Annotated in this window: 38 protein-coding genes; 20 read left to right on the top strand and 18 right to left on the bottom strand. The window is 56.1% G+C overall.

Features of this window, described 5'->3' with window-relative positions; genetic code table 11:
* Positions 1-66: 66 nt before the first annotated feature.
* Positions 67-927: a LysR substrate-binding domain-containing protein gene (locus K7H09_RS21750; RefSeq protein WP_138800635.1), complete on the bottom strand. Its 861-nt coding sequence runs from the start codon at positions 925-927 to the stop codon at positions 67-69.
* Between the two features lie 121 nt (positions 928-1,048).
* Between K7H09_RS21750 and K7H09_RS21745 the strand changes: the two genes are divergently transcribed.
* The 5 genes from K7H09_RS21745 to K7H09_RS21725 all read left to right on the top strand — a co-directional run bounded on the left by K7H09_RS21745 (position 1,049) and on the right by K7H09_RS21725 (position 6,915).
* Positions 1,049-1,276, top strand: coding sequence for a DUF1127 domain-containing protein (locus K7H09_RS21745; protein ID WP_027958820.1), 228 nt, complete (start codon positions 1,049-1,051; stop codon positions 1,274-1,276).
* An 80-nt stretch (positions 1,277-1,356) separates the two neighbouring features.
* Positions 1,357-3,726 carry a Tex family protein gene (locus K7H09_RS21740; protein ID WP_174788072.1) on the top strand — a complete coding sequence of 790 codons (2,370 nt, stop codon included), beginning with the start codon at positions 1,357-1,359 and terminating at the stop codon, positions 3,724-3,726.
* Positions 3,727-3,874: 148 nt separating this feature from the next.
* Entirely contained in the window at positions 3,875-5,515 is a 1,641-nt protein-coding gene (gshA, locus tag K7H09_RS21735; protein ID WP_174788073.1) for a glutamate--cysteine ligase, read from the top strand.
* Positions 5,512-6,012, top strand: coding sequence for a disulfide bond formation protein B (locus K7H09_RS21730; RefSeq protein WP_022519705.1), 501 nt, complete (start codon positions 5,512-5,514; stop codon positions 6,010-6,012). Before gshA ends, K7H09_RS21730 begins: the two co-directional genes overlap by 4 nt.
* A 27-nt stretch (positions 6,013-6,039) precedes the next feature.
* Positions 6,040-6,915 (top strand): alpha/beta hydrolase, encoded by an 876-nt coding sequence (locus K7H09_RS21725; protein ID WP_174788074.1) that lies wholly within the window; start codon positions 6,040-6,042, stop codon positions 6,913-6,915.
* A 222-nt stretch (positions 6,916-7,137) separates the two neighbouring features.
* On the opposite strand, the gene K7H09_RS21720 is transcribed toward K7H09_RS21725, so the two are convergent.
* The 13 genes from K7H09_RS21720 to K7H09_RS21660 form a co-directional block, all read right to left on the bottom strand.
* Entirely contained in the window at positions 7,138-7,551 is a 414-nt protein-coding gene (locus tag K7H09_RS21720) for a RidA family protein (RefSeq protein WP_174788075.1), read from the bottom strand.
* An 11-nt stretch (positions 7,552-7,562) separates the two neighbouring features.
* The gene (locus tag K7H09_RS21715) at positions 7,563-7,970 is read right to left on the bottom strand and encodes an acyl-CoA thioesterase (RefSeq protein WP_174788076.1); all 408 of its coding nucleotides are present in this window, start codon (positions 7,968-7,970) and stop codon (positions 7,563-7,565) included.
* Between the two features lie 13 nt (positions 7,971-7,983).
* Positions 7,984-8,664, bottom strand: a complete 681-nt coding sequence (locus K7H09_RS21710) for an ABC transporter ATP-binding protein (protein WP_174788077.1) — start codon at positions 8,662-8,664, stop codon at positions 7,984-7,986.
* Positions 8,657-9,409, bottom strand: coding sequence for an ABC transporter ATP-binding protein (locus tag K7H09_RS21705; RefSeq protein ID WP_041157925.1), 753 nt, complete (start codon positions 9,407-9,409; stop codon positions 8,657-8,659). Before K7H09_RS21705 ends, K7H09_RS21710 begins: the two co-directional genes overlap by 8 nt.
* The gene (locus tag K7H09_RS21700) at positions 9,402-10,457 is read right to left on the bottom strand and encodes a branched-chain amino acid ABC transporter permease (protein WP_022519699.1); all 1,056 of its coding nucleotides are present in this window, start codon (positions 10,455-10,457) and stop codon (positions 9,402-9,404) included. The genes K7H09_RS21705 and K7H09_RS21700 overlap by 8 nt, the downstream gene beginning before the upstream one ends.
* Positions 10,450-11,370 carry a branched-chain amino acid ABC transporter permease gene (locus K7H09_RS21695; RefSeq protein ID WP_009288482.1) on the bottom strand — a complete coding sequence of 307 codons (921 nt, stop codon included), beginning with the start codon at positions 11,368-11,370 and terminating at the stop codon, positions 10,450-10,452. The genes K7H09_RS21700 and K7H09_RS21695 overlap by 8 nt, the downstream gene beginning before the upstream one ends.
* Positions 11,371-11,433: 63 nt before the next feature.
* Positions 11,434-12,579: an ABC transporter substrate-binding protein gene (locus K7H09_RS21690; protein ID WP_009288483.1), complete on the bottom strand. Its 1,146-nt coding sequence runs from the start codon at positions 12,577-12,579 to the stop codon at positions 11,434-11,436.
* Positions 12,580-12,619: 40 nt separating this feature from the next.
* Positions 12,620-14,308, bottom strand: a complete 1,689-nt coding sequence (locus K7H09_RS21685; RefSeq protein WP_174788078.1) for a benzoate-CoA ligase family protein — start codon at positions 14,306-14,308, stop codon at positions 12,620-12,622.
* Between the two features lie 125 nt (positions 14,309-14,433).
* Positions 14,434-15,567 (bottom strand): acyl-CoA dehydrogenase family protein, encoded by a 1,134-nt coding sequence (locus tag K7H09_RS21680; RefSeq protein ID WP_174788079.1) that lies wholly within the window; start codon positions 15,565-15,567, stop codon positions 14,434-14,436.
* A complete protein-coding gene (locus K7H09_RS21675) occupies positions 15,567-16,379 on the bottom strand; it encodes an enoyl-CoA hydratase family protein (protein WP_174788080.1) in 813 nt (270 codons plus the stop codon). The genes K7H09_RS21680 and K7H09_RS21675 overlap by 1 nt, the downstream gene beginning before the upstream one ends.
* Before the next feature lie 24 nt (positions 16,380-16,403).
* The gene (locus tag K7H09_RS21670; protein ID WP_027958830.1) at positions 16,404-16,856 is read right to left on the bottom strand and encodes a MarR family winged helix-turn-helix transcriptional regulator; all 453 of its coding nucleotides are present in this window, start codon (positions 16,854-16,856) and stop codon (positions 16,404-16,406) included.
* Complete coding sequence (locus K7H09_RS21665; protein WP_174788081.1) at positions 16,853-17,623, bottom strand: SDR family NAD(P)-dependent oxidoreductase; 771 nt, start codon at positions 17,621-17,623, stop codon at positions 16,853-16,855. The genes K7H09_RS21670 and K7H09_RS21665 overlap by 4 nt, the downstream gene beginning before the upstream one ends.
* Entirely contained in the window at positions 17,620-19,905 is a 2,286-nt protein-coding gene (locus K7H09_RS21660) for a bifunctional salicylyl-CoA 5-hydroxylase/oxidoreductase (RefSeq protein WP_174788082.1), read from the bottom strand. Before K7H09_RS21660 ends, K7H09_RS21665 begins: the two co-directional genes overlap by 4 nt.
* A gap of 386 nt (positions 19,906-20,291) precedes the next feature.
* Between K7H09_RS21660 and K7H09_RS21655 the strand changes: the two genes are divergently transcribed.
* On the top strand, positions 20,292-20,780 hold the full coding sequence (locus tag K7H09_RS21655) for an Rsd/AlgQ family anti-sigma factor (protein ID WP_041157933.1): 489 nt from the start codon (positions 20,292-20,294) through the stop codon (positions 20,778-20,780).
* Between the two features lie 333 nt (positions 20,781-21,113).
* Here the strand turns inward: K7H09_RS21655 and K7H09_RS21650 are convergent, their stop codons facing one another.
* Both K7H09_RS21650 and K7H09_RS21645 read right to left on the bottom strand, forming a co-directional pair.
* Positions 21,114-24,185 (bottom strand): efflux RND transporter permease subunit, encoded by a 3,072-nt coding sequence (locus tag K7H09_RS21650; protein WP_230805953.1) that lies wholly within the window; start codon positions 24,183-24,185, stop codon positions 21,114-21,116.
* The gene (locus tag K7H09_RS21645) at positions 24,169-25,287 is read right to left on the bottom strand and encodes an efflux RND transporter periplasmic adaptor subunit (protein ID WP_230805950.1); all 1,119 of its coding nucleotides are present in this window, start codon (positions 25,285-25,287) and stop codon (positions 24,169-24,171) included. The genes K7H09_RS21650 and K7H09_RS21645 overlap by 17 nt, the downstream gene beginning before the upstream one ends.
* A 242-nt stretch (positions 25,288-25,529) precedes the next feature.
* Here K7H09_RS21645 and K7H09_RS21640 point away from each other — a divergent pair, with 242 nt between their 5' ends.
* The 3 genes from K7H09_RS21640 (at position 25,530) to K7H09_RS21630 (ending at position 27,428) form a co-directional block, all read left to right on the top strand.
* Positions 25,530-26,504 (top strand): malate dehydrogenase, encoded by a 975-nt coding sequence (locus K7H09_RS21640; RefSeq protein WP_022519687.1) that lies wholly within the window; start codon positions 25,530-25,532, stop codon positions 26,502-26,504.
* Positions 26,505-26,836: 332 nt separating this feature from the next.
* The gene (locus K7H09_RS21635; protein ID WP_138800624.1) at positions 26,837-27,070 is read left to right on the top strand and encodes a hypothetical protein; all 234 of its coding nucleotides are present in this window, start codon (positions 26,837-26,839) and stop codon (positions 27,068-27,070) included.
* Positions 27,060-27,428: a PIN domain-containing protein gene (locus K7H09_RS21630; protein ID WP_138800623.1), complete on the top strand. Its 369-nt coding sequence runs from the start codon at positions 27,060-27,062 to the stop codon at positions 27,426-27,428. Before K7H09_RS21635 ends, K7H09_RS21630 begins: the two co-directional genes overlap by 11 nt.
* Before the next feature lie 463 nt (positions 27,429-27,891).
* Here the strand turns inward: K7H09_RS21630 and K7H09_RS21625 are convergent, their stop codons facing one another.
* On the bottom strand, positions 27,892-28,548 hold the full coding sequence (locus K7H09_RS21625; protein ID WP_009288657.1) for an HAD family hydrolase: 657 nt from the start codon (positions 28,546-28,548) through the stop codon (positions 27,892-27,894).
* A gap of 234 nt (positions 28,549-28,782) precedes the next feature.
* On the opposite strand from K7H09_RS21625, the gene rppH reads away from it, so the two are divergent.
* Together rppH and ptsP are read left to right on the top strand one after the other, a co-directional pair.
* Entirely contained in the window at positions 28,783-29,274 is a 492-nt protein-coding gene (gene rppH / locus K7H09_RS21620) for an RNA pyrophosphohydrolase (protein ID WP_230805948.1), read from the top strand.
* Positions 29,275-29,362: 88 nt separating this feature from the next.
* Positions 29,363-31,624, top strand: a complete 2,262-nt coding sequence (gene ptsP / locus K7H09_RS21615) for a phosphoenolpyruvate--protein phosphotransferase (RefSeq protein ID WP_039860909.1) — start codon at positions 29,363-29,365, stop codon at positions 31,622-31,624.
* 16 nt (positions 31,625-31,640) lie between these two features.
* Here the strand turns inward: ptsP and K7H09_RS21610 are convergent, their stop codons facing one another.
* Entirely contained in the window at positions 31,641-32,441 is an 801-nt protein-coding gene (locus K7H09_RS21610) for an NRDE family protein (protein ID WP_022519682.1), read from the bottom strand.
* Between the two features lie 185 nt (positions 32,442-32,626).
* Here K7H09_RS21610 and K7H09_RS21605 point away from each other — a divergent pair, with 185 nt between their 5' ends.
* The 9 genes from K7H09_RS21605 to K7H09_RS21565 all read left to right on the top strand — a co-directional run bounded on the left by K7H09_RS21605 (position 32,627) and on the right by K7H09_RS21565 (position 40,311).
* Complete coding sequence (locus K7H09_RS21605; protein ID WP_230805945.1) at positions 32,627-33,853, top strand: response regulator; 1,227 nt, start codon at positions 32,627-32,629, stop codon at positions 33,851-33,853.
* Positions 33,850-34,647, top strand: a complete 798-nt coding sequence (locus tag K7H09_RS21600) for a sulfite exporter TauE/SafE family protein (protein ID WP_230805943.1) — start codon at positions 33,850-33,852, stop codon at positions 34,645-34,647. Before K7H09_RS21605 ends, K7H09_RS21600 begins: the two co-directional genes overlap by 4 nt.
* Before the next feature lie 67 nt (positions 34,648-34,714).
* Positions 34,715-35,503 carry a prolipoprotein diacylglyceryl transferase gene (gene lgt / locus K7H09_RS21595; RefSeq protein WP_022519679.1) on the top strand — a complete coding sequence of 263 codons (789 nt, stop codon included), beginning with the start codon at positions 34,715-34,717 and terminating at the stop codon, positions 35,501-35,503.
* Between the two features lie 123 nt (positions 35,504-35,626).
* A complete protein-coding gene (locus K7H09_RS21590) occupies positions 35,627-35,926 on the top strand; it encodes a nucleotidyltransferase domain-containing protein (protein ID WP_022519678.1) in 300 nt (99 codons plus the stop codon).
* Positions 35,923-36,441 (top strand): hypothetical protein, encoded by a 519-nt coding sequence (locus K7H09_RS21585; RefSeq protein WP_230805941.1) that lies wholly within the window; start codon positions 35,923-35,925, stop codon positions 36,439-36,441. Before K7H09_RS21590 ends, K7H09_RS21585 begins: the two co-directional genes overlap by 4 nt.
* A gap of 386 nt (positions 36,442-36,827) precedes the next feature.
* Positions 36,828-37,601 carry a thymidylate synthase gene (locus K7H09_RS21580; RefSeq protein WP_053857259.1) on the top strand — a complete coding sequence of 258 codons (774 nt, stop codon included), beginning with the start codon at positions 36,828-36,830 and terminating at the stop codon, positions 37,599-37,601.
* Positions 37,598-38,155 (top strand): dihydrofolate reductase, encoded by a 558-nt coding sequence (locus K7H09_RS21575; protein WP_190373552.1) that lies wholly within the window; start codon positions 37,598-37,600, stop codon positions 38,153-38,155. Before K7H09_RS21580 ends, K7H09_RS21575 begins: the two co-directional genes overlap by 4 nt.
* A gap of 20 nt (positions 38,156-38,175) precedes the next feature.
* Positions 38,176-38,976 (top strand): ProQ/FINO family protein, encoded by an 801-nt coding sequence (locus K7H09_RS21570; RefSeq protein ID WP_230805940.1) that lies wholly within the window; start codon positions 38,176-38,178, stop codon positions 38,974-38,976.
* A gap of 264 nt (positions 38,977-39,240) precedes the next feature.
* A complete protein-coding gene (locus K7H09_RS21565; protein ID WP_230805938.1) occupies positions 39,241-40,311 on the top strand; it encodes a porin in 1,071 nt (356 codons plus the stop codon).
* Positions 40,312-40,619: the final 308 nt, after the last annotated feature.

Raw genomic sequence — 40,619 nt, 5'->3', positions numbered from 1 at the left:
TGACCTTTTGTGCTTGCAGACGAGGAGGAGTCCATATACGCGCTACGGGTACGTGCATCTAACTGATTAAAGCCTAAACCCTTCAACAATATGCTCGGCCAGGCTGTCGATAATCGGTGACTGGGTGGCGGAGGTGTGCTGCAAAACGATGGACGCTTCCGGCAGTTCGGGAAACCCATCTTTTTTACCCAATATCTGCATGTCGGCGGTGACTAAACTGCGCATCCAGGCAGACACTGCCAAGCCCGCCCCCACAACCGCCTGTAACGTCGCCAAGCTCGGGCTGCTGTAAGCGACTCGATAGGCCCGGCCTGCGCGATCCAGTGCATTGCAGGCATGACGCCGACAAAAGCAGGGAGCCTCAAACATGGCAAGGGGTACTGGCGTCTGTAAATGTGTGCAATGGCTCTCAGCCGAGACCCACACGGTAGCCTCACGCCTTAAAATGGTGCCAACTTCGTCGCCTATCTCCCGCGTCATAATAATCAGGTCTAGGCTCCCTTGCGGCTGCTGGGAGAGTACCGACGAGGGGGCGCAGTGCACATCCACATCCACTAGCGGCCAGGCTTGGGAGAAGGTTTTCAGAATGCCGGGCAGAAAACGCATCACATAGTCATCCGGCACCCCCAGTCGCACACGGCCCACCATATCCGGCTGGCGCAGCAGCGTCAGCGCTTCTCCCTGCAATGAAAGAATTTTGCGTGCATAACCCAGCAGCGTATGCCCTTCGCTGGTTAACAGCAGCTGGCGATTCTGACGCACAAACAGTGGGCGCTGAATAACATCCTCTTCCAGCCGCTTGATTTGCATGCTGACGGCTGATTGAGTGCGGTTTACCGTCTGAGCGGCGCGGGTGAAGCCGCCCTGGTCGACAATGGCCACAAAGGTGCGCAGCAGCTCATGATCGATGGTGGGTAGTGTGGCCATGGCTATCAATCTTTTTGATGTTGAACATAAGGAGTATTCGTTGGATTGATTTTAGGCGCTGTTCAATACTTCCTTCAACACTTATTTACCACGCCGTTGCTGGCGGCGGAGGGAGGTTGAAATGGAGCGCTCGCTACACTGCTTGCAGAACCAACAGTGCCAATCTGCTGAGAAGCAACCCAGCATCACCTGGCGGGAAAGAATTTATCGCTGGTACCAATTGCGTCGCGAGCGGGATTCCTTGCGCCATTTGAGCGATGACATGCTGAAAGATATTGGCATCAGCCGCGATGACGTACAGCGCGAGTCACGCCGCCCGTTCTGGGATGACCACGGGTGGCGACGCTGAAGCCGCAAGTCATGCCAGCCGTGGCGCGTTTGTGATACCTTGTTGGCACTAAAAAATGCTGCATGAGTTAGTTGCAATTTATGGATGTCAATCAGCGTATTATTTCCCGCCTGGCCACTGAGCTTGGTGTGCGTCCCGAGCAAGTGTCCGCCACGGTGGAGCTGCTGGATGGCGGCGCCACAGTGCCCTTCATTGCCCGTTACCGTAAAGAAGTCACCGGCGCGCTGGACGATATCCAGCTGCGCCAGTTGGATGAACGGCTTCGCTATCTGCGTGAGTTGGAAGAGCGCCGCGCCGCGGTACTTGTCGCCATTGATGAGCAGGGCAAGCTCGATGCTACGCTGAAAGCCAGCATCGACGCTGCCGAGACCAAGCAACGCTTGGAAGATTTATACCTGCCGTTTAAGAAAAAACGCCGCACCAAAGCGCAAATCGCTCGCGAAGCAGGGCTTGAGCCGCTGGCGGATGCGCTGCTTGCCGATCCAACGCTTAATCCGGAAAGCGAAGCGGAAAACTATCTGCGCCCAGCAGAAGGCGATATTCCTGCCATCGAAGATGCCAAGGCCGCTCTGGATGGCGCCAAGCAGATCTTGATGGAGCGCTTCGCCGAGGATCCCGAGCTCATCGGCCAACTGCGTGAACGGCTGTGGCAAGAGGGCGAGCTTAGCGCCCGGGTGCTGGAGGGTAAGCAGCAGGAGGGCGCCAAGTTCTCCGACTATTTCGAACACGATGAGAAACTCGCCAAAGCGCCATCACACCGCGCTTTGGCAATGTTCCGGGCGCGTAACGAAGGCGTGTTGAGCCTGTCGATTCGACTGCCCGGCGAAGACGAGGCCCCCATTCACCCCGCCCAGTTGGCGATTGCCAAGCAGTTTGGCATCAGCGACCAGGGCCGCCCGGCGGATAAGTGGTTAGCCGAAGTCGTCCGCTGGACCTGGCGGGTGAAGCTTTACACTGCCCTGGAGACCGAGCTGCTGGGTCGCCTACGTGAGCAGGCTGAGCTTACCGCCATTGAAGTGTTTGCGGCTAATCTAAAAGACCTGCTGCTGGCCGCGCCGGCGGGGCAGAAAGTCACCCTTGCCATCGACCCCGGCCAGCGCACCGGCTGTAAGGTCGCGGTGATCGATGCCACTGGGCAATTTGTCGATCACACCACTATCTACCCCCATGCGCCGCAAAACCAGTGGAATGAAGCCTTGAGCGTGCTGGCTAAGCTGGTGAAACAGTACGGCGTCGAGCTGATTGCGGTGGGCAATGGTACCGCCAGTCGTGAAACTGACAAGCTCGCGGGCGAACTACTAAAAGCCCTGGCGCCAGCGCACCGGTTAAGCAAAGTGATGGTCTCTGAAGCAGGCGCCTCGGTCTACTCCGCCTCGGAGTATGCTTCACGGGAAATGCCGGATCTCGATGTCACTGTGCGCGGTGCCGTCTCTATTGGTCGCCGCCTGCAGGATCCACTGGCTGAGCTGGTTAAAATCGAGCCCAAGTCGATTGGCGTAGGCCAATACCAGCACGATGTCTCCCAGGTGCAGCTGTCGCGCAGCCTGGAAGTCGTCATTGAGGACTGTGTTAACGCCGTGGGCGTCGACCTCAATACCGCTTCCAGCGCACTGCTTTCACGGGTAGCCGGTCTGAGCACTGCGCTGGCCGAAAATATCGTTGCGCAGCGTAATGTCAAAGGCGCCTTCAAAAACCGTAAAGAGCTGTTAGAGGTGAGCCGCCTCGGTGCCAAAACCTTCGAGCAGTGCGCGGGTTTCCTGCGTATCCACAATGCCGATAACCCCTTGGATGCCAGCGCCGTTCACCCGGAAGCCTACTCACTGGTGGAACGTATCGCCAAGCAGAGCGGGCGTGAAGTACGCGGCTTGATTGGCGACAGCGCCGCGTTGAAAGCCTTAAAGCCCGCCGATTTTGCCGATGAGCGTTTCGGCGTGCCCACCGTCAGCGATATTCTCAAAGAACTGGATAAACCTGGTCGCGACCCTCGTCCTGAGTTTAAAGCGGCCGAATTCCGCGAAGGTGTCGAAACCCTTAATGACCTCAAGCTTTCCATGGTGCTCGAAGGCACAGTCACCAATGTGACCCACTTCGGCGCTTTTGTGGATATCGGTGTCCATCAGGACGGCCTGGTACATATCTCGGCGCTATCTGATCGCTTTATCGATGACCCCCGCAGCGTGGTGAAAGCAGGTGATATTGTCACCGTTAAAGTGATGAGCATTGATATCCCCCGCAAACGGGTAGGTCTATCGATGCGTTTGGATGACCAGCCTGAGGCTGAAAACGGTGCTAACAGCGGTGCCAATAAGAACAGTGGCTCGCCTAAAGAGCAATACAGTGGTGCCCGTAAACCGGCTCGAAACCAGCGTAACAACGCCAATAAAGCGGAAGCGCCGGAGCCTATGGGTGCACTGGGTGCTGCGCTGCTGAAAGCGCGTGGCGGCAAATAGTCGCGTGCCCTGGAAGCGAAGGTGTCTTGAAAAAACGATCGTTGCCGCCATATCCTGTTTTCTGTTTTTGAATCAGCGATGATGGCGATGCCACCTGACTACACCAAGGCCCGCTCACGGCGGGCTTTACTGACAAGGAGTGTTCACCTTGCCTGAACCACTCACTGTGCCATCCGCGCTGACCGCGCAAGTCGAGCGCCTGATACCCAGTGCGCGCCTTGGTCGGTTGGGCCGCCTGCGTCGTGGGCTTGAAAAAGAGGGGCTGCGGGTCGACGCTACTGGCCACATTGCGCAAACGCCGCACCCGTACGCGCTGGGTTCGAAATTAACCCACCCGCATATCACCACCGACTACTCAGAGTCGCTGTTAGAGTACATCACGCCGGTTTACTCTCAGCCAGGTGAAGCGCTGTGCTTTCTATCTGATCTGCATACCTTTACCTACCATCATCTGCAAAACGAGTGGATCTGGCCCGGCAGCATGCCCTCTAGGCTATCCGGCAACGACAGCGTGCCGATTGCCGATTATGGCAGCTCCAACGTGGGCACCATGAAGCATGTTTACCGCAAAGGGTTGGACATGCGTTACGGCCGCATCATGCAGGCGATTGCAGGCGTTCATTACAACGTATCGCTGCCCGATGACATGTGGCACGCACTGCGCGAGTTGGAAAAAGCCAACAATATCCCCTTTAACGACTACCGCTCCACCCGCTATTTCGGCATGATCCGCCACTTCCGCCGCCATAGCTGGTTGTTGCTCTACCTGTTTGGCGCTTCACCGGCCATCGATAAAAGTTTTTTGCCTGAAGGTAAGGTACCCGAAAAACTGCAGTCGCTTAGCGACGACACCTACTTTGCCCCATACGCGACGACTCTGCGGATGTCCGATCTGGGGTATCAAAACAAAGTACAGTCGCAGCTTAAAATCTGTTTTAACTCGCTCTCTAACTACGTTAATACCCTGCGGCACGCCATCTCTTCACCGTGGCCCGACTATGAAAAAATGGGTGTTAACGTGGATGGTGAGTGGCGTCAGTTGAACGCCAATATTCTCCAGATCGAAAACGAGTACTACAGCGACATTCGGCCCAAGCGGGTTGCCAAACACAACGAAACGCCCAGCCAAGCCCTCGAAGCCCGCGGCGTGGAGTACATCGAAGTACGCTGTTTGGATTTAAACCCCTTCGACCCCCTGGGCGTTACTGAAGACCAGATGCGCTTTGTGGACACCTTTTTGATGTGGTGCCTACTCAGCGACAGCCCGTGGATCTCCGACGAAGAGTGTGACCGCTTGGACGACAACCGCCGCTGGGTGGTGGAGCGCGGCCGTGACCCTGAACTCATGCTAATCAACCATGGTGAAACCACCTCGGTGCGTGAGTGGGGCGAACAAATTTTCGCCGAGATGGGCGAAGTTGCCCGCCTGCTGGATGCGGTCGAGGAGGGGAGCCCGCATGCTGATGCGCTGGCAAGCCTTGCACCACGTCTTGCAGACCCTTCGCTAACGCCGTCTGCCCAGGTGCTGGAACGGTTAAAAGCGAACGGCGGATCGCTAAGCGATCTGATGCTTAGCCTGGCCAAAGAGCAGGCGGAGCAGTTAAAAGCCGCGCCGATGCAGCGCAGTCGTGAAGCGCTGCTTGCTCAGCTGATTGAGACCTCGCACCAGCAGCAGCACGATATTGAAGCCGCTGATAAAGAGACCTTCGAAGAGTTCTTGCAGGCCTATTTCACTAAAGCTCGTGAGTCCCGCGCCATGTCGGCGCTGCCATCTGAGGTTAGACAATGATTCTGCACTCCTTTCGCTCGGCCGCCCTGGCTGGTTTAGCCTTCTGCGTTTTAATGATGGCGGTAGCCCTGGGGCTTGAGCACATCGGCGGATATGAACCCTGCCCGCTGTGTATCTTTCAGCGCGTAGCGGTGATCGTCGCGGGCATCGTGTTCGCGATAGCCGCTATTCACAGCCCCGCCGGGCGTGTGGGCAAAGTGATTTACGGGCTGCTGTCGCTGGCTGCTGTTGGAACAGGTGCCTTTATCGCCGGGCGTCACGTTTGGCTGCAGGGCTTGCCCGCCGATGAAGTCCCTTCCTGCGGCCCTGGGCTCGATTACATGATGGATATTCTGCCCATGCAGGACGTGGTGGCCATGGTGTTAACCGGCTCAGGCGAGTGCGCCAATATCGATTTCTCGTTGCTCGGCCTATCACTGCCCGCCTGGACGCTAATCGGATTTGCCATTCTGGCAATCGCACCGCTGCGTATGCTGTTGATGAAAAGTCGGGGTTAGTAGGGCGTCAGTGATAAGGAGACGTACATGCTTTATCAACATTTTGCGACTCAAGAAGAGATCGGTCGCGCCTACGACCCGATGATGGGTCGTGACCCGGCGGTGTTGGTAAAGGATTGGCGTGAGCGCAGTGAAGCATCAAGAGTTAACCACCGCACAACGCTCGATCTGCCTTATGGCCCAACGCTTGCGGAACGCATGGATATCTTTCATGCCGATGCACCTGATACCGATAGCCCAAAAGCGCCGGTGCATGTGTTTTTCCACGGCGGCTACTGGCGCTCGCTGAGTCATCGTGAATTTAGCTTTATCGTTGACGACTTGGTGAAAGCCGGTATCACCGTCGCGGTGGTCAACTACGCTCTCTGCCCGCAGGTACGCTTTAGCGAGCTGGTGCGGCAGAGCCAAGCAGCGGTGGCCTACGTTTATCGCCATGCCGCTGAATTAGGCGTTGATCCTGAGCAGCTGAGTATTTCGGGACACTCGGCGGGCGGGCATTTATGCGCGATGCTAATGTCGACGGACTGGGAGGGCGCTTTTGGCTTACCCAACCAGCTGATTCGTGGTGCGCTGTGTATCAGCGGTTTATACGACCTGCGGCCTTTTCCCTGGTCGTGGCTGCAGCCCAAGCTTCAGCTTAGCGGGCGCGATGTGCAGGAGTTCAGCCCCATATGGCTGCCATGCCGAGTACCTGCGCCTATAAAGCTGGTAGCAGGGGGCCTGGAGTCAGAAGAGTTCGAGCGCCAGATGAGCAGCTATGCTGAGCATTTGAGCCAGCAAGGCCAAACAGTGACTCAGCAGCTACTTTCCGACGTAGACCACTTCTCGATTCTTGAGCACTATCTTAACGATGGTTGTTTTGTTGAGTGGATTAAAGAATTTCACGCTAGCGTTAAGATATGATTAAAAACTAACGAAGCTTCTCAATACAGGATCGAAATCAGCCTGAAGCGGGGGTCTTTCGCCAGGGCCGGAAAATGTTCCCGACAATTCCGGCATTTCCGCCATCCATGGCGGTCAGATGGCGAAAGTAGCGCCCAGGGATGGGTTCACAGTGCCCCCGCGGAAGGTTGTTTCGATCCGGTGCACCTCTTTGTACTCTGCTAGAGGCACTTTTGATTATCCTTAATGAGCCGGAATCACCGCCGTCGCTTCGATTTCCACCTTGGCCTGATCCTCAACCAGCCCCGCCACCTGAACCATCGTCATTGCCGGAAAATGCTTGCCCAGCACCTCGCGATAGGCGGCGCCCACCTCCTTAAGCCGCGCCAGATACTCCTGCTTGTCCGTCACATACCAGGTCAACCGCACGATATGCTCCGGGCCTGCGTTCGCCTCTTTTAAAATCGCCACGATATTTAGCAGTGCCTGGTTAACTTGAAAGACAAAATCGTCGCTTTCAAATACCTGATCGGCATTCCAACCAATCTGCCCACCTACAAACACACTCTGGCCTGAAGCCAGCACGCCGTTAGCGTAGCCCACCGCTGCTTTCCAATGCGAAGGGTGAAGAAGCTGATGAAAGTTGGCGTCACTCATTATGGCTATCCTTATAGGTTTTCGACGGTAAAGTGCTGGCGCATAGCCTCTGTCCAGGGCATTGGCTGACCGCTATTTAGATCCACATATACAAGGGTTGAACGACTGGTTAGACGTTTCTGATCACCGCAGTAAGCGATAATCTGAAGGGTAAGGCTGCTACGCCCAACGGCTTGAACCGCTAACTCAAAGGTGAGTCGTTCGCCTAACCGGCTCGGCGCATGAAACTGGGTATCGATAGCGGCGGTGGGAACCCCGGTGCCGCTCTCAACGTGCAGTTGGTTAAAGTCGCGCTGCACGACCTCCTCAAACCAATCCTCCACCACTGAATTGATCAGTTCGAAATAGCGGGGGTAAAAAACGATACCCGCCGGATCACAGTGCTGGAAACGGACTTTTCGATGGGTAGTAAACGCCACTGTTTTCTCCTCCCTACACGCCCAGATAACGGTCACGCACAGTGCTGTCCAGCGCGGCGGGTTGGCCATCCCACACGGTGCAGCCTTTTTCCAGGATGGTGCAGCGGTCAGCGATGGGTAGAATTTCGCTTAATGACTTATCCACCAGCAGCGTGGCTTGACCTTGCTCTTTAAGCAGCCGAATTGCCCGCCAGATCTCCTGGCGAATCACCGGCGCCAATCCTTCAGTGGCTTCATCCAGCACCAGCAAACGCGGGTTGGTCATCAGCGCCCGGCCAATAGCCAGCATCTGCTGCTCACCGCCGGAGAGGGTCTTGGCCATTTGCGCGCGGCGCTCCTCCAAGCGCGGAAACAGCGTTTCTACTTTCTCCAGTGTCCACTCGCCCGGGCGGGCGGTCACCAATAGGTTTTCGCGCACCGACAAATTAGGGAAACAGCGGCGCCCCTCCGGCACCAAGCCAAGCCCCGCTTTAGCGATACGAAAAGCGGGTAAGCGGCGTATGTTCTGGGATTCAAACTCAATCGTGCCACGGCTGGCCGGAGTCAGACCGAATATCGAGCGAATGGTGGTGGTTTTACCCATACCGTTGCGCCCCATTAGGGCGACCATCTCACCGGCGTTAACGTCAAGGCTAACGCCAAATAACGCCTGAGAGGGCCCATAAAACGTTTCAATATCAGCAACCTTAAGCATCAGAATCCCCCAGGTAGGCTTCACGGACGCGGGGATCCTGCCTAATAGTGTGGCTATCCCCATGGGCGATAACGCTCCCGGATACCAACACAGAGATACGATCAGCCAGACGAAATACCGCCTCCATATCGTGCTCGATCAGCAGGATAGGCACTTCCAGCTTAAGAGCCTCCAGCAGCTCGGTTAGCTTCGCCGATCCTTCTGGGCCCAAGCCCGCCATGGGTTCGTCCAGCAGCAGTGCGCGGGGCTTGAGCGCCAGAGCGCAAGCCACCTCAACCTGGCGGCGTTCCCCGTGGGAAAGTTCAAATACCGGCGTCCAGGCGCGGTGACTAAGCTGCATACGCGCCAGTGCTTCATAGGCTGGTTCAAGCAGTTGCCGATCGCGAGCAACGGGCTTCCAGAACCGAAAACTGTGACTCTGCAGCGCTTGAACTCCCATCATCACATTGCGCATCACCGATAGCGGCTCCGCCAGCGAGGAGACCTGAAAGCTGCGCCCCAGGCCCAGGCGCGCCCGTTGAGCGATACTCATGCTCGTGATCTCACTGCCTGCTAAGTAAACACTCCCTTCATCAGGACGTATATTTCCCGCGATTTGGCCAATCAGGGTCGATTTCCCCGCGCCGTTGGGGCCAATCAAAGCGTGAATCTCCCCGGGTCTAAGATCCAGCGATACATCGCTGGTCGCCTGGAGCGCGCCAAAGCGCTTATGCAGGTTTTGTAGTGAAAGAACCACATCACTCATTGCGTTCCCTCCCGGCCAGCCAACCCATCACACCATGTTTGGCAAATAGCACCACCCCAAGCAGCACTAACCCGAGGAAAAGCTGCCAATATTGGGTGACTCCCCCCAGAAAGGTTTCCATCATCACGAACAGCACCGCACCGGCTAACGGGCCGTAAAGGCGCCCCACGCCGCCCAAAATGACGATGACCATCAGTTCGCCGGAGAAGTGCCAACTCAACATTGTCGGGCTAACAAAGCCATTCAGATCCGCATAAAGCGCACCAGCAAGCCCGGTAATCGCGGCAGAAATCACAAACGCCACCAAGCGAATGGGGTAGGGGCTGATCCCGGCAGTGGCAAGGCGTACATCGTTAAGCCGTGCCATGGTCAAGGCCGCACCAAAGCGCGATTTCATCATTCGTGAGGTAATTGCCATCGCTAACACAAGCCCGGTGAAGCAGATCAGGAAATAGGTGAGTGCATCGCTGCTATCGAGCATGTTGTTATTGAACAGGGGCAGGGTGTTGCGAATATAAATAGGCAGACCATCTTCGCCGCCATAGGTCGGCCAGGAGTTGGCAAAGTAGTAAATCATCTGCGCAAAGGCGAGGGTGATCATAATGAAATAGACCCCCGTGGTACGCAGTGAGATAGCGCCGATGACCAGCGCTAGCAGCCCGCACAGCAACATAGCGGCGAGCCATATCACCAGTAAATTGTCGCTGCCCGGCACGCTGAAAGGCCACGTCATAAATGGGGTCATATCAAAAGCGTGATAAGCACTGATGCCTGCCACATAGCCACCTAAGCCGAAATAGGCCGCGTGGCCAAAGCTCACCATGCCCCCATAGCCAATGGCCAGGTTAAGGCCAACGGCCGCCATGGCAATAATGGTGATACGCGAGGCCAGATTGACATAATAAATATGGCCCAAGAAATAGGCTGCTACAGGCAGTAACAGCAGTAGCCCGAGCAGGGCCATCTGAACCAGCCCTTTGCGGTCAAAAGGTCTATCCGCTTCGGGCGCTAGCGCAGCGTTCTTGGACAAGGAAGTGGTATTAGTCATGGGCAGAGAACAGTCCCTTAGGCTTGAACGCGAGAATGACGGCCATGAGGATATAGATCAGCATCGCGGCCAACGCCGAACCGACGCCGGTCGCCTCAGACGGCGGCATAAACGCTTGAAAGAAGATGGGCAGATAGACCCGACCCAAGGTGTCGACAATACCCACCAGCAGGGCACCGAGTAGCGCGCCTTTAATTGAGCCGATACCGCCAATGACGATTACGACAAACGCTAAAATCAGCACTGGCTCGCCCATACCCACCTGTACAGATTGCAATGCGCCTACTAAAGCGCCGGCTAAACCCGCTAACGCCGCCCCTAAGGCAAACACCAAGGTATAGAGTTTTGAAATATTGACCCCCAGCGCACCAATCATTTCGCGATCGCTTTCACCTGCCCGAATGCGCATACCGAGTCGAGTTCGCGAGATAAGCAAGTAAAGGGCAATCGAAATAGCGATACCCACCCCAATCAGCATCAGCCGATAGATGGGGTAGCGGGTATCACCTGGCAGGGTGACAAACCCCGTCAGCCAAGAAGGAGGACTCAACCATAACGGTGAAGAGCCGAAGATCCAGCGCGTGCCCTCCGAAAAAATCAGTATTAGTGCAAAGGTTGCCAATACCTGATCAAGATGAGGACGGTGGTAAAGTCGGCGTATCACCAACAGTTCTACCAGTGCACCTACCAGGGCGGCCGCGGTCATCCCAGCAGCCAGTCCAATCAGAAAAGAGCCCGTTGAGGCAGTCACCGCTGCCGTGGCGTAGGCGCCCACCATATAAAAAGAACCGTGGGCAAGATTGATCAGCCCCATCACCCCAAACACCAAGGTGAGGCCGCTGGCCATCAAAAACAGCATCGTGCCGAGCTGCACGCCGTTCAGTAATTGCTCTATCAGCAGAGTAACGGACACGTTGGGTATCCTTAGCGCAGGTAAAGAGAAAAGGCTGGGCGGCTACACCCAGCCGAGGCGAGCTTACATCTGGCACTGCTCGTAATAGACGTCTTGGATATCTTCGATTGCGACACCGATCAGGCGATTGGTGGGCTCGCCATCGTCACCCTCCACGACTTCACGCACGTAAATATCCTGGATAGGGTGCTGGTTCGGGCCGAAGCGGAACTCACCGCGTACGCTGTCAAAGTCAGCGGCCCGCAGTGCTTCGCGGAAGGCGTCTTTGTCATCGGGGTGGGCAGTTTCAAGCGCGCTAAGAATCAGGTTGGCGGTGTCGTAACCTTGTGCCGCGTACAACGTTGGCGTGCGGTCATAGGCTTCCCGGAAGCCCTCAACAAAGCGATCGTTGGCCTCGTTTTCCAGGTCATATGCCCATAGCGAGGTGTTGCGTGCGCCAATCGCCGCACTGCCTACCGCTTTGATTAAGATTTCATCAAACGAGAAGGCGGCGCCAAAGATCGGCATATCGACACCGGAGCTTTCCCACTGCTTCATAAACGAGATGCCCATACCGCCGGGTAAGAAGAAGAACAAGCTGTCGGCATCGCTATCGCGAATCTGGGCAATTTCAGCCGCGTAGTCGGTCTGGCCCATTTGGGTGTAAAGCTCGCCGACGACCTCGCCTTCATAAAGATGTTTAAAGCCCGCTAGCGCATCGGTGCCAGCAGGGTAGTTGGGCGCCATGATGATCGGGCGCTCATACCCCTCTTCGCGCATATACGCACCCATGGCGCCGTGCAAGTTGTCGTTCTGATACGCCACGTTGAAGTAGTTCTCGTGGCACATGCGCCCTGCTAAATCGGAGGGCCCGGCATTAGGTGACAGGTAGAAGGTGCCCTGGCGTACCACCGAAGGAACGACCGCCATTGCCAAGTTTGACCAGATAATGCCGGTAAGAATATCGACCTCATCACGCTGCATAAACTCATTGGCCAGCGTACGCGCCAGGTCGGGGCGTCTTGCATCATCCTGAATCAGCACTTCCACGTCGTCGCGGCCCGACTGCTCAAGGGCCAGCATGAAGCCATCGCGAACGTCCACGCCCAGGTGCGAACCGCCGCCTGAGAGGGTGGTAATCATGCCAATTTTAACGTCATCAGCGTGAGCAGTGGTTACCAGGCTGGAGGAGAGCAGTAAGCCAAGGCCAAAGCGGGATATCATTTTCATGGATCATTCCTCATTTTTTAATCGTTTATTACTTAGAGGGTCATGCGTTGGTGTTGGTGCTATTGATGTTAGTGCTATTCACATTGATGCCAGGAGAGCCAGCACTCGGGTAATGTTCCTGGCTCAGCCGAAAGCGCTGAACCTTACCCGTGGATGTTTTAGGTAGTGCCTCGATAAATCGTATGGAGCGAGGGTACTTATACGGCGCGATGGTCTGCTTCACGAAGTCCTGCAACATTTGCTGACATTCTTCATCTTGCTGAAAACCATCGTTTAGAACAACAAAAGCCTCGACAATTTGGCCACGCTCCTGGCTAGGAGCGCCAATCACCGCGCACTCTTTCACGGCGGGGTGGGCCAGCAGGGCTGCTTCCACCTCGGGGCCTGCGATGTTATAGCCCGCCGAGACGATCATATCGTCGTTGCGAGCGGCGAAGTGGAAGTAGCCCTCTTCATCCTGGTAAAACGCATCACCGGTGATATTCCAGCCCGCCTTTACATACTTTTGCTGGCGCTTGTCGGCCAGGTAGCGGCAGCCGGTAGGGCCGCGCACGGCCAGTTTGCCGACCGTGCCGCGAGGGACATCATTCATCTCGTCATCAACGATTCGTGCCTCGTAACCGGTCACCGGTTTGCCGGTGCAGCTGGGGCGATGGTCATTCAGGTGATTAGAGATAAAGATATGCAGCATTTCAGTTGCGCCGATGCCGTCGAGAATCGGTGTGCCGGTTTGCTTGATCCAGTCATGATAAATCGGTGCTGGCAGGGTTTCGCCAGCGGAAACCGCCACGCGCAGGCTGCTCAAATCCTCATGGCGAGTAGGTGCTGAGAGCATCGCCCGGTAGGCTGTTGGTGCGGTGAAGACCACCGTGGCCTGATACTCGCGGATAATGTCCATCATATTGGGCGGGGAGGCGTGTTCGAGTAGCACGGCGGTGGCGCCGAAGCGCAGCGGGAAAATGGCCAGCCCGCCCAGGCCAAAGGTAAATGCCAGCGGCGGTGAACCGACGAACACGTCCTCCGGCGTTACCTGTAGGACTTCCTTGGCGTAGCCGTCGGCAATGACCAGCAGATCGCGGTGAAAGTGCATGGTTGCTTTGGGTGAGCCGGTAGTGCCAGAGGTAAACCCCAGCAGCGCCACATCGTCGGCGGCGGTATTCACCGCTTCAAAGGTGGCGGGTTTGCCCAGCGCTAAACGGTCAAGCTCGGCGTCGTGGTTAGCCGTGCCATCAAAGCCAGCCACACGTTTGAGTACCGGGCTGTGTTGTTGGCACTCAACCAGTTCATCGAGCAGGCGGGTATCGCACAGGGCTAGGCTGATTTCCGCTTTATCGATTACCTGGCATAGCTCTTTGGTGCGTAGCATCGGCATGGTGTTGACCACCACGGCCCCCGCCTTGGTGGCGGCCAGCCAACAGGCCACCATGGCCGGGTTGTTGGCGGAACGGATCAATACCCGCTGGCCGGGAACCACGCCCAGGTCTTCGACCAGCACGTGGGCAAGGCGGTTGGTCCACTCAGTGAGCTCTTGATAGGTGCGACGACGGCCATTGCCCGCTAAGGCAATTCGTTCACCGTGACCCTGGTCGAGCAGTCGATCGCAGAGCTCAACGCCCGCGTTAAGTCGTTGGGGATAATGGTAGCCCGCGAGCAGGAACTCAGGCTGGCAATCAGTGGGTGGCAGGTTATCCCGCGCAAAAGTATCAGCATGGGCCGACTGGATGTACATGACCAACCTCCGTATTTGGTGTCGTTGTTTATTCCTGCCCACGGCTCAAAGGAAGCGCGGGCAGGGATACGGTGTCTGGCGTTGTGTTTTATTGTTGTTGAAAACTGCTGTACGGTTTTTGCTGTTTACTCTTCCGCGAGGATGCTGCGGGCGATGACTACTTTTTGTACATCTGAGGCACCTTCATAAATACGCAGCGCGCGGATTTCCCGGTAGAGGCTTTCGATAATATGGCCTTTGCGAACGCCGTCGCCGCCGTGAAGCTGTACTGCCTGGTCAATCACCTGCTGGGCCTGGTCGGTGGCAAATAGCTTGGCCATTGCCGCTTCACGGGTCACCCGCTCAGCACCTTGATCTTTCGTCCAGGCAGCGCGGTAAACCAGCAGGGCGGAGGCATCCACGTTTAGCGCCATATCAGCCAAGTGGCCCTGCACCATCTGTAAGTCGGAGAGGGTGGCGCCAAACAGCTCCCGGGAGCGGCTGCGGGAGAGCGACTCTTCCATTGCCCGGCGGGCGAAGCCCAGGGCCGCCGCGCCAGCCGTGGAGCGGAAAACGTCCAGCACCGACATGGCGATCCGAAAGCCTTGCCCAGGCTTGCCGATCAGCGCGCTGGCAGGCAGCACCATATCGTTGAAGCCCAGCCGTGCCAGCGGGTGAGGCGCCACCGTCTCCAGGCGCTCACGAATCTCCAATCCGGGTGTGTCGGCAGGCACTAAAAAGGCTGAAAGCCCTTTGGCGCAGGGACCTTCACCGGTGCGGGCAAAGACTGTGTAGATATCGGCAATACCACCGTTGGAGATCCAGGTCTTTTCGCCATGCAAACGGTAGCTATCGCCCTCGCGCTCAGCGGTGGTATCCAACTGGGCCACATCAGAGCCCGAGCGAGGCTCGCTCAGGGCAAACGCGGAAATTGCTTCACCACGCCGGGTTCTGTCCAGCCACTGCTTCTGTTCATCGCTGCCATATAGGCTGATCGCACCGGTTCCCAGCCCCTGCATGGCAAACGAAAAATCGGCTAGACCATCATGGCGGGCCAGGGTTTCACGGATTAGGCACAGGCTGCGCACATCGATATGCTCGCCCGCAGTGCCTTCCAGAAACCCAGCTTTGCCTAAATCGCGTACCAGTTGAATGCAGGTCGCATCCACATCGCTGTGGTCGCGGGGTAGTTCAGTGCGGCACCACGCTTCGAGCTGCTCGGAAAGTTCGCGGTGTCTGGCCTCGAAAAAGGGCCACGCTAGAAAGCTCTTGTCGCTCATCAGTCCCCCTTGAACTCAGGTTTTTGCTTGGCTACGAAGGCGTGGTAGGCGCGCTCGAAATCGTTGGTCTGCATGCAGATCGCCTGGGCCTGGGCTTCCGATTCGATGGCCTGCTCCAGGCTCATCGACCACTCCTGGTTTAGCTGGGTTTTGGTAATGCTGTGGCCGAAGGTGGGGCCCTGAGCCAGGCGGGTGGCGTAAGCAATGGCGTCTTCTTCCAGGGAGTCTGGTTCGACCACTCGGTTGTAAAAGCCCCACTGGAGGCCTTCCTCGGCACTCATGCTACGGCCGCTGTAGAGTAGATCGGCGGCGCGGCCCTGGCCGATAATGCGCGGTAGAATTGCGCAGGCGCCCATGTCACAGCCCGCCAGTCCCACGCGGGTAAACAGAAACGCCGTGCTGGCGCGGGGGGTGGCAAAACGAATATCCGAGGACATGGCAATAATCGCCCCCGCGCCAACGCAGATGCCGTCGACGGCGGCAATGATCGGTTTGCCGCAGTTCAGCATGGCCTTGACTAGATCCCCGGTCATGCGGGTGAACTCGAGCAGTCCCTTCATATCCTTGCCCACCAGGGGGCCGATGATTTCATGTACGTCGCCGCCGGAGCAGAAGTTCTCGCCGTTGGAGGTAAACACCACGGCATGCACATCGGATGCATAGGCCAAGTCACGAAAGGTATCGCGCAGTTCGGCGTAGCTTTCGAATGTCAGCGGGTTCTTGCGCTCTGGGCGATTCAACCGGATAACGGCGACATCACCACTCATTTCCCAAATAAAGTGCTCGGGGGCCAGGTCAGCCATGCTCTTCATATTGTTGTTCTCGCCTGTCAGTGATTAGTGGGTATCGTCAAGAGAAGCCGGCAAGCGGTGGAGCAGCTCGCCGATATGATGGGCATCCTCTTCGGTCACCCCTTCGAACAGCGCATTGATCCAGCGCTCATGCTCAACGGCCATGGCCCTGAAGCTTTCGCGACCAGCACTGGTCAGGCAGACCCGCGTGGCGCGCCGGTCGCCCTCAATAGCAATACGTTCCACGGCGCCATCCTCCACCAAGCGGTCAATAATGCCGGTGACGTTGCCGTTGGAAACCCGCAGCCGCTTGGAGAGCTCGTTCATTTTCAGGCCCTCCTCAGCGGCATATAGCGCGGCCATCACATCAAAACGCGGCAGTGTAGAGTCGTGCTCGGTTCGCAGCCGTTCGCGCAGCTCGGACTCCACCTGACGGGTAACCCGCAGCATGCGCAGCCATAAGCGCAGGCGCTCCTTGCTTAAGCTTTCTGCCGTCATACTTCACCCCCTGAGATGGAAATCGCCTGGCCGTTGATTGCGCCACTGTTAGGCCCGCATAGCCATAGAGCCGTCGCGGTGACCTCTGCAGGAGTGACTAATCGCCCTGTAGGGTTGGTCGATTGAAAATGCGCGGTGGCCTGTTCGGCGGATTGGCCTGTTTTGGTCACAATATTCTCCACGCTGGCGGCCAGTAACGGCGTGTCGGTAAAACCTGGGCAGAGCGCATTAACGGTCATATCGCGAGTGGCGGTTTCAGCCGCCAGTGAACGCACCAGCCCCACCACGCCGTGTTTGGCCGCACAGTAAGCACCCACATAGGCGTAACCTTTCAGGCCCGCGGTGGAGGCAACGGCGATAAGGCGCCCGCCGTCGTTCAACTGCTTCAAACCCTCACGCAGGGTCAGAAACACTCCACTAAGGTTTACATTCAACATACGTTGCCACTGCTCGAAAGAGGTCTTGGCGAACGGCGCGCTCTCTGCCGCCCCGGCGTTGGCAATAACGATATCCACATTGCCGATCTTCTCGAAGAGCGCCACCATGGCGGCTTCGTCGGTGACATCGACCACGGCGGTACGAATGCCATCATGCTGCTCGGCAACGGCTTGAAGGGCTGCCTCACGGCGGCCGGTAATCGTGACCTCGGCGCCCGCCTGGGCAAAGGCCAGGGCCATATCGGCACCGATACCGCTGCCGCCGCCGGTAATCACCGCCCGCTTGCCTGCCAGGCTGTTCGCTGCCGAGTTTCTATCGGATTGGCTCATACCCAACCCTCGCCACGTTCAGCCAAGCGCTGTAGCTGATCGGCGCCTGCCCGGTAGGGTGCTGGCCACTCCACCTCACTATCACCCAACCCCGCAGCAACGTGCAGCAGCCAGTAAGGATCGGCGAGATGAGGGCGGGCGATACAGACTAAGTCGGCGCGTCCGGCCATCAGGATCGAGTTCACATGGTCGGCCTGATAGATATTGCCCACCGACATGGTGGCGATAGGCGTCTCGTTACGAATCCGGTCAGAGAAGGGCGTTTGGAACATACGTCCATAGACCGGCTTTGCCTGGGTCGAGGTTTGTCCGGCAGAGACATCGACAATATCCACCTCCGCATCGCGCAACCGTTTGGCGATCTCCACCGCATCGTCTGGGGTGATGCCTTCATCGCCGCACCAGTCGTTGGCAGAAATACGCACCGAAAGCGGCTTATGGGCAGGCCAAACGCGGCGCACGGCGTTGATCACTTCAAGCGGGTAGCGCAGCCGGTTATCCAGCGAGCCGCCGTACTCATCGTCACGGTGGTTGGTTAATGGCGTGATAAACGAAGAGAGCAGGTAGCCGTGGGCGGCGTGAATCTCGATCATGTCAAAACCCGCGCGATCGGCCATCTGCGCCGCACTGACAAACTCATCGCGCACCCGATCCATATCGTCGCGATCCATTGCCTTGGGCACTTGGTTACGCGCTGACCAGGGCTGTGCTGAAGCTGCCAATATTGGCCAATTGCCATCCGTAAGCGGGGCATCCATCTCTTGCCAGCCCAACTGAGTAGAGCCCTTTGCTCCTGAATGGCCGATTTGGGCGCATAGCTTGGCCTGGGTTTCCGTGTGCACGAAATCGCAAAGACGCTTCCACGCTACTTCATGTTCGGGCGCGTACAAGCCTGGGCAGCCGGGGGTGATTCGCCCTCTGGGGCTGACGCAGGTCATCTCTGTATATACCAGGCCTGCGCCACCCTTGGCTCGCTCTGCGTAGTGGCTAAAGTGCCAATCGGTAGGGCAGCCATCGACGGCTTTGTACTGCGCCATGGGAGAGACCACCACGCGATTAACCAGCGTCATATCGCGTAGTTGATAAGGCGCAAACATCGGTGCACGGGCGCTGCCAGCGTTGCCTGCCTGGGTTTGGAACCAGCGCTCTGCACTTTCTAGCCACTGTGGGTCGCGTACCCGCAGGTTTTCGTGACTGATGCGCTGGGAGCGGGTCAATAGCGAGTAGTTGAACTGCACCGGGTCGAGATCCAGGTAGCGCTCCACCTGCTCAAACCACTCGGTGGAGTTGCGCGCGGCTGACTGTAGGCGCAGCACTTCGAAGCGGCGATCCTCTTCATAGCGAGCAACGGCAGCTGCCATGCTGCTTTCGCTGTGCAAGTAATTAGCCAGTGCAATGGCACTCTCCAGTGCGAGCTTGGAGCCGGAGCCAATTGAAAAGTGTGCGGTGGCGGCGGCGTCACCCATCAAAACTACGTTCTCATAGCTCCAGCGTTCGCAGAGTACCCGTGGAAAATTGATCCAGGCGGAGCCGCGTATATGGTTGGCATTGGTCATCAGCGCGTGGCCGTCGAGATGCTTGGCAAAGATGCGCTCGCAGACTGCAATCGACTCCTGCTGGTTCATTTCGCCAAAGCCAAACGCCTGCCAAGTGGCCTCACTGCACTCGACAATAAAGGTCGCCGTATCCCTATCAAACTGATAAGCGTGAGCCCACACCCAGCCATGCTCGGTCTTTTCGAAAATAAAGGTGAAGGCATCGTTGAAGGTTTGATGGGTACCCAGCCAAACGAACTTGCACGCTCGTACATCAATGTCGGGCTTGAAGTGATCGGCGTAGGTTTGGCGGGTGCGGGAGTTAAGCCCATCGGCGGCCAGGACCAAGTCATACTCACGCCGGTACTGCTCAATGGAGGCTTCTGTTATATCGGTTTCAAAGCGCATCTCCACGCCGAGCTCGCGAGCGCGTTCCTGTAGCAGAATCAGTAGTTGGCGGCGCCCAATGCCGCAAAATCCGTGGCCTGTAGAGACGGTTTTGGCGCCTTTATGAACGACCGCAATATCATCCCAATAGGCGAAATGCTCGCGAATTCGCTCTGCACTGGCCGGGTCGTTGGCCGCCAGGTTGTCGAGGGTTTCGTCTGACAGCACCACGCCCCAGCCGAAGGTATCGTCTGCACGATTGCGCTCAATCACCACGACCTCATGGGAGGGATCGTGTAGCTTCATGCTGATAGCGAAATAGAGGCCAGCAGGCCCTCCACCCAGGCAGGCGATTCTCATTTTTATTCTCCACGGAAAACACTCTCTTTCCTGAAGATAGGAGAGGACTCTATAAAATTCAAGCATAAACTTTTTAAGCTTAAAGTATTTTTCTGTGAGTAGGCGTGCGAGCGTTTAAAGCCCTCATGCGGCTGTGCTCGCAATGGTGGCCGGAAGATGAGAGCATAAATAGACGCAGGAATATGGCAGGGGCTGCCGCTTGAGAGCGCTGGTTATCAGCCATAGAAGAAAGCGTTATGGGCAGTGAACTTTTAGTACCATGGAAACCGTACTTGCTGGGATTGACAGAGGTAGTGGGAGGCGCGACTCTAAGCCTATTATTTGTTCTGAGCGTTTGATAGTAGTTATTAATAGCAGTTATAAGGTGACTTTAAGGAGAAAGCCCCATGCTCGAAGATTGCAAAAATGCCCTGGAGCGCTGGGGAGGCGTGCATACCCTGATTGACCGCTGGCTGGATCAGCGCCGTCAGCTATTGATCAGCTTTATTGAGCTAAAAGAAGCGTGTGATGCTGAATTGGAAGCAGTGAGCAAAGCGCCTATCGATACGTTTAGTGAAAAGCTGATGGATTACATCAGCGCCGGTCACTTTGAGATTTACCCCCAGCTCTCGGAAGAGGCACGGGCCTTTAGCGACGAGGGAGCGCTCGTCATCGCGGAGAAGTTGCTCGAGCGTTTAGAAATGTCCACCGAGATGGTGTTGGAGTTCGATACCGATTTTGGCTCCACGCTTAGCTGCGAGCAAAACATCGCCCGCCTACCTGCCTGGATCGACCGCTTAGCCCGGGGCCTTACCGAACGCTTCGCGCTGGAAGACCAATTGATCGCGCGCTTACACGCCGCACACAGCCCGCAGCACACCAAAGCCCCCGCTTAAGTAAGACCTTCCATTAGACAGGCGCCGCTATGCGGCGCTTTTGCTCCATGGTAATCCCGCTTCAACCCCGGCACCGCTTCGCGCTGCTTTCGCGGGTGCGCTAACGCTTACGCCGCGCTACTAAATCACGCGTGCACATAACGCGGTGGGTGCCGAATACCCCATTACCCGTGCACATAAAACGATGGGTGCCAAAACCCCATTACGAAACGGCGGGTGGCCAAACGCCATTACGCATGCACATAAAACGGTGGGTGCCCAATACCTTATAATCGATTCACCATTCACCATTCACCATTCACCATTCACCATTCACCATTCACCATTCACCATTCACCCCCTGCGCCGTAATTTACCCCCAATCACCAACATACACGGCGTGAGCAACAGCGTTAGCGCGGTGGCGAAGGTGAGGCCGCCGGCTATGGCGCTCGACATCTGCGTCCACCACTGGGCGGAGGGCGCATTAAAGCCCAGGGCAGGGGTGAACAGGTCTACATTGATCCCCAGCACCATCGGCATGAGCCCCAATACCGTGGTAATCGCCGTTAACAGCACAGGGCGTAGGCGTAAACAGCCCGCTTCAAGGGCGGCTTCGCCGGGTGTCATACCCTGGCCGCGCAGTTCGTTGTAGGTATCGATCAAAACAATGTTGTTATTGACCACGATACCCGCCAGAGCAATCACGCCCATCCCCACCATGACAATGCCAAACGCCTGGCCGGTAATCAGTAGGCCCATCAGCACCCCCGCGGTGGAGAACACAATCGCCGAGAGCACCAACCCCGCTTGATAAAAGCTATTGAACTGGGTGACCAGAATCAGCGCCATCAAACCGATAGCAATCAAGAAGGCACTGGCTAAGAACTGCATCGACTCCTGCTGGTCCTCCTGCTCACCCGCCACGTTGACCATCAGGCCATCAGGCAAACTGCCGCTGCTTGCGGCTAGCAGGGCAGTTAGGCGCTCATCAGCGAGATAGCCCGGTGCTAAGTCAGCCTCAATGGTAATCGCCCGGCGACCATTGATGCGATTAAGGGTGCCGACCTTCGGCGCCGGTTCCAGAGTCACAAAATTCGAGATCGGCACTTGGCCCCGCTGAGTGTTGATGGTCAAGCGCTCAAGCTGATCCAGCGAACGCCAGTTTTGCGGCAGACGCACGCGGATATCCACTTCATCGCTGACTTCCGGCGGGCGATAGCTAGCCACCTGAAGGCCGGTCGTCAGCAGTTGCACCGCGCTTCCAATGGTCGTTACATCGGTACCCATGCGCGCCGCCGCTTCGCGAACCACGTTAACCTGCCACTCCACGCCCGGAAGGCTGCGGTTATCCTCAATGTCGGTAAAGCCACCCAGCTCGCGCATTAGTTGGGTTATCTGGTTAACGCCTGCATCGGCGACGTCGGGATTCGTGGCGCTGACCTCAAGCACGATTGGCTTACCGCCACCGGGGCCCATCTCCTGCTCCTGAAACTCCAGCGTAATGCCGGGAATATCTCCGGCGCGCTCGGCCATGTCGTCCAAAATGGCCTGGGCAGGGCGACGTTCATGCCAGTCGATAAACTGGAACTGCAGCATGCCAATCACGTCGTTGCCCATCTGCTGGTTAGGCACTGCAAAGGAGCGTGCATACAGCGCTCGCACTTCACTCATGCCGGATAGTTTGGCTTCCACCCGTTGCACAATGGCGTCGGTCTCCACGGCGGAAAAGTCGCCTCGTGCGCGCACCAACACCTGGGCGCTGTCAGGCTCTACGGCTGGGAAGAAGTCGACACCGTGGTTAAAGCGCGCATAGCCGGTATACAGCAGCGCCATTAACAATACGGTCACCAGCAGTACCCAGGCAGGGTGCATAAGTAGCCTTGCCAGCAGGTGGCGATAGCCACGCCCAAAGGAAGTCGTCGCCTCATCAGGGGTAGCGTCTGTCGTCGTTGCGGTGGTACGCGTAAACAGGCGCCCAAGAGTAGGTAAGAACACCAACGCCATGGCCAGCGATGCCAGCAGGCACAAAATTACCGTGGCTGGCAGGTACTTCATAAACTGACCGACCACGCCGGGCCAGAACAGCAGGGGAATAAAGACCGCCAACGTAGTGGCCGTAGAGGCAATCACCGGCCAGCTCATTCTTGAAGCAGCGTTGAGCCACGCCTGATGAGGCGTTTGGCCATCGCGCAGATGGCGGTCGGCAAGCTCGCTGACCACGATAGCGCCATCCACCAGCATGCCCGCCACCAGAATCAGTGCAAACAGCACCACGATATTGAGCGTAAAACCAAACGCCCATACCAGCAGAATACCGGTTAAGAAGGCACCGGGAATGGTAAGCCCCACCAGCAGCGCCATGCGCCAGCCCATCACCGCGACCACTACAATCAGCACTAGCACAACGGCGGTCAGTACGTTATTGAGCAGCTCGGAGAGCATGTTCTTAACGGTGGTCGACTCATCCAGAATAGTGGTGAAACGCAACTGCTCGGGAAGTAAGTCATCTGCATCGGCTAAGCGGTCACGCACCGCGCCAATGGTGGCGATGATATTCGCCCCGGCGCGTTTGGAAACTTCCAGCACCACCGCTGGTTGGCCATCGATGCGGGCAAAGCCTTCGGGGTCTTTATAGGTAGGGTTGATCCAGGCCACATCGCCAAAGGTGACCACACGATCCTCATCGACCTTGACCGGCATATTCATAACATCGTCAAGGGACTCGATAATACCGGGGACTTTCAGCGCCAGGCGCCCCGCGCCGGTATCCAAACTGCCCGCTGCCACCAAGCGGTTATTGCGCGATACCTGATTAAATAGCGTGTCAAAATCAACGCCGTAGCTTTCCAGTACCAAAGGATCAACGACGATCTCCAGCAAGTCTTCCCGCTCACCGGCAATATCGACTTCCAGCACATCGGCGATGCCTTCGATCTCCTCCTGCAAGCGTCGGGCAATCGTCATGCGCTCACGGGTATCCAACTGCCCGGAGAGGCCAATGGTCAACACCGGAAACTCCGAGACGTTGACCTCCATCACCCGCGGCTCATCGGCCTCGGAAGGTAGTTCGCTGCGGGCAATATCCACCCGGTCACGTACATCGGTTAGCGCGGTGTCGGGATCAAAGCCGGGGTCGAATTCCAGAGTAATCGAGCCATGCCCCTCGCTGGATTGGGCGGTGAACTTGCGCAACCCTTCAATGCCACGCAGTTCCTGCTCCATGGGGCGAATCAGCAGCCGTTCGCCATCCTCGGGGCTCACCCCCTCCAGTGTCAGCGAGACATAAATCATCGGAATGGTGACGTCGGGGTTAGCTTCTTTAGGGATCATCTGCCAGGCAGTGATGCCCGCCAATAGAAGACTCACCAACAGCAGTAATGTCGTGCGAGTGTGGGCTAGCGCCGCATTAATCAACTGGCGCATGAACGCTATCCTGTTCCGCCGGCTGTGAAATAATCGCCTCTTCAACAGGCACCGGGGTCACTGTCTCACCGATATCTACCATGCCAGCGCCCAACGTGATCAGGCGTAGCGGGTCGGGTAGGCCTGTCACGTAGGCGTGCTGCGTATCGGCACTCACCAGCTCCACGGTGGTCTGCTGTACTGTGTTGTTCTCATCCAGGTGCTTGACCGCCAGTTGGCCTTCGCTATTCAAACTCAGCAGCGCAGGCGAAAGGGTATGCACCTGGCGGGGTGGCAGCGTAATGGTCAGCTCCGCACTGCCGCCTGCCAAGCGTTTACCGGCCGGGTTATCCAGCGTGGCTTCGATATAAAAGCTGCGAGTGGCCTCTTCAGCGCGGTGACTAACAAAGGTCAGCTCACCTTCGAGGTGGTCGCCATTGAGTAGCCGCGCGGTCACCGGTAACCCCTCGCTTAAATCGCCCACTTGCTGCTGAGAAACCCAGGCGGCACCTTTCAAACGGCGGTCATCGACCAGTTGGCCCCACTCTTCACCGGGCTGTAATAGGTCGCCTAGTTCCACCTGAACGCGGTTCAGCACGCCATCGAAAGGTGCGGTGGGGCGGCTGTCGTCCAGTTGCTTCTGGAGTTGCGCCACGGAAGCGGCGCTGGCGCTTAGTGCGCTCTGCAGGCGCAGTAACTCGGGCTGGGAAATCAGCTCCCGCTGGCGCAGGTTGCGAGCCCCGGCATACTCCGCCTCGGCCACGGCTAGTTCATCCCGGGCCTGCTGTAGCTGCTCGGGCAGAGCGTCATTATCCAGTACCAGTAGCGTATCGCCCGCCGCAACGCGGCTACCTTGCGCGACCGGCTTCTCAGCCACAAAGCCCGCGACGTTGGCGCGCAGGATTGTTTCGTGCTCTGCCGTTAGTTGGCCCTGGACGATTTGCTGAGGAATAAACGGCGTGCTCTGCTGCACGACAATTTCAACCCGCGAACCTGCTTCGCTGCGCGCTGGGGCGTCTGGGGGTGTGGTTTGAAAGCGCTGAAAATTACCAAAAGCGAGCCATATCACTAGCGTCAGCACCAGAAGGCTAGCCAAGGCATAAGAGAACGGGATTTTTCGCATGGAGCGTCCATGTCCTTAGCAAAACAAGAAAGGAGGCCATAAAGCCGAAGATACCATAGCGCAACTCAACCTTTTCAGCGAGTAGCAAGCTATTGAGCGAATAGCAAGCATGGTAAATGGGTAGTAGTCGCATGTCTGATTGAGTTTTTCCCCGGCTGGGCATACCATCTTTGCGTCTTGAGTTCTGTTAAGCCACTCCTCAGGCGAGAACCATCCCTAGGCGAACCAATCAAGGAGCAATGATGAAAGATCCAGTACGTATTGCGATTACCGGCGGCGCCGGTCAGATCAGTTACTCTCTTATTTTCCGCATCGCCGCTGGCGACATGTTGGGGCCGGATCAGCCTGTCATTCTCCAGCTTCTGGAAATTCCCCAGGCAATGGACGCCCTGAACGGCGTGGTAATGGAAGTCAACGACTGTGCCTTCCCGCTGGTACAAGACATCGTTGCCACCGATGACCCGAACGTAGCGTTCAAAGACGCTGATTTCGCCTTGCTGGTTGGCGCACGTCCGCGTGGCCCAGGCATGGAGCGTAAAGACCTGCTGGAAGCCAACGCAGCGATCTTCTCCGTTCAAGGTAAAGCATTGAACGATCACGCCAGCCGTGATGTGAAAGTGCTGGTCGTCGGTAACCCGGCCAACACCAACGCGCTGATTGCTTCCTGCAACGCGCCGGACCTGGACGCAGGTCAGTTCACCGCCATGACGCGTTTGGATCACAACCGTGCCCTGACCCAGCTGGCACAGAAAACCGGTAAGCATGTCACTGACGTTGAAAACATGATCATCTGGGGCAACCACAGTGCCACCCAGTACCCGGATCTGGCTCAGTGCAAAGTCGACGGCAAAGCAGCGTTCGATCTGGTTGAGCGCGATTGGTACGAAAACGACTTTATCCCCACCGTGCAGCAGCGCGGCGCGGCGATCATCAAAGCACGTGGCGCTTCTTCTGCCGCTTCTGCTGCCTCTTCCGCCATCGACCATATGCACGACTGGGCGCTGGGTTCCAAAGGCATCGTCAGCATGGCAATTCCGTCTGACGGCAGCTACGGCATCGACGAAGGCATCATCTACTCCTACCCGGTACGTTGCCAGGGTGGCAAGTATGAAATCGTTCAAGGCTTCGAAATTGACGAATTCAGCCAAGAGAAGATGAAAGCCACCGAGAAAGAACTGCGCGAAGAGCGTGCAGCAGTCGAGCACCTGCTCGGCTAAACGCGCCCGCTGACGCTTTTACACTAGCGCCAGTTAACGCCAAACCCCGCAAGCTTAGCTTGTGGGGTTTTTTGTTGGGTGAGATTTAGCAGCATGAAACGGTGCCGAGGTTGGTGTGGGGTGCCACGGCCATTTGCATAGCGTACACACGCTCTTGGAATCCCCACCTTCATGTGCCTGCGAGATTTAGTAGCGCGTGGTAAGCGAAGCGCACCCGCGAAAGCAGCGCGGAGCGGTGCCGGGATTATAAGTCCGTTCGTTAGTGACTCGAATTTTTGACAGAAAGAGTGTCAAATGGCTAGGTAAGCTATTTATTTGTAAGGGGGATTGAAATGCATGCGATTGAATTTGAGGCAGATATTCAGAATGGGGTAGTTAAAATCCCCGATGAATATGCGCATTTAAAGAACAGACATGCCCGAATCGTTGTTTTGTATGAGAATACAAAGGAGGAGGAGAACCCCTCCGTTAAGCAAGTTGGAATAGATTTTACCTCTGTGAAAGCTCCGTCTCTGACAGCACATGACGGCGTCGAATACCAAAGGAATTTGCGGGATGAGTGGTAGCTATCTCCTCGATACCAATGTCTTCATTAATGCCATTGAACGTCAGTTGTGTCTGCCAGCTGCCCATTACGCCTTTTCTGTCATCACTGAGCTTGAGCTTCTGGCCTTTCCCGGTTTGCTCCCAGAGGACGAGCAGGCGATTAAGGTGATATTGGCCCAGCTAACAAGAGTGGAACTGGATCATCAGGTCAAAAACGAAACCATCAAGGTACGACGAAGTACTCAAATGAAACTGCCGGATAGTATTATCTCTGCTTCCGCATCTGTAGCAGCAGCAACGTTGGTCACAGATGACGTTAAGTTAGCAGATAAACATGCTGGCAATGTGATTTCGCTTGATACTCTCCTAAGCCGTTAAATATTTACCTGCGTGTGGCAATTATTGATACCAGGGCGCGTGCGGTGCTCTTGGGCGTCGTTCCGCCGCCTCCCGCGGGTGCCTCGACACGCTCGCTGAACTCGCTTTCTCGTTACCACGCGCTACGACAATCACTCGATTTCGGTGGCATGATAACGTGCTACGGCCATTTGCATAACGTGCACACGCCCTTGGAATCCCCACCTGCATGTGCCTGCGAGATTTAGTAGCGCGTGGTAAGCGTCAGCGCACCCGCGAAAGCAGCGCGAAGCGGTGCCGGGGTTGGTGTGGGGTACCACTGGGCGTCATCCCGCCGTCATCCTCAAGTGCCTCGGTTGCTCGTTACCACGCGCTACGAAACCTATACTCCTGACGACTCACGACTCACGACTCACGACTCACGACTCACGACTCACGACTCACGACTCACGACTCACGACTCACGACTCACGACTCACACAACCTAATCCCGCAAACTCATAATCCGCCATTGGCGTTCTTTGGCGATTTCGCGCAGGGTGTCGTCGGGGTCGACGGCGACGGGGTGCTCGACTATTTCTAACAGCGGCAAATCATTGTGCGAGTCGCTGTAGAACCACGCGCCTTCCATGGTCAGGTCTTGATCTTCCAGCCACTTTTCTAAGCGGGTGACTTTGCCTTCGCGGTAGCTGGGAATGCCCGAAACGCGCCCCGTGTAGCGGCCCTCTTTGACCTCCGGGTTCACCGCGATTAAGTGATCGACCCCCAAACGCTCGGCAATTGGGGCGGTAATAAAGCGGTTGGTGGCGGTAATAATCAGCAGCGTGTCGCCTTTGGTGCGGTGGCGTGCCAGAAGCTCTTCGGCTTTGGGCAGAATATTGGGTTCGATCTTGCTGGCCATGAACTGCTGGTGCCACGCTGAAAGCTGTTCCGGCGAATTATCAGCCAGCGGTTTAAGCGCCATCTCCAAAAAAGCAGCCATATCCAGGGTGCCCGCGTTGTAATCAGCCATGAAGCGCTCATTGGCTTCCCGGTAGGCAACCGGGTCGACTGCCCCTTGTTCGAGTAAAAACTCGCCCCAGGCATGATCGCTGTCGATGGATAGCAGCGTATTATCCAAATCGAATATGGCCAGACTCACGGCGCTCCCCTTTTTTAGTCAGTGGATAGTAGACAGTCGTTAGTGCTCAAAGACGCTAGTTAGGCAAATAGCGGACGCGGATTATCGCAGAGTCGTCATGTCATTCCCACCAACGCACGTTCTTCGCTCCATGCTGATACGCAACCATTCATCACTTAGCGTTATATTGTATTGATACGCTTGTCACCCTTGTGGAAAAATGGGGACAACTGAAAATTTATTAAGGTGATGTCCGTGATCGACGCTGACGGCTTTCGCCCCAATGTTGGCATCATCATTGCCAATAGCCAGGGGCAGCTGCTTTGGGCGCGTCGGGTAGGACAAAATGCGTGGCAATTTCCCCAGGGGGGCATCAATGCAAGCGAGACGCCACAACAAGCACTTTTTCGTGAACTTTACGAAGAGATCGGCCTAACCGCCGACGATGTTGATATTGTTGCCTGCACCCGGGGCTGGCTACGCTACCGTCTGCCACGACGTATGATTCGCACACATTCGCGTCCGGTCTGTATAGGCCAGAAGCAGAAGTGGTTTTTACTTAAAATCCGTTGCCAGGAAAGCCAGATCTGTATGACGGCAACCCCAACCCCCGAGTTTGATGGGTGGCGTTGGGTGAGCTACTGGTACCCGCTAGGGCAGGTAGTGCCTTTTAAACGAGAGGTATATCGGCGCGCGCTGCGGGAGTTGTCTCTCCGCGTTCAGCGTCTGGCACAGGATGACGATTAGGGCGATTGGCCGCTGCCCAGGGTAGGGCGGCAGCAGTCTGCCAGAAAATTCCTCAGCGAGGCAAATAATAGTGAAAAGTAAAACGTCCATGCTTGAGGTGTTGCGCCGGGTGATTCAGGAAGTGAACGGCGCGCGCACCCTCGACGCCGCGCTGTCCACGATGGTACGCCGAATTCGTAAAGCGATGCAGACTGATGTGTGCTCCTTCTACCTTTACGACAAGGAGCTTGAGTCGCTGGTATTGATGGAGACCATTGGTCTGCGCACTCAAGCCGTAGGGCGCGTAGTACTGCCGTTAGGTGAAGGCCTGGTGGGCTTGGTGGCCAAACGCAGCGAGCCGCTTAACCTTGAAGATGCCCAGACCCACCCGCAATTCCGCTACTTTGAAGCCACCGGTGAGGAGCGCTACTCCAGCTTTTTGGGTGTGCCGATTATTCATCAGCGCCACATGCTGGGCGTATTGGTGGTTCAGCAAGCCGAAAAGCGCCGCTACGACGATGAGGACGAAGCCTTTCTGGTCACCATGGCCGCGCAGTTGGCGGGTGTGCTGGCGCATGCTTTAGCCACGGGCAACCTGCTGCGCCCGGCGCTTGCCGGAGGGCAGGCAATGTTTAAAGGCGTTGCTGCCTCGCCTGGCATGGCCATGGGGGAAGCAGTGGTGATTACCCCGCCCGCGGATTTAAACAGCGTGCCGGATCTGATACCCCGCGATCAGGATTATGAGGTCGCCCGCCTCAAAGAAGCCATTGGCAAAACCCGCAACGAAATTCGTGCCGCGGCCGAACGATTGGCAAGCAGGATCTCTGCTCAAGAGCTGGCGCTGTTCGATGTTTATCAGCAGATGCTCGGCGAAGCCGCGCTGGCTGATGAAGTGGAAAAACGCATTCGCGAAGGCCAGTGGGCACCAGGCGCTCTGGCCGATGTAGTGCGTCGTCACGTCCAGTATCTGGAGCGGGTAGACGACAACTACCTACGCGAGCGAGCGGCTGATATTCGTGATCTTGGCCGCCGGGTACTTGCGCATCTGCAAGAAGATACCCCATCCACGCCGGAAACCTACCCCGATAACGCTATTCTGGTCGGTGATGAGATCAGCGTGGCCATGCTGGGTGAAGTCCCCCGCGAAAAGCTCAAAGGGCTGGTCTCGGTACGCGGCTCCAGCACGTCCCACGTGGCGATTGTCGCCCGGGCCATGGGCATCCCGACAGTGCTGGGCATGATGGATTTACCGCTGCCGCGCCTAGGCGGTGCGCCGGTGGTGCTGGACGGCCACCGTGGCCGCCTGTTTGTGCGCCCGGCGCCTGAACTTACGGCCCGTTATGAAAGTCTGATCGCCGAAGAAGAGGCGCTCAGCGAACTGCTTGAGCACGAGCAGGATCTGCCCAGCGCCACGCCCGACGGTCACACGATGCCGCTTATGGTCAATACCGGCTTAGCGGTAGATGCCACCGCGCTGCTTAAAAGCCGTATCGGTGGAGTGGGCCTCTACCGAACCGAAGTGCCGTTTATGATTACCGAACGCTTCCCCGGCGAGAAAGAGCAAACCAAGCTTTATCGTGAGCAGCTCGAAGGCTTTGCCCCGTTGCCGGTGGTGATGCGCACATTGGATATCGGCGGTGACAAGGATCTGCCCTATTTCCCCATTGAAGAGGCGAATCCGTTTCTAGGCTGGCGTGGTATGCGCGTAACGCTGGATCACCCGGAAGTGTTAATGGTGCAACTGCGCGCCATGCTCAAAGCCTCGATCGACCTGGATAACCTCTACGTTCTCTTCCCGATGATTACCAACGTCGAAGAGGTCGATGAAGCGCTGCGCCTGCTTGATCGCGCCATTCTAGAGCTGGGCGAAGAGGGGATTACTGTCGTCAGACCTAAAGTGGGCGTGATGATTGAAGTGCCCGCCACTATCTATCAAATGGACGCGCTGGCGAAGCGAGTCGACTTTTTCTCCGTGGGCAGCAACGATCTAACCCAGTACTTGCTGGCGGTAGACCGTAACAACCCGCGCGTATCGAGTCTTTATGATGCGCTGCACCCGGCGTTGCTCGGCGCTCTGCTGGAACTTGCTAATGATGCGACGCGGCTCGATAAGCCCATTTCGCTCTGTGGTGAATTGGCCGGAGACCCGGCTGGAGCGCTGCTGCTCATGGCCATGGGCTTTACCAGTCTTTCCATGAATGCGCCAAGTCTGCCCAAAGTGCGCGCGGCCATTCGCCGAGTGCCGTTCAGCGATGCCGAGCAGTTGCTCAAAGAAGTGATGGAGCTAGACACCCCTGCCCAGGTGCATACCCATCTAGAGGGACGCATGGATGAGTGGCAGCTATCGCACCTGATGCCGCCCCGTGACTAAGTTCTTTATGCAAAGCCTAGGGTGTAGATTCAAGCGAACTGCTGGGCAACGCTAAAGAGGTTTCACCCTCAAAGCGCCCCAGCGGCCCAAAGCGCTGTTCGGTAACTTCGATGTGCCCGTCGCTATCCAGAGTGAGCCACGAGGTGGCGCGGGTGCCATAGCGTTCGCCGACAATAAACGCCGCTGAAAGCTGGCGCTCCAATTCAAGCCCCACGCCGGTATCCGGCAACTCCTCGATAGCCGCTTCTTGTGGATTTTGCATAGCGCGCTGAACGCCACTAGGCCATGCCTGGAACGGGTCTGGCTGTAAAAGAGTGTGCTCAAGCGCAGTGCGTACATGTAGAAGCTTTGGCCAGGGTGAGTTGAGATCAGCGTTGGAGAGGCCATGAACCCCGGGAGCTACCTCAGTGAGAGCCAGACGATCTCTGCTGCGGTGTAGGTGCCAAAGCCGTTGGGGCGTGGCGACCAATAAATTAAAGCCCGCGTAGCGCATTGCCTCGCCCTGGCTGAGCGCAGTTAGCCACGCTTCTATATCGCTACATTGCAGGGCATCGGCGACCAGTTCCCCCCTGCTTGGCGCGCCGGGTGGGGTGCCCAATTGCGGGTCACGTACGTTGGTTAACGCGGCCACTACACCGCCGCGCTTGGCTGCCAGCCACGAGCCACCGGCCTCTAAATCGCGGCCACCGACAATGGCCGAGTTATCTTGCCACTCACCCAGCGGCGCGGTGGGGCGCGCATGGAACTCATCACGGTTACCCATTAGCCGCAAAGGCATGGGGGTGCCGGGTTGCCAAGCAAACGATATCAAGCACATAACAAACTCGCAGGCGATAAGGATGAAAAACGTTCAACGCAAGAGCCGCATGACAGTAACGAAGCGTAGACGTACACTGACATTAGTATCATGTTTGTAGCATAAATCGTCACACCGAATGGGTGTGGGGCCTTAAACAGCGGTCACGTTATCAGCGGCCATACGGCCAATAGGAAGGCGAGATCATGCAGCGCTATCAAAGGGAGCACTTTTGGAATGCCATTGTTTGGCCTCTGCTGTGGCCACTGCTGCTTGTGCAAGCAGCATTAATCGTGCTCTGCGTGGTGGTTGGCGCCATGATGTGGTGGATGTCGCCCAGCTACGTCTCTTGGAGCACCATGTTGTGGCTAATGGCGGCGCTGCTTATCGGCAGCAGTTTGAATGTCGGCGCCTTCCTGATGTTGGTTAAAGCGCATGCTCGGCGTCAAGATAATCGCTTTATGCAAGAACTCACCGAACTTGAACGGCACAGTCAAGCACTATGCGCTACCGCTGCGCGTTCACTGCCCGAGCATAAATGTTCCCCGCCGGATGTCGCCGACGAATCTCATCTACCCCTTCAGCGGCTGGCCAGCGTTAATGAAATCCTCGCCGGTCTTGAGCGCTGCATGCACTGCTCCCAAGTGGCCACTGCCGCTACTAAGAACACCCGGCAGGAGCATGAGCAAACCCTGCTGGACGATCTTCAGCACCAGCAACGGCAGCTCAAGCACTTGATCGCCGGTCGTGAAAGGGCGCGGGAAGAGTCACGATTAAAATCAGGCTACTTAACGCTGCTGCAGCGTGAAACGGATAGCTTGTTAGACCATTTAAACAGCATGGTTGATAAAGAGCTCACCGATAACGGTGGGCAAAATATCATGGAAGTGTATGAGCACCTATCGGATATCCGCGCACTACTGACCAATCTTGTTCAACAAAGCGCTGAGGTAGGAGTTGAACCGGGTTCTGAACAAAATTCTTTGAGCGGTGAGGCACAAGGGAGGAGTGGTGATCGCCTGGGGGCGCCGCGCACTTTACGCGTATTGGTCGTTGACGACGGGCCGGTAAATTTGATGCTGGCCCGGCAGATGCTGGAAACCCAGGGCCTACAGGTGGAAGGCGCTAGCAGCGGTGAACAGGCGTTGGAACGCCAGCAATACGCGATATTTGATCTGGTATTTATGGATATTTTTATGCCCACTCTGGACGGGCTCGAAACCACCCGGCGTTGGCGCGAGTACGAACGCAACCATGGCGGTAGCCAAAGCGTGTTAGTAGCACTAACGGCCAACGTCGACAATGCCGGGCGCGACGCCTGTCTGGCGGCTGGTATGGATGACTTACTTGCCAAGCCTTACCAACCCCAAACCCTCATGAATATGATTGCTCACTGGTTCCCAGGCACGGTTAAAGCGGCTCCGTCTGAATGACCATCGTCACGACGTTATCGATTTATTTAACCTTAGGTGCCGTTGCGGGCACGATGGCTGGCGTATTCGGAGTGGGCGGTGGGCTCATTATCGTTCCTGTCTTGGTCTTTGCGTTTGGGCTGCAGAACATCGCTTCTGAAATTGCCATGCATTTAGCCATTGGCACCTCTCTTGCCACTATTCTTGTCACCGGTTCATCGTCCACCCTTGGCCATTATCGGCGCGGCAGCATTCACCGAGGGTGGCTTAAAGCGCTGCTGCCTGGCTTAGTGTTAGGTTCCATCGTTGGGGCGTTTATTGCCGACAACCTCTCCGGCACGGTGCTGGGAACTATGTTTGGCATCTTTGTTCTACTCATTGCCGCAAAAATGGTGTTTGGATTAACGCCTAAGCCGGGCAGTGCCTCACCCGGTAAATGGATAATGACGCTCGCCGGTGGCGCAATCGGTGCTATTTCAGCACTGTTCGGGATTGGCGGAGGCGCCATGACAGTACCGCTACTATCACGCTGTGGTGCCAGCATGACTCAAGCGGTGGGCACGGCAGCGGCGGTAGGGCTACCCATCGCGCTGGTGGGGGCTCTGGCGTTTATCGTGGTGGGCTGGGGTAATCCACTGCTGCCCGCCTGGACAACTGGCTTTGTTATGTGGCCAGCGTTTTTCAGTATCGTGGTCACCAGCGTTCCATTTGCCCGCTTAGGCGTTAAACTTGCCCATGTTTTGCCCGCTCATGTGCTACGTCTCTCCTTCGCGTTACTGCTGGCAGTGGTAGGGGTTCGCTTCCTGCTCTCCTAGCCGGTGAATGTTTGGCTTGTTGAGTGAGTGCTATAAATACTTCCTTTGGTCAGATTAGAGAGTGTAAATGATTAATTACCCAACGATTGACCCAGTGGCTATCTCCTTGGGGCCGCTGCAAGTCCATTGGTATGGCCTTATGTATGTGGTGGGATTTGTCGCCGCCTGGTGGCTTGGCTGTCGGCGCGCATCGCGTATTGGTCTCAATAATGACGATATCGGTGATTTGCTCTTCTACTGTGCCATCGGTGTCGTGGCTGGAGGGCGCTTAGGGTACGCGCTGTTCTACGGGCTAGGACAGTGGACAGCCGACCCGCTGTGGATCTTCCGCGTATGGGATGGCGGCATGAGCTTTCACGGCGGCCTACTCGGGGTGCTCCTCGCCGCCTGGATATTCGCTCGGCGTAAGCAGTTGGCTTTTTTAACGCTCACCGACTTTATCGCTCCTCTGGTGCCGATTGGCTTGGGTGCCGGGCGTATTGGTAACTTTATTAATCACGAGCTACCGGGCCGCATGACCTCGCTTCCTTGGGGCATGCCATTTCCCGGCATGGGGCCTGAGCCGCGTCATCCATCAGCACTCTACGAGGCGCTGTTAGAAGGCGTCGTGCTGTTCGCCATTCTGTGGTGGGTCTCCGCCAAGCCGACCGCACGAGGCTTTTTATCCGGGCTGTTTTTAGTCTGCTACGGCGTGTTCCGCTTTATGGTCGAATTTGTCCGCATGCCCGACGCCCACATTGGTTTTATCGCCTTCGGCTGGGTCACCATGGGCATGCTGCTCTCGCTTCCCATGATCGCGCTGGGCCTCGTCATCATCGCCTGGTCACGCTCCCAACCAGTGGATGTTAAGGTTTGATGGGGTCATAGAGCCTTGCCTGATTCAGTTGGAAATAGCGGTATTACGTCAGGTTGTCATTAGAACCTATTGGGAAATAGTTGTTCATGACAAAGCCAAATTGAGTTAATACAGAGGTGTGGTATGAGACTCAGTGAAGAGCAGAAAGCTATCGTAAAGCAGGTAGGCCAGGAAGTTTTCGGTAATAATGTTCAGCTTGCGCTCTTTGGTTCCCGCTTAAACGACCATGTCAAGGGCGGGGACATCGACATTTTAGTCAAGAGTGACAAGCCAATGACGGGCAAAATGATCAAGATGTTGACCATGACGGCTCGGTTACAGATGCGCCTGGGCGACCAGCCAATCGACATATTGATTTATGATCCAGAAACACCCTTGTCACCTGTGTATGAGCAAGCGCTTACTAATGGAGAGCTAATATGAGTGGTCTTCTTCCGGTTGAGCGCTTCGTGGCGACGCTTAGCATAGTAAAGCGTGAAGGGAATCACTTAGCATACAGTTGGCTTACGCTATTTGCTGAAGGGAAGCTGATTACCCAAACATGGGTAGAGGTGCTAGACGAACAGCCAGAAGAGGCGGTTCTTTTAGAAGCTTTCGTTTCCAGGTTTGGCCGAATGCAAGATACGTTAGCCGATAAGTTATTACCTCGCTGGTTACAGGCGCTTGCGGAAAAGCCTGGAAGCCAAATTGAAACACTAAACCGGGCTGAGCGCTTAGGTGTAGTAGAAAGTGTTGAAGGGTGGCTGATTGCCAGAAAACTTTGTAACCAGTTGGTTCATGAGTACATGGAAAATGCATGCGAGTTTGCAGAGGCGATCAATATTGCGCGAGATTCGAGTCTTATGCTTATGGATACCTATAACCAGCTTCACAATTATGCTGAAAGTAAAATGGCCTTAGCTGATTTGCCGGGGTTGTTGGATTTACCTAATAGCTAGTGTTCTTGGAAGATGAAGGAACTCAACTATCTGATAATTGGGGGAGTACACCAACGGGTGCCTCAAACGCTCGCCGAACTCGTACGGGGATGTGCACTCGCTCGCTTTCGGTGGTGTGATTACGTACCGCAGCCATATCATAATGTGCACAGTGCATTGGATCCCCCGCATTCATGTGCATGCGAGATTTAGTAGCGCGTGGTAAGCGAAGCGCACCCGCGGGAGCAGCGCGAAGCGGTGCCGGGGTTGGGCGAATAACGTTAACAGGCCGGCACTGCTAGACCGGGCAGCTATGGGCGCCTAGAATAAACCGCTACATCGCCTGTTAATTTGGAAATTCTGTGACTGCACCAACGCCCGCGCTTGAGCAACCCTATTTAGACTTGATGCAAACCGTTTTGGAGCATGGCGTTGACCGCCACGACCGTACAGGCGTCGGCACGCGCTCCGTGTTTGGCCATCAAATGCGCTTTGATTTATCGCGTGGTTTTCCGCTACTGACCACCAAAAAACTCCACCTGCGCTCGATTATTCACGAACTCCTGTGGTTCCTGAAAGGCGACACCAACATCGCCTACCTAAAAGAGAACGGCGTGCGGATTTGGGACGAGTGGGCGGATGAAAACGGCGATTTAGGCCCCGTTTATGGCTACCAGTGGCGCAGCTGGCCCGACCCAAAAGGTGGCAGCGTTGACCAAATTGCCAAGGTGCTCGGTCAAATTCGCACCACCCCCCAATCCCGCCGCCTGATTGTTTCTGCATGGAACCCAGCCCAGGTCGATGAAATGCAGCTACCACCGTGCCACTGCCTGTTCCAGTTCTATGTGGCCAATGGCAAGCTGTCGTGCCAGCTCTATCAGCGCAGCGCCGACATTTTCCTCGGCGTGCCGTTTAATATCGCCAGCTACGCCTTACTACTGACCATGGTCGCCCAGGTGACCGGCCTGCAGCCGGGTGAATTTATCCACACCCTAGGCGATGCGCACCTGTACAGTAACCACCTTGAACAGGCCAAAGAGCAGCTATCGCGTACGCCTAAAGCGGCGCCTAAGCTAGTGCTCAATCCAGAGGTAGACGACTTGTTCGCATTCCGTTTTGAAGATATTCACATTGACGCTTACGAGGCGCACCCGCACATCAAGGCCGAGGTAGCGGTATGAGCCAGCAAAACGATACGAGTAACCAAAACGGCGCTTTCGACTCTCTGGTGCCGGTGGCAATGATCGTTGCCATGGCTAAAAATCGTGTGATCGGCGTAGACGGCAAGTTGCCCTGGTACCTGCCCGAAGATTTAAAGTTCTTCAAACGCATTACCCAGGCAAAACCGCTGGTCATGGGGCGTAAAACCTACGCTTCCATTGGCAAGCCGCTGCCTAATCGGCTTAATGTCGTTGTCACCCGCAACGCCGAGTTTTCCCACGAAGGCGTACGCGTGTGCCATGACCTGCCCGCAGCGCTAGAGCTAGCCGACCAGCACGCCACCATAGAGGCGGCAGAAGAGATCATGGTAATGGGAGGCGGAGAAATTTACCGCCAGGCGCTTCCCTTTGCACAGCGGCTTTACATAACGGAAGTGGACATAGAGGTAGAAGGCGACGCAACGTTTCCTGACTTCGACCCCAGCGAGTGGCAAGAAGTACAGCGCGTAGCGGGGCAGCCAGCAGAAGGGCAGCCAAGTTATGATTTCGTCGTTTACGAGCGCATCGCCGACTAAAAAGGGCAAAGGAGAAGGCTATGGCCGCCAGCTTAATGAATATATTAGATGATTTAGAAGCGCGTCTTGAACGCACACAAGCTGAGCTACATGCCCTGCGTGAAGAAAACCAGCGGCTAAAGCAGCAATTGGCATTGAAAAACGCCCAATCGCAAAGCGAGCCAAGCTCCGAAGCCACGACTACAATAGACACTGAAATACATAGCGAAGAAGCTGTCGATGCAAAAGTTCTCGACCCAAAAGCGCCTGAAACGCCAGATCAGGCCGAGCCAGAAGAAGCCAAGCCAGTAGAAACAGTGCTAGAAGAAAAAGGTGAATTATCGGCTACCGCTGAAACGGCCAAAGCGCCTTCGCCGCATGCCCTGCTGAATCAATGGTACGAGCGCTACCCCAAGGCGTTTTTTAAAGGCCACACAAAGCCCTTAAAAGTTGGTATTCATCAACAGCTTGCAGAGCGCGAAGAGTGGCCTAATAAGCTAATTCGTCGAGCCTTAGCCAACTACGTGAACCTCCCGCGCTATATAAAAGCAGTGCGCGAGGGTGCCGAACGGGTAGATTTGGATGGCCAACCCGCAGGTAAGGTCGATAAAGAAGCGGCGCGACACGCAGCAGAAAAACGCGGTGAGAAGAAAGAAGGAGGGCAGCCCAAAAAAGCGCAACCTAAACCATCGCCTGCCGCTAAAAACACCCGTCAAGAAAAACCGAAACAGCCTGATTTAGCGCAGGATGCAGAACCGAAGGCAGGAAAAGGCGAGCCGCGTAAGTCGCTTAGCTTGGAAGACAAATTGTTAGATTTACAGCAGAAATTCAAAGGCCGCTGAGACCGGGCCCAGCAGCAGGGGTTCCATAAAAAAGCACAAATAGTAAGAAAACACTGTTTTTTTCTATTGCGTTCCCTGGAGTCCCGGTATAGAGTTTGTTCTGCGAGCATTGGACTATAACAAGGCTTAGTTGAGGACATGCCGCATACCATCGGGAAAAACCGATGGATGGCAAAAGAGCATGGCCCGCAAAAGCCAACTGCCAACTTATTAAGAGTTGAGCAGCAACGATCGAAACAGTATACGAGTTAAGGAACTTACATCATGAAAAAGACACTTTTAGCGACTGCTATCGTTGGCGCCCTGGGTGCCTCTGCTGCAGCCCAAGCTGCAACCGTTTATGACCAGGATGGCACCAGGCTTGACGTCTATGGCCGTATCGCCATGGGTGTTGCTGGTGGCGGCCCTGAGTACAACGGTGGCGGCGAAAAAATCAACAACGACGCTGAGTTCGTAGATGTTTACTCACGTCTTGGTCTGCGCATGAGCCACGAAGTTTCACGTGACCTGACTGCTTTCGGTCGTGTTGAGTGGCGTTTCGACGGTGACGAGCGTACCGGCCCTAGCGGTAATGGCAACAGCGGTTTCAAAGAAGTTCGTCAGAGCTACATCGGCTTGCAAAGCGACCAGTTCGGTACTTTCCAAGCAGGTAATTTCGACAGCTTCTACAACCAGTTCGTTTCCAAGCCGTTCGATTGGGAAATTGATCGCGGTTTAGAGTTTGCTGGTCACCCGAAGCAGTCGCGTGGCGACTCTATCGGTTACTACACGCCTGACCTGAGCGGCTTCACTGCCTTCTTGCAGCTGAAACACTATAGCGAGCGCGGCCTGACTGAAGCGGAAGAAACTTCTGAAGGTGACGTAATCGCACCGCAAGGTGGTGTTCGTTACGCACAAGGCCCTGTAACTGTAGGTCTGGGTTTTGTTGAAGACGTTGCACGTGGCGGCGGTAACGCTGAAATGTTGTACGGTCTGATCGGTTCTTACGATATTACTGACCAGTTCTCTGCTCGCTTGGGTTACGAAACTCGCGACGATAACAACCTTCGTGGTGGTGGTTACGACACAGTTGGCCTAGGTGGTACTTTCACCACTGGTCCTTGGGCATTTGCTGCTGACGTCTACGACGTAGATCCTGACAACGGCGACAGCCGCACTTCTTGGGCCCTGGGTTCTTACTATAAAGTTTCCAGCAACTTTGATGTGTTCCTAGAGCTGCAGCAAGCTGACCAGCCGTCTATCGACGTTACCGTCGGCGGTGGCAGTGGCATCGATGTTGAGCGCGCTGATGGCGACGACATGTATTGGCTGACAGGCGCTCGTTACCACTTCTAAGCCTGGTTTAATTACCACGCATGAAGGGTTAACTGCCTAGCAGAACCAAATATAACCGGCCTCTTTAGAGGCCGGTTTTTTTTTGCATTTTTGTCAATAATATTTATTAATACAAATAAGAACTGTTTTCCTTTAAAGCCAACTTGATATTGTATAACATTGTTTCGCTGCATATAGCTGAGAATAGCTGAATAGCTAAAGCAGCTAACAAAATTAGCGTATCAAGGGATTATTTCTAATGCAGAAGAAGCAGTTAGCGGTGGTTGTAGCCGGCCTGTTAAGGAAGCTCTGAAAAAGTCACTGCCATC

It is taken from the genome of Halomonas sp. IOP_14, assembly GCF_021021315.1.
Classification (GTDB): Bacteria; Pseudomonadota; Gammaproteobacteria; order Pseudomonadales; family Halomonadaceae; genus Vreelandella; species Vreelandella titanicae.
This window is presented reverse-complemented; position numbering and strand designations above follow the sequence as displayed.

Coding starts and splice junctions, on each gene's coding strand:
- K7H09_RS21740 (WP_174788072.1), top strand. CDS start 1,357: ATGGATGTCAATCAGCGTATTATTTCCCGCCTGGCCACTGAGCTTGGT.
- K7H09_RS21630 (WP_138800623.1), top strand. CDS start 27,060: ATGAGTGGTAGCTATCTCCTCGATACCAATGTCTTCATTAATGCCATT.
- K7H09_RS21610 (WP_022519682.1), bottom strand. CDS start 32,441: ATGTGCTTGATATCGTTTGCTTGGCAACCCGGCACCCCCATGCCTTTG.
- K7H09_RS21635 (WP_138800624.1), top strand. CDS start 26,837: ATGCATGCGATTGAATTTGAGGCAGATATTCAGAATGGGGTAGTTAAA.
- K7H09_RS21565 (WP_230805938.1), top strand. CDS start 39,241: ATGAAAAAGACACTTTTAGCGACTGCTATCGTTGGCGCCCTGGGTGCC.
- K7H09_RS21650 (WP_230805953.1), bottom strand. CDS start 24,185: ATGCGCCAGTTGATTAATGCGGCGCTAGCCCACACTCGCACGACATTA.
- K7H09_RS21720 (WP_174788075.1), bottom strand. CDS start 7,551: ATGAGTGACGCCAACTTTCATCAGCTTCTTCACCCTTCGCATTGGAAA.
- K7H09_RS21745 (WP_027958820.1), top strand. CDS start 1,049: ATGGAGCGCTCGCTACACTGCTTGCAGAACCAACAGTGCCAATCTGCT.
- ptsP (WP_039860909.1), top strand. CDS start 29,363: ATGCTTGAGGTGTTGCGCCGGGTGATTCAGGAAGTGAACGGCGCGCGC.
- K7H09_RS21690 (WP_009288483.1), bottom strand. CDS start 12,579: ATGAAAATGATATCCCGCTTTGGCCTTGGCTTACTGCTCTCCTCCAGC.
- K7H09_RS21590 (WP_022519678.1), top strand. CDS start 35,627: ATGAGACTCAGTGAAGAGCAGAAAGCTATCGTAAAGCAGGTAGGCCAG.
- K7H09_RS21750 (WP_138800635.1), bottom strand. CDS start 927: ATGGCCACACTACCCACCATCGATCATGAGCTGCTGCGCACCTTTGTG.
- K7H09_RS21675 (WP_174788080.1), bottom strand. CDS start 16,379: ATGAAGAGCATGGCTGACCTGGCCCCCGAGCACTTTATTTGGGAAATG.
- K7H09_RS21580 (WP_053857259.1), top strand. CDS start 36,828: ATGCAAACCGTTTTGGAGCATGGCGTTGACCGCCACGACCGTACAGGC.
- K7H09_RS21685 (WP_174788078.1), bottom strand. CDS start 14,308: ATGTACATCCAGTCGGCCCATGCTGATACTTTTGCGCGGGATAACCTG.
- K7H09_RS21705 (WP_041157925.1), bottom strand. CDS start 9,409: ATGAGTGATGTGGTTCTTTCACTACAAAACCTGCATAAGCGCTTTGGC.
- K7H09_RS21605 (WP_230805945.1), top strand. CDS start 32,627: ATGCAGCGCTATCAAAGGGAGCACTTTTGGAATGCCATTGTTTGGCCT.
- K7H09_RS21645 (WP_230805950.1), bottom strand. CDS start 25,287: ATGCGAAAAATCCCGTTCTCTTATGCCTTGGCTAGCCTTCTGGTGCTG.
- K7H09_RS21660 (WP_174788082.1), bottom strand. CDS start 19,905: ATGAGAATCGCCTGCCTGGGTGGAGGGCCTGCTGGCCTCTATTTCGCT.
- K7H09_RS21710 (WP_174788077.1), bottom strand. CDS start 8,664: ATGCTTAAGGTTGCTGATATTGAAACGTTTTATGGGCCCTCTCAGGCG.
- K7H09_RS21570 (WP_230805940.1), top strand. CDS start 38,176: ATGGCCGCCAGCTTAATGAATATATTAGATGATTTAGAAGCGCGTCTT.
- lgt (WP_022519679.1), top strand. CDS start 34,715: ATGATTAATTACCCAACGATTGACCCAGTGGCTATCTCCTTGGGGCCG.
- K7H09_RS21680 (WP_174788079.1), bottom strand. CDS start 15,567: ATGAGCGACAAGAGCTTTCTAGCGTGGCCCTTTTTCGAGGCCAGACAC.
- K7H09_RS21730 (WP_022519705.1), top strand. CDS start 5,512: ATGATTCTGCACTCCTTTCGCTCGGCCGCCCTGGCTGGTTTAGCCTTC.
- K7H09_RS21655 (WP_041157933.1), top strand. CDS start 20,292: ATGCTCGAAGATTGCAAAAATGCCCTGGAGCGCTGGGGAGGCGTGCAT.
- K7H09_RS21585 (WP_230805941.1), top strand. CDS start 35,923: ATGAGTGGTCTTCTTCCGGTTGAGCGCTTCGTGGCGACGCTTAGCATA.
- K7H09_RS21600 (WP_230805943.1), top strand. CDS start 33,850: ATGACCATCGTCACGACGTTATCGATTTATTTAACCTTAGGTGCCGTT.
- K7H09_RS21700 (WP_022519699.1), bottom strand. CDS start 10,457: ATGACTAATACCACTTCCTTGTCCAAGAACGCTGCGCTAGCGCCCGAA.
- K7H09_RS21575 (WP_190373552.1), top strand. CDS start 37,598: ATGAGCCAGCAAAACGATACGAGTAACCAAAACGGCGCTTTCGACTCT.
- K7H09_RS21725 (WP_174788074.1), top strand. CDS start 6,040: ATGCTTTATCAACATTTTGCGACTCAAGAAGAGATCGGTCGCGCCTAC.
- K7H09_RS21670 (WP_027958830.1), bottom strand. CDS start 16,856: ATGACGGCAGAAAGCTTAAGCAAGGAGCGCCTGCGCTTATGGCTGCGC.
- K7H09_RS21665 (WP_174788081.1), bottom strand. CDS start 17,623: ATGAGCCAATCCGATAGAAACTCGGCAGCGAACAGCCTGGCAGGCAAG.
- K7H09_RS21640 (WP_022519687.1), top strand. CDS start 25,530: ATGAAAGATCCAGTACGTATTGCGATTACCGGCGGCGCCGGTCAGATC.